Source organism: Pseudomonas sp. RGB (assembly GCF_007713445.1).
GTDB lineage: Bacteria > Pseudomonadota > Gammaproteobacteria > Pseudomonadales > Pseudomonadaceae > Aquipseudomonas.
In genome coordinates this window covers 403293-460766 of sequence record NZ_VMSH01000003.1, presented here as the reverse complement: position 1 = coordinate 460766, position 57474 = coordinate 403293, and the positions used below count along the sequence as shown (strand labels likewise).

The following is a 57474-nucleotide window of genomic DNA, read 5'->3' as shown; positions in this document are numbered from 1 at the left end:
CGCCCGTTGCGACTGAAACGTTGAGGCTGCTGACGCTACCGGCCATCGGCAAGTGCACCAGGTAGTCGCAATGCTCACGGGTCAGGCGACGCATGCCTTTGCCTTCGGCACCCATGATCAGGATGGTCGGGCCGGTGAGGTCCTGGTCGTAAATGCTGACCTCAGCCTCGCCTGCCGTGCCCACGACCCACAGGCCACGCTGCTGGAGTTTCTCCAGGGTGCGCGCCAGGTTGGTCACGGCCACCAGCGGAATCACTTCCGCCGCGCCGCAGGCCACTTTACGCACAACTGGCGTCAGGGTGGCCGACTTGTCTTTGGGCACGATCACTGCCAGCGCGCCGGCAGCATCCGCCGAACGCAGGCAGGCGCCGAGGTTGTGCGGGTCGGTCACGCCGTCCAGTACCAGCAGCAGCGGCGCACCTTCGGTACGGTCGAGCAGCTCGTCGAGCATCGCCTCGCCCCAAACCTGGCTCGGACTGACGTCCGCCACCACGCCCTGGTGAACGCCTTCTACCCACACGTCCATTTCACGACGCTCGGCCTGGCCGATGGCAACTTTATTCTGGGTCGCCAGCTCGACCAGCGCTTGCACGCGCGGCTCGCTGCGACCTTCGGCCAACCATACCTGTTTGACGCGCTTAGGGTGATGACGCAGCAGTGCTTCTACGGCGTGCACGCCGTAGATTTTTTCCAGACTCATGACTTGGCCTTAGGTTTGCGCGACCCGCCGTTTTTCGCGGGGGCCGAACCCGCTTTTGGCGGGCCTTTACGATGTTTGCTCGGCTTGCTCGACGGTTTTTCCGCCTCGCGGGACTTTCCCCCAGACGCCGCTTTACCACCGCTTTTGGCTTCGTTGAGCAACTGCTGCTTCAACTCACGGCTCTTGCGCAGCTCGGCGTTTTTCGCCGCAGCATCGCTTGGGCGGTAGGCTTCGGGGGCCTTGTCCTTGGCAGACGAACGACGAGCAGGTTTGGCTGACGCAGGCTCGGCGACCGCTGCTTTAGCAGGAGCGCCTTTGCCTTTGCTTGCCGGCGCAGTCGTCTCAGCGCCACGTTTTTTACGGCCAGTCGGCTCGGCTGGTTTATCTGGCATGCCAAAGTCGATCTTGCGTTCGTCGAGGTCGACGCGCATGACCTGCACTTCCACCGTGTCGCCCAGACGGAAGCTGCGACCGGTGCGCTCGCCCGCCAGGCGGTGATGCACAGGGTCGAAGTGGTAGTAGTCGCCCGGCAACGCGGTAACGTGCACCAGACCTTCGACGTAGATGTCGGTCAGCTCGACGAACAGGCCAAAGCCGGTCACGGCGGTGATCACACCCGGGAACGATTCGCCAACGCGATCCTTCATGAACTCGCACTTGAGCCAGTTCACTACGTCGCGGGTGGCTTCGTCGGCACGGCGCTCGCTCATGGAGCACTGCTCGCCCAACTGCTCCAGGGCCGCTTCGTCGTACGGATAGATCCGCGCCTTCGGAATGGTCATGGCACCGGCGCGCTTGACGTGCGGGGTGTTCTGCTTGGAATGGATCACACTGCGGATCGCGCGGTGCGTGAGCAGGTCCGGGTAACGGCGAATCGGCGAGGTGAAGTGGGTGTACGCCTCGTAATTCAGGCCGAAGTGGCCCTGGTTATCCGCGCTGTACACCGCCTGGCTCAGAGAGCGCAACATCACGGTCTGGATCACGTGGTAATCCGGACGGTCCTTGATGCTTGCCAGCAGTGCCTGGTAGTCCTTCGGCGTCGGGCCGTCCTTGCCTTTGTGCAGGGACAGGCCAAGCTCACCGAGGAACGCGCGCAGCTTCTCCAGACGCTCCGGCGGCGGGCCGTCGTGCACGCGGTACAGCGCAGGAATTTCGTGCTTTTTCAGGAATTCGGCAGTGGCCACGTTGGCGGCCAGCATGCATTCCTCGATCAGCTTGTGAGCATCGTTACGCGTGGTCGGGGTGATCGCCGCGATCTTGCGCTCGGAGCCGAAGACGATTCGGGTTTCCTGGGTTTCAAAGTCGATCGCGCCACGCACATGACGAGCGCCGAGCAATACCTTGTACAGCGAATACAGCTGCTTGAGGTGCGGCACGACATGGCCGTACTCACCACGCAAGGCTTTGGCTTCGCTGGTTTTCGGCTGTTCCAGAATGGTGCTGACCTTGTTGTAGGTCAGGCGCGCCTGGGAGTGGATCACTGCCTCGTAGAACTGGTAGTCAGTCATTTCGCCGGTTTTCGAGATAGTCATCTCGCACACCATGGCCAAACGGTCGACTTTCGGGTTCAGCGAGCACAGGCCGTTGGACAGCTGCTCAGGCAGCATCGGGATCACGCGCTCCGGGAAGTACACGGAGTTGCCGCGCACCTGGGCTTCGTTATCCAGGGCCGAACCGATTTTCACATAGCTGGACACGTCGGCAATCGCGACGAACAACTTCCAGCCACCGGAGAACAGGCGCAGCTTGCCAGGCTTGGCTTCGCAGTAAACCGCATCGTCGAAGTCGCGGGCATCTTCGCCGTCAATGGTGACGAACGGCAGATGGCGCAGGTCGATGCGTTTTTCTTTGTCTTTCTCTTCCACTTCCGGCTTGAGCTTGGCGGCTTCTTTGAGCACAGCCTCTGGCCAGACGTGAGGGATATCGTAGGTGCGCAACGCAACGTCGATTTCCATGCCCGGCGCCATGTAATTGCCGACCACTTCAACGATGTCGCCCTGCGGCTGGAAGCGCGCAGTTGGCCAGTGGGTGATTTTCACCTCGACGAACTGGCCGACCTTGGCGGCGCCATTGCGGCCCGGGGTGATCAGCACTTCCTGCTGGACCTTCGGGTTATCCGGCACGACAAAGCCGATGCCGCCTTCTTCGAAGTAACGGCCGACGATGGACTCGTGGGCACGCGACACCACTTCGACGATCACGCCTTCACGGCGACCACGACGGTCCAGGCCGGAAACGCGCGCCAGGGCACGGTCGCCGTCGAACACCAGGCGCATTTGCGCCGGGCTCATGAACAGGTCGTCACTGCCGTCGTCCGGAATCAGGAAGCCGAAGCCGTCACGGTGGCCGGCGATGCGGCCAAGGATCAGGTCGAGCTTGTCCACAGGCGCGTAAGTGCCTCGGCGGGTGTAGATCAGTTGGGCATCGCGCTCCATGGCACGCAAACGGCGGCGCAGGGCTTCGAGCTGGTCTTCGGTGGTCAGACCGAATTCTTCAACCAACTGCTCGCGGCTAGCAGGCGAACCACGATCGGCGAGATGCGCCAGGATCAGTTCGCGGCTAGGAATAGGGTTTTCATATTTTTCCGCTTCACGAGCGGCCTCGGGATCGAGGGACTGCCAATCGGCCATTAGAGAGTTTTCACCTTGTCTATATGCGGGTTAGTTTGGCATACGCGTATTGAAACGGGAAATTTCAGGCATCAACAAGCGTTTTATAGGCCTTTGTCGCCCTCGGAACGCACCTTGCACGACCATTGACGAAATTTTCCAGGATTTTTTCATAGCAGGGCTTTACAGCGCAAAATCGCCTCCGTATAGTGCGCGCCATCGACGACGGCAACGTTGTTGATGCTGCCCAGGTGGTGAAATTGGTAGACACGCCAGCTTCAGGTGCTGGTGATCGCAAGGGCCCAGGTGGTGAAATTGGTAGACACGCCAGCTTCAGGTGCTGGTGATCGCAAGGTCGTGGAAGTTCGAGTCTTCTCCTGGGCACCAATTTCAAACTCAAGGTTCTGCCTCGAGTCTCCAAAAACCCGCGAAAGCGGGTTTTTGCGTTTCAGGCCTTTGATTTTTAACGAGAATCTTGATTTATATTTTTGAATCAGGGGTTTACAGATCAAAAAGCCCTCCGTATAGTTCGCTCCATCAACGGCGCAAGCGTTGTTGATAAGCCCAGGTGGTGAAATTGGTAGACACGCCAGCTTCAGGTGCTGGTGATCGCAAGGTCGTGGAAGTTCGAGTCTTCTCCTGGGCACCAAATTCAGATCAAACCCGCGAAAGCGGGTTTTTTCGTTTCCGGGGTTTGAAAACCTGCCTGGCGATTTCCCCGCTTGTCCGCACTTGAGAAGTTTTATCGTTTATCCTTGTAAGGATTTGTTGCACTCAAGTGAGGAAAACCCCGGATGATGATCCGCGATACCCGTCTCAAGACATCCCTTCTGCGTGGCCTGACCATCACTCTGCTCGGCCTGACCCTGCTCTCGCCCGCTGCCTATTCTGCCGACAAGGTTGCACTGACCTTGTACAACGGCCAACACAAGGAGGTCGGCGATGAACTCGCCAAGGCCTTCGAAGCCAAGACCGGCATTCACGTCAACGTGCGCAAGGGCAGCAGCAACCAGCTGGCCAGCCAGGTCGTGGAAGAAGGCGACCGCTCCCCTGCCGACGTGATCTACACCGAAGAGTCGCCGCCACTGAACAAGCTTGGCGAACAAGGCCTGCTGGCCAAGATTGATGCCAGCACCCTCGACGTATTGCCCAAGGATTACGTCGGCAGCAACGGCGACTGGATGGGCGTCACCGCACGCACCCGCGTTGTCGCGTTCAACCCCAAACTGATCGCCGAAAAAGACCTGCCCAAGTCGGTTCTGGATTTCGCCGGCCCCGAGTGGCAAGGCAAAGTCGGCTTCGTCCCTACCAGCGGCGCGTTCCAGGAACAAGCCGTGGCGATCATCAAACTGCACGGCCGCGAAGCCGCTGAAGAATGGCTGACCGGCTTGCGCGCGTTCGGCAAGGTCTACAGCAACAACATGGTCGCCCTCAAGGCTGTGGAAAACGGCGAAGTCGCCACCGTGCTGGTGAATAACTACTACTGGTTTGCCCTGAAGAAGGAAAAAACCAACCTGGATTCCCAGCTGCATTACTTCACCGATGGCGACGCGGGCGGTCTGATCACCGTGTCTTCGGCTGCCGCGCTGAAATCCAGCAAGCACCCCAAGGAAGCCCAACAGTTGCTCGCCTTCATGGCCAGCGAAGAAGGCCAGCGCGTGATCACCAACACCTCGGCCGAATACCCGCTGCGCAAGGGCATGGAATCCAACCGTGGCCTCAAGCCGTTCAGCGAGCTGCAACCGCCGAAAGTCACCCCTGCGGACCTTGGCAATGCCGAAGAAGCCCTGGACCTGGAACGTGACGTTGGCTTGAACTGATGAACCCATCGCTATCCGCCCCTACCTTGCGCGGGGGTTTGAGCCCGCGACGCAAGCGCCCGTCGATCTGGTTGCTAATCCCCGTCCTGTTTCTGGTTGGCTTGAGCCTGCTGCCGCTGGTCTATGTCGGGACCAAAGCATGGCAGGCGGGCTGGGCGGAGGCGATACACCTTTTGTGGCGCCCCTATGTATTCGGGCTGCTGCGCAACACCCTGGCGCTGATGATTGGTGTGACGGTCGCCTGCGGCGTGATCGGCCTGTCCCTGGCGTGGCTGCTCGAGCGCAGCAACTTGCCCGGGCGGCGCATATGGGGCGTGATCCTGTGCCTGCCGTTTGCGGTACCGGCGTTTGTCAGCAGCTTTACCTGGGTGTCACTGAGCGCCAACTTCGAAGGCCTGGGCGGGGCGATCCTGGTGATGACCCTGTCCAAATACCCGCTGGTGTTTCTGCCGGTGGCGGCGACGCTGCGCAATCTTGATCCTTCCCTGGAAGAGTCGGCCCGCACCTTGGGGCTGAATCGCTGGGGCGTCTTTTTTCGTATCACACTGCCCTTGCTGTGGCCTTCGCTACTGGCCGGGGCGCTGTTGATTGCTTTGCATATGCTGGTGGAGTTCGGCGCGCTGTCGATCATCGGCCTGCAAACCTTTACCACCGCGATCTACCAACAATTTGAACTCGAATTCAGCAATGCCAACGCCGCGATGCTGTCGGCGGTGTTGCTGGTGATGTGCCTGACGCTGCTGTGGCTGGAGCTGCGCGTGCGCGGCAAGGGCCGGCACGTGCGCATCGGCCAGGGCGCCGCGCGGCATGCCGAACAGGTCAAGCTGGGCAAGTGGGCCGCCTTGGGTCAGGTATATTGCCTGGCGCTGGCGATCATTGGCAGCGGCATTCCACTGGGGATGCTTGGGTATTGGCTGGCGGTGGGCTCATCGGCAGCGTTTCCCGTGGCCGAGATCAGTGAGGCACTGCTGTCGTCGCTGGCACTGTCACTGGGCGGCGCGGCGCTTTGCCTGGTGTTGGCCGTACCGGTCGGGCTGCTGGTGGTGCGCTACAAAGGCCAACTGGCGATCTGGGCCGAGCGCCTGCCGTACCTGCTGCATGCCCTGCCCGGCTTGGTGATCGCATTGACGCTGGTGTATTTCGCCCTGCATTACGTGCCGGTGCTGTACCAGACTTCCGCGCTGCTTTTGATTGCCTATGCGCTGCTGTTTTTGCCACTGGCACAGGCGCCGATCCGTACGGCCTTGAACAAGGCGGCGCCGCAACTGGAAGAGGCAGCGCGCACGCTGGGCGCCTCGTCGTTCAGCGCATTTTGCCGGGTGACCTTGCCAATTATTTTCCCGGCATTGGGCGCGGCGTTTGCGCTGGTGTTTCTGGATGCGATGAAGGAATTGACGGCGACGTTGCTGCTCAGTCCGACGGGGCTGAACACGCTGGCGACGGCCGTGTGGGCGCATACCTCGAATGTGGAGTTCGCGGCGGCGGCGCCTTATGCGGCGTTGTTGATTCTGGTGTCGGGGTTGCCGGTGTATCTGCTGACGACTCGGATGTATCTGAGCCGCTGAGACCGCTATCGCAGGCAAGCCAGCTCCCACATTCGAGTGCATTCCAATGTGGGAGCTGGCTTGCCTGCGATAGCGCCGGTACAGGCGGCGCTAAGCCCGAAACTGCCCCAGGCTCGCCTTCAACTGCGCCGCCAACCCATCCAGCACCTTGCCACTGGCGGTAGTCTCAACCACCGCCTGCGCAGCACGCTCGGCCTGGGCATGAATCACCTCGACCCGCCCACGCACCGCATGCGCACCCTGCGCCTGATGCTCAGCCGCGCGCGTCGCCAACCCAATTGCTGCGTGCACCTGCTCCACTGAAGCCTGCACCGTTTGCTGCAAGCGCACGCTGTCGCGCAGCACCAGCAAACCTTCATTGGCCTGACGCCCGGCCTTGCCGATAGTTTCCACCGCCTCGCGCGCGCCTTGCTGCAACGCCACGATGTGCGCCTGGATATCACCGGTCGAGCTTTGGGTTTTACTCGCCAGCGCCCGCACTTCATCGGCCACGACCGCAAAACCACGCCCGGTCTCACCGGCACGCGCCGCTTCGATGGCCGCGTTGAGCGCCAGCAGGTTGGTCTGCTCGGCAATGCCATGAATCACTGTGAGCACCACTTCAATTTGCTCGCTTTGCTGAGCCAGCCGCTCAATGACCTGGGAGCCGGCTTGCACCTGCCCGGCCAACGCCTCGATCAAGCTGCCAACTTCCGCCGACGTCCGCGAGTTTTCATCCGTGGCCTGGCGAATATCCACCACCTGCTGCAACGCCGCCTGCATCGCGTGGCTTTCGGCCTGGGCCTCATCGGCCATTTGCGACAGCGCGCGCAAGCTCTCGGCCACCTCATCACGCTGCAGGCCCGCCGCCGCATCAGCGCCGGCATTGCGTAACGTCATCGCGCCGATTTCCACGCCGGTGCGCTGGGCCACATCGCCGGCCTCGCGCACGATGGGCTGCAACTTATCCACAAAGCGATTGACCGCCGAGGCCATGTCGCCGATCTCGTCCTTGCTGCTGATTTGCACGCGCTTGGTGAGGTCGCCCTCGCCCGCCGCCAGATCATCCATGGCCGCAATCAGCAGCTTCAGACGATTGACCACACGGCGCCCCAGCACGACAGCGATCAGCAGCAATACGCCGAACCCAACCATCGCCAGCCCCATGCCGATGCGCCAGCGCAAGGTGCCCGCGGCCTCCTGCACGGCGCTGGTGGTGTTGGCGGTCATCTGTGTCGCGGTGGCTTGCGCCGATTGCAGGCGCGCGCCCATGGCTGCCGCGCTGTCTGCGGCAGCCCCCTTGAGGCTGTCGCCCACCAATTGATCACTGCTGGCAATCAGTGCGGCAAAACGCTTATCCAGTGCCGCCAGGTCGGTTTCTACCGCCGCGGTCGAAACGCCCATGCGCACCTTGCCAATCTCTACGCCGTTGGGGCTGATGGACGCCTCGACGTAGAACACGGCGGGATCATTTTTCGCCGCATCCAGGACTTTATCCAGCGCACGGTCGCCCTGACCTTTGGCCAGCAATGCCTGGTTGATCGGGTTGTCGCGGTTCAGATAACGGGTCAGATGCTCGCCGGCTGCATCGTCGTAGACGACGAACAACACGTTGGGATTGCGCTGGGCACGCCGGGCGAACTCCGACAGTGTCGGCACGTCGCTGTCCCACATGGCGCGTGGCGCCACCGAGGCCAGCAGTTGTGCCATGTCGCTGGCCGAGTCTTGCAGGTCTTTTTCCAGGGTCGCACGCAGTTGCTTCTGCTCATCCTGCAAGCGCGTGGAAAGCCCCGCCGTCAGACGCTGGCGCGTGCTCGAAGACAAACTGTCCAGACTGGAGGTGACTTCCTTGCCGGCTTGCGCCAGCTCGCCGGACAGTTTCTGGCTGTCGATACCCAGGCGGTTGCCCAGATCAGCTTCCAATGCACCGACCGTGCTCCGCGTCAGAGCGACGGCGACCAGCACTTGCACCAAAAGAGCGATACCAAGGGTAACGAACACCGGCCGCAACAGCCGGCTTTGTAACAATGAGAGAACGGCAGACACTGGAAATCCCTCCACCACGGGTGCCATTAATTTGATAGCACCGCGAAAGAAAGAACCATAGCAAGGGTCGTGCCGTTTGCCAGCCGGATACGAAAAAGGGCTCCCGAAGGAGCCCTTTGCTTTTTACATCAACAGCTTATTAAGCGAACGGGTGGCGCAGAACGATGGTCTCGTTGCGGTCCGGGCCCGTCGAAATAATGTCGATTGGCGCACCGATCAGCTCTTCAACGCGCTTGATGTAAGCACGAGCGTTGGCTGGCAGCTCTTCCAGGGTTTTGGCACCCACGGTGGACTCGGTCCAGCCCGGCACTTCTTCGTACACAGGCTGCAGGCCCACGTAGCTGTCAGCGTCGGTCGGCGCAACGTCCTTACCGTCTGCGTCTTTGTAACCGACGCAGATGTTGATGGTTTCCAGACCGTCGAGTACGTCCAGCTTGGTCAGGCAGATGCCCGAGATGCTGTTCACATCAATAGCGCGACGCAGGATAACCGCGTCGAACCAGCCGCAACGACGAGCACGGCCGGTGGTGGCGCCGAACTCATGACCTTGCTTGGCCAGGTGCGCGCCGACTTCGTCGAACAGCTCAGTCGGGAACGGGCCCGAACCTACGCGCGTGGTGTAAGCCTTGGTGATGCCCAGGATGTAGTCCAGGAACATCGGGCCGACACCCGAACCGGTAGCAACGCCGCCAGCGGTGGTGTTGGAGCTGGTCACGTACGGGTAGGTGCCGTGGTCGATGTCGAGCAACGAGCCCTGGGCGCCTTCGAACATGATGTCTTTGCCGGCGCGACGCAGGTCGTGCAGCTCAGCCGTCACGTCGAGCATCAGCGGCTTAAGCAGCTCGGCGTACTCTTTGCACTCGGCCAGGGTCTTTTCGAATTCAATGGCCGGCTCTTTGTAATAACCAACGAGCATGAAGTTGTGGTAATCCACCAGTTCACGCAGCTTGTCTTCAAAGCGCGGCATATTGAGCAGGTCGCCCACACGCAGGCCACGACGTGCAACCTTGTCTTCGTAGGCCGGGCCGATGCCGCGACCGGTAGTACCGATCTTCAGCTCGCCACGGGCCTTTTCACGGGCCTGGTCCAGCGCAACGTGGAAGGACAGGATCAGCGGGCAGGACGGGCTGATACGCAGGCGCTCGCGCACCGGCACACCCTTTTCTTCCAGCTTGGTGATCTCGCGCAGTAGGGCGTCAGGTGCAACCACCACGCCGTTGCCGATCAGGCACTGTACGCCTTCGCGCAATACGCCCGACGGGATCAGGTGCAAGACGGTTTTTTCGCCATCGATGACCAGGGTGTGGCCAGCGTTGTGGCCACCTTGGTAGCGCACTACGGCGGCAGCATGTTCGGTCAGCAGATCAACGATCTTGCCTTTGCCCTCATCACCCCATTGGGTGCCCAGGACTACGACATTCTTACCCATAACACTTGTCCTCATTCGCGCAAACTTGGTGCCGGCGATGGCCGGCAGGAAAACTCAAGAAGCCAGTGGCGATACTTGCCAAAGCCCGTTCTGCAGAATCAATTGCCGGTCGCAGTCCGCTTCACGGGCGGCGGCCAATGGCTGCCCAGGCAAAGCCTGGACGACACGCTGACCCTCACTGCGCAACTGGCAAACCTGCTGCCAGAGTGCTGCGTCCGTGCTGTCGGGCATCCAGACGCCACCAGACGGCAGCTCGACCTCAGCACGCCCCAGGGTCACCAGGGTTTTCAAATCGGTGGAAAAGCCGGTTGCCGGACGGGCGCGACCGAAGTCGGCGCCGATATCGTCATAACGACCGCCTTGGGCGATGGCCTGGCCAACACCCGGTACAAACACGGCGAACACCACACCGGTGTGGTAGTGGTAGCCGCGCAATTCGCCCAGGTCAAAATACAGCGGCAGTTGCGGGAAGCGCGCCGACAAACGCTCGGCAATCGCCAGCACGTCATCGAGCGCCGCCAATACGGGCGCCGGCGCATTGGCCAGGCGCTCGCGCGCAGCCACCAGCACTTCACGGCCACCGCACAGGTCAACCAGCGCACGCAGCATGCCGGCGAGGTCAGCAGGTACACCCTCGGTAAGGGCGATCACTTCATCGATAGCCTTGCGTTGCAGGGCATCGAACAACTGCTGCTCCACTTCACCGGACAAACCGGCCGCGCGGGCCAGGCCACGGTAGATACCGACGTGGCCCAGATCCATGTGCACATCCGGCACGTCAGCCAGTTGCAGCATGGCCAGCATCAAGCTGATCACTTCAACGTCGCTGCTCGGGCTGGCATCACCGTACAACTCGGCGCCCAATTGAATCGGGCTACGCGAAGACGACAAGGCACGCGGTTGCGCATGCAGCACGCTGCCGGCATAGCAAAGACGGCTGGGACCTTCGCGGCGCAGGGTGTGCGCATCGATCCGCGCCACTTGCGGCGTGATGTCGGCGCGAAAGCCCATTTGCCGACCCGATTGCGGGTCGATGACCTTGAAGGTGCGCAGATCCAGGTCCTGGCCCGCGCCGGTCAGCAGGGATTCCAGGTACTCGATATGGGGGGTCACGACAAACTCGTAACCCCAGCTCTGGAACAGATCCAACACCTGGCGACGCGCTACTTCAATGCGCGCAGCTTCTGGTGGCAGTACTTCTTCGATGCCATCTGGCAGCAGCCAGCGGTCTACCGTTGCCATTACGCCATTCCCCTATGATCCGGGCGGCCAGCCCTCGGCCGAGCCCTGAGTGAAGCAGAAAATGCCCGGCCCCTGCATAAACAACGCGCAAGAACGACGTGACGAATGGCCTGCTAGCGGCCTCGTCGGGCACTTTCCTCGAAAAACCTGTGGCGTCTGCAACGCACCACAACAATCAAACATGCAGACGCAAAAAAGCCGGGAATTTCCCGGCTGCCGCATCATACACCCGTTTTCTGAAAGGATCACCCCGCCAGGCATTTTAGCCGCCCGACGGAGTGTGTCCTACAGAATCACCGGCTGGTTACTTGGACTTTTCCAGGTAGCGGAAGAAGTCGCTGCTTGGGTCCAGCACCATGACGTCGGTTTTGTTCGCGAAGCTTTCACGGTAAGCGCGCAGGCTACGGTAGAACGCGTAGAACTCCTGATCCTGACCGTAAGCCTTGGCGTAGATCGCCGCAGCTTGAGCATCGCCATCACCACGGGCCTCTTCAGACTCGCGATAGGCTTCTGCCAGCAGTACACGGCGCTGACGGTCGGCATCCGCACGGATACCTTCGGCCAACTCGTTACCTTTGGCGCGGTGCTCACGGGCTTCACGCTCACGCTCGGTGCTCATACGCTCGAACACGCTGCGGTTCACTTCCTTGGGCAGGTCGATCGCCTTGACCCGGACATCAACAACCTCGATGCCCAGCTCTTTTTCAGCCATGGTGTTCAGCGAACGCGTGATGTCAGCCATCAGCGCATCACGCTCACCGGACACCACCTCGTGCAGGGTGCGTTTACCGAACTGGTCACGCAGGCCCGATTCCAGACGGCGCGACAAACGCTCGTCGGCAATCTGCTTGAGGCCGGATGTCGCGGTGTAGAAACGCTCGGCATCCTTGACGCGCCACTTGGCGTAGGCGTCAACCATCACGGCTTTCTTTTCCAGGGTCAGGAAGCGCTGTGTCGGTGCATCCAGGGTCATCAGGCGGCCGTCGAACTTGCGCACCTGGTTCACGTAGGGGACTTTCACATGCAGGCCCGGCTGGACATCCGCCTGGACCACACGACCGAATTGCAGCAACACCGCGCGCTCGGTCTGAGACACGATGTAGAAGCAGTTCCAGGCAGCGATGACCACGACGACGCCCACAATCAGGGCGGTCAGCGATTTATTGCTCATCAACGACTCTCCCTGGTACGTGTTTGCTGTTGCAGCAAGTCAGCGGCCGCACGGGCGCTCGCTTCATTGGCAGCAGCGGTCGAACCGGTAGCCGGTGCGCTGGTGCTGCTACGACCACCTTCGATCATCTTGTCCAGCGGCAGGTACAGCAGGTTGTTCTGCCCACCTTTGCTGCCGGTCACGAGAACCTTGCTGGTATTGCTGAAGACTTCCTGCATGGTGTCCAGGTACAGACGCTCACGCGTGACTTCCGGAGCCTTGCGGTACTCGGCGACCAGCTTGGTGAAGCGATCCGCCTCACCCTTGGCGCGGGAAACCACTTCGTCGCGGTAACCATTGGCATCCTCGAGGATACGCTGGGCCTGACCGCGCGCTTCCGGCACGACGCCGTTGGCATAGGTCTCTGCCTGGTTGCGCGAACGCTGCTCGTCTTCACGGGCGCGGATCACGTCGTCAAAGGCTTCCTGCACTTCGCGCGGTGCAGCTGCGCTCTGTACGTTCACCTGGGTAACGGTGATACCGGTGCGATAAGTGTCGAGGAACCGTTGCAGGCGCTCCTTGATCTCGCTGGCCATCAATTCACGACCTTCGGTCAGCACCTGGTCCATGGCGGTGGAACCGACCACGTGACGCAGTGCACTTTCGGTTGCGTGTTGCAGGCTGATTTCCGGCTGATCAACGTTCAGCACGAAGTCCTGCAGGTTACTGATCTTGTACTGCACGGTCAGCGGCACTTCGACGATGTTCTCGTCTTCGGTCAGCATCTGGCCCTGCTTGGTATAGGCACGCTCACGCGTGACGTTTTCCATGTACTTCTTGTCGATCGGGGGGAAGTAGATATTCAGGCCCGGGCCGACAGTCTCGTAGTACTTGCCGAAGCGCAGCACCACGGCCTGCTCCTGCTCGTCCACGACGTAAACCGCGCTGTACAGCCACACGGCTGCGAGCACGACAAGACCCAGGCCCAGCAGGCCATAGCCACCGCCCTTGCTTGTGCGACCGCCGTCGTCACCACCACGTTTTTTCCCACCACCGAACAACCCATTCAGGCTTTCCTGCAGCTTTCGGAAGGCCTCGTCGAGATCCGGTGGCCCCTTGCGGTCACCATTATTGCGGCGCTTACCACCCCAAGGATCCTGATTATTCGAGTTGCCACCCGGCTCATTCCAAGCCATAGCGCTCTCCATCTGATAAAGCAAAGACGCACCCACGGCGCGCCGACCAATGCTACAGAATGCCTGCTACTGCGGCACAACCGCTTTCGGAGGCTTTTATTGCAAAGTGTGTTGTTCGATGAACTCCGTCGGCACCACACCTTCACGGCTGACCAGCCGATTCAGCTCCGAGCGCGGCAATCGAACGGCCAGCAAGCTGACACCTTCTTCGTCGTATTCTTCTTTCTGTACGGCGCCCAGCTCGAAAAACTGTGCACGCAGTCGAGCAAAACGCTGAGGCAAGCGCAAGGTGCCGACAAACAAATCGCTGCCCAGCAACTCGGCAATGGCTTGTTCAAGCAATTCCAAACCACTGCCATCGCGCGCCGACAGCCAGACCCGCTGGGGCTTGCCGTCTTCATCACGCTGAATTTGTGGCTCAACGCCTTCAAGCAAATCGAGTTTGTTATAGACCTCGAGGATCGGCAAGTCCTGTGCACCAATCTCGCCCAGCACCACCATCACCTGCTCGATTTGCAACATGCGATCCGGTTCGGCCGCATCGATCACGTGCAACAGCAGGTCGGAATTGCTCGACTCTTCGAGCGTAGACCGAAACGCCTCGACCAGCTTGTGAGGCAAGTGACGAATGAAACCCACGGTGTCGGCCAGGACAATCGGCCCCAGGTCGTCCAGTTCCAGACGGCGCAAGGTCGGGTCGAGGGTGGCGAACAGTTGGTCGGCCGCGTACACGTCCGATTTCGTCACGTTATTGAACAGGGTGGATTTGCCGGCGTTGGTATAGCCCACCAGGGAAACGGTAGGGATATCCGCCCGCATGCGGCCGCGACGCGATTGCTCACGCTGGCTGCGCACTTTTTCCAGGCGACCCTTGATCTGACGCAGGCGAACCCGCAGCAGACGGCGGTCGGTTTCCAGCTGGGTTTCACCCGGACCGCGCATGCCGATACCGCCACCCTGACGCTCAAGGTGAGTCCAGCCGCGAACCAGCCGGGTGCTCATGTGGTCAAGCTGGGCCAGTTCGACCTGGAGCTTGCCTTCATGGGTACGGGCGCGTTGGGCGAAAATATCGAGAATCAGACCTGTACGGTCGATCACGCGACACTCGAAAACACGTTCGAGGTTACGTTCCTGACTAGGCGTGAGGGTGTGATTGAAGATCACCAGATCGGCTTCTTCAGCATGGACCAGGTCGCGCAGTTCCTCGACCTTGCCGCTGCCGATCAGGAATTTGGCGGTTGGCCGATGACGCGGTACGTTAAAAAACGCAACGGTCTCGGCGCCGGCCGAATTTGCCAACTCCTGAAACTCCTGCGGATCTTCGCGCGCCTCAGGGTCCTGTCCATCCAAGTGAACGAGGATTACTCGCTCACCACCACCGTGGCGCTCAAAGAACAAAGGAGACTCCTATCAGGCGTTACCTGGCTCAGCGTCACCCTGTTCGGTATCAGTTGCGCTAGGCAGACGGATAGGACGAACGGGAACGACTGTCGAGATAGCGTGCTTGTAAACCATCTGGCTGACGGTGTTTTTCAGCAGGATCACGAACTGGTCGAACGACTCGATCGTGCCTTGCAGCTTGATCCCGTTGACCAGGTAGATGGAAACCCCCACTTTCTCTTTACGTAAAGTATTCAAGTAAGGGTCTTGTAGCGAATGCCCTTTTGACATGTGCCGCACTCCTTTAAGGATCAATAATAAAATTCGGAAAATAGATAGCTTATGGCCGTCACACCCCCAAGGATAGACGGCAATTGCAAGGACTCAGCTCAATATGGAGACCGTTCCCAAGTATTTCAAGGCGCGTGACAGATTGTCGCTGTCCAGGCTGTCCAGCCAGTGCAAATCGCTCCAGCTGCGCAACCAGGTGAACTGGCGTTTCGCCAATTGGCGCGTGGCAATGATGCCGCGCTCCTGCATTTCGGCTGACGTCAGCTTGCCATCCAGATGATCCCAGACTTGGCGGTAGCCAACAGCACGTATCGACGGCAACCCAGCATGCAGGTCACCTCGGGAACGCAGTGCTACGACCTCATCCACAAACCCCTGTTCCAACATAATTGTGAATCTTTGTGCAATTCGTTCATGCAGCACCTGACGATTTGCCGGAGCAATGGCCAGATTCGCCACAGTATAGGGTAATACTGCCTGTCCAGACGCGCCTGCGTCAGCACTTTGCGCAGTTTGTTTCAGCCGATGTTCAGTCATTGTCTGGCCGCTGACCCGCCAGACTTCCAGGGCGCGAGTGAGTCGCTGCGGGTCATTGGGATGAATGCGCGCCGCCGACACCGGGTCAACCGCCGCCAATTGGTCGTGCAGGGCTTGCCAGCCAAGGCGTGCAGCCTCTTCCTCGAGTTCGGCGCGAACCTGCGCGTCGGCCGGCGGCATATCCGCCAGACCTTCCTGCAACGCCTTGTAGTAGAGCATCGTGCCGCCCACCAGCAGCGGAATATTGCCCCGCGCGGTGATTTCGGCCATGGCGGCCAAGGCATCGGTGCGGAAATCTGCCGCAGAATAGCTTTCGGCCGGGTCGATAATGTCGATCAGCTTATGCGGATACTCGGCCAGCAGCGCTTTTGAAGGCTTGGCCGTGCCGATGTCCATGTCCCGGTAAACCAGGGCAGAGTCGACACTGATCAGCTCGCACGGCAACACCTTGGTCAGCTCGATGGCCAGGTCAGTCTTGCCGGCAGCCGTGGGGCCCATCAGGAAGATTGCGGGGGGCAAGGCGCTCATCAACGGCCGCGCAAGAACAGTTTGTCCAGATCGTCCAGGCCCATCTGGGTCCAGGTCGGTCGGCCGTGGTTGCATTGGCCGCTGCGCTCGGTGTTTTCCATGTCGCGCAGCAAACCGTTCATTTCTGGCAAGGCCAGCCGGCGGTTGGCGCGGATCGCGCCGTGGCAGGCCATGGTGCCGAGCAGTTCGTTGATGTGTGCCTGGATGCGGTCACTGGTGCCGTATTCCATCAGGTCCGCGAGTACGTCGGCGACCAGACGGTTAGCTTCAGCTTGCTTGAGCAGTGCAGGAATCTGGCGGATCGCCAGGGTTTCCGGGCCCAGGCGCTGCAACTCGAACCCCAGTTTCTGGAACACGCTGTGGTGCTCCTCAGCGCAATCGGCTTCACGCTGGCTGACGGCCAGGGATTCGGGCACCAGCAATGGCTGGCCGCTGAGGCCTTCGCTGGCCATGGCGATCTTCAAGCGCTCGTACATGATCCGCTCATGGGCGGCGTGCATGTCCACCAGCACCAGGCCGTGGGCGTTTTCCGCCAGAATGTAGATGCCCTTGAGTTGCGCCAGCGCATAGCCCAGCGGCGGGATATCACCGCCACCTTCTGGCAACGCGACAGCAGTGGGCTCGGCCCCCGGCAGCGGCGCGAAAAACTCGCGATAGGCCGCCTGGGCTTCTGCCACCGGCACTGCCGACTGCGGACGCGGCGTGTATTGATACTGATAACCCGCGCCCGACCCGGAACCCGGCGCCGTGTAAGCAGGCTGAGGCTGTGGCGATTGCAGCAGGTTGGCCGCCAGGCTCATTTCGCCCTGGGGGCCGAACTCGCCGGCTTCCGGGCCGCTCGGCCGCACAACGGCCGTCACGATCGGCGCAGACAGCTGATCATCCGGGCGCACATCGCCCAGGGCGCGGTGCAAGGTGCCATAAAGGAAGTCATGCACCATGCGCCCGTCACGGAAGCGCACTTCGTGTTTGGTCGGGTGCACGTTGACGTCGACCACCGACGGATCGACCTCAAAAAACAGAACAAACGTAGGATGCCGCCCGTTGAACAGCACGTCGCGGTAGGCCTGACGCACCGCGTGAGCCACCAGCTTGTCGCGCACCGCGCGGCCATTCACGAAAAAATACTGCAAGTCCGCCTGACTACGGGAAAAGGTTGGCAAACCCACCCAGCCCCACAGCCGCAAGCCATTGCGTTCGATCTCGATCGGCAGCGCCTGCTCCAGGAAACCCGCGCCGCAGATTGCCGACACACGCCGAGCGCGCGCCGCGTCGTCATGGGCTTCGTGCAGGCTGAGGATGGTCTTGCCGTTATGGCGCAAGTGAAACGCCACGTCGAAACGCGCCAAGGCCAGGCGCTTGATGACTTCTTGCAGGTGATCGAATTCGGTTTTTTCGGCCTTGAGGAATTTGCGCCGCGCCGGGGTATTGAAGAACAGGTCGCGCACTTCCACCGAAGTGCCCACCGGGTGCGCCGCCGGCTGGACCCTGGGCGCCATGTCGCGGCCTTCGGTTTCCACTTGCCAGGCCTGCTCGGCGCTGCGGGTGCGCGAAGTCAGGGTCAGGCGCGCCACCGAGCTGATAGACGCCAGCGCCTCACCGCGAAAACCCAGGCTCATCACCCGTTCAAGGTCTTCCAGGTCGCGAATCTTGCTGGTGGCGTGACGCGCCAGGGCCAGCGGCAGGTCTTCGGAAGAGATGCCACTGCCGTCATCGCGCACGCGCAGCAGCTTGACGCCGCCCTGTTCCACGTCGACATCAATGCGCTTGGCGCCGGAGTCGATGCTGTTTTCCAGCAGCTCCTTGATCACTGACGCCGGGCGCTCAACCACCTCGCCCGCGGCAATCTGGTTGGCCAGGCGCGGGCTGAGCAGCTCGATGCGCGAGCCACTGTTCAAGACTGATTCGCTCATTACTGCGCCGCCAATTCGGTGCCAGGGATGGTTAACACCTGGCCGACTTTCAACTCGTCGGTCTTCAGGTTATTGGCGCTGCGCAAGGTAGCGGCCGACACCTGAAAACGCACGGCCAGCATCGCCAGGGTGTCGCCAGGCTGCACGCGATGGTCACGTGGGCCCTGGGCGATTTTCCCGGAGTCACGCAGCCAGGCAATGTAGGTGCCCGGCGGCGGGTTCTGCTGGAAGAACTGGCGAATGCCGGCGCTGATCGAGCGCGCCAAAGCCTGCTGGTGGCTGGCGCTGGCCAGCTTCGAGGCTTCGTTGGAGTTGGAGATAAACCCGGTTTCGACCAGGATCGACGGAATGTCCGGCGACTTCAACACCATGAACCCGGCTTGCTCCACGCGCTGTTTGTGCAGCGAGGTCACGCGACCGATGTTGCTCAGGACCTTCTGGCCGACGTTCAAGCTGGAGGTCAGCGAGGCGGTCATCGACAGGTCGAGCAGTACGCCGGCGAGCATTTTGTCTTTGTCGTCGAGGGACACGTTGCCGGCCCCGCCGATCAAGTCGGAACGGTTTTCGCTGTCCGCCAGCCAACGCGCGGTCTCGGACGTGGCGCCGCGATCCGACAGGGCAAACACCGAAGCGCCGAAGGCAGCGGCCGATGGCGCGGCGTCGGCGTGGATCGACACGAACAGATCGGCGCCCTTCTTGCGAGCGATTTCGGTACGGCCACGCAAAGGAATGAAGTAGTCGCCGGTACGGGTCAGCTCGGCGCGATAGCCTTTCATGCCACTGACCTGACGTTGCAGTTCACGGGCGATGGCCAGCACCACGTCTTTTTCATGCTGGCCGCGCGAGCCGGAGGCGCCCGGGTCTTCACCGCCGTGACCGGCGTCGATCACCACAATAATGTCGCGCTTACCCGCAGGCGCGGGCGGCGGCGGTGGCAGCTTGACCTGAGGCTGCGATGGATTGACCGGCACGGCCGGCACAGTCGCCACACTTGGCGTCGGCGCAGGCGGCGGCGCGGCATCGGCGGCATTGTCGAACAGATCGACCACCAAGCGGTTGCCGTATTGGGCGTTCGGCGCCAGCACAAAGCTTTTCGGGGTCACCGCCTTTTTCAGGTCGATCACCACTCGCAGGTCGGTCGGCGTGCGCTGCGCCGAGCGCATCGAGGTAATCGGCGTGTTGGCGGTGGAGACTTTCAACGGCGCGGCCAGGGTCGCACCGTTGATGTCGATCACCAGGCGATCAGGCGCCGTGAGGGTAAAGACGCTGTGCTGGACCGGGCCAGACAGGTCAAACACCAGTCGCGTGTTATCCGGCGCTCGCCACAGGCGAACACTTTTCACCTGTGAAGCAGCCAGAGCATTGAAAGTCATTGCCGCAAGCAACACCCCTACGACAGCAACCATCGCGCGAAAGCGCATACCTAACCCCACCAATTTTATTTGAATTCCAGTGCCAGAGCGGCGCACCACGACTCACCGCGCGCGCTCTGGGGCAACAACTTCAGCTGACGTCCGTGGTCATGCGGCGTAATGGTAATGGTCAGGTCCGGCTTTGGCAAAAAGCCTGTGCCTTTATCTGGCCACTCGATCAGGCACAAAGCGTCTTCGTCGAAGTAATCACGGATGCCCATGTATTCCAGTTCTTCCGGATCGACCAGACGATACAGGTCGAAATGGAAGGCGCGAACCCTACCGATCTCGTAGGGTTCGACCAGGGTGAACGTCGGGCTTTTTACCGCGCCCGTGTGGCCCAACCCGCGAATAATGCCGCGTGACAGCGTGGTCTTGCCCGCCCCCAGGTCGCCTTCGAGAAAGATCAGCCCCGCGCCGTTTGTGACTTGGGCAATGCGATTTCCGAACGCAACCATGGCGTCTTCATCGCCCAGAAAAAGCGTTACTTCAGACACGGTGACTGCTCCTCCAGCAATTGACGAATGGCAGGTATCAGGTCGCTCGCAGCCAGCCCGCGACCGAAAGTGCCTTGGCGATCACCCGCCGTGGCGTGCAACCACACCGCCAGGCAGCTGGCTTCATAAGCCGGCATGCCTTGGGCCAGCAACGCGCCGACCAGGCCACTCAGCACATCGCCCAGGCCCGCCGAGGCCATCGCCGGGTGGCCCTGGTCACAGCGCGAAACACGTCCGTCCGGGCTGGCAATCAAACTGCCAGCACCCTTGAGAATAGCCACTGCATTGAATTTCTGGCTCAACGCGCGCGCCACCTTAAGGCGATCGGCCTGAACCTCGGCTGTCTTCATGCCCATCAAGCGCGCTGCTTCGACAGGATGTGGCGTGATCACCGAGTTGGCCGGCAGGCTGACGCTGCCGGTAGCCAGTTGATTCAAGGCGTCCGCATCCCAGACTTGCGCCTGTTTGGCGTTAGCGGCGACGGATAACAGGCTTTTGCCCCAGGACGCCTCTGCGAGGCCTGGACCGATGACGATCACCGAAATTTTTTCCAGCAGCCCCATCAACTGATTGGCCGAACTCACGCCAACCGTCATGACTTCCGGCAGGCGCGCCAGTGCGGCGGGGACGTGCTCAGGGCGGGTGGCCAGCGAGACCATGCCCGCGCCGCTGCGCAAGGCGCTTTCGGCGCTCAGCAGCGCGGCGCCGCCAAAGCCGTGGTCGCCGCCGATGACCAGCAGGTGACCGAACTGGCCTTTATGGGCATCCGGGGAGCGTGCAGCCAGTTGCGGCAAATGGCCGTGCAACAGCGGCTGTACGTCGGTTATTGCGTGTTTTGTCTGCGGCATGCGTCTTCAAGCTCCGATGTCTGGCAGAATTATACCTATCTCACCTGCGGTTTCCCTCGTCTCATGCCTGCCATCACCACCGATCTGCCCGCCCTCGCCCAATCGATCAAAGACTGGGGCCGCGAGCTGGGCTTTCAACAAGTCGGCATCAGCGGCCTGGACCTGGGCGAGCATGAACAGCACCTGCAACGCTGGCTCGACGCGGGCTACCACGGCGAGATGGGCTACATGGGCGCCCATGGCAGCAAACGCTCGCACCCCGATGAACTGGTGCCGGGCACGCTGCGCGTGGTCTCGCTGCGCATGGATTATCTGCCAGGCGACACCCAAATGGCGCAGTTGCTGGCCAAGCCAGAAAAAGCCTACATATCCCGTTACGCCCTCGGCCGCGACTACCACAAGCTGATCCGCAAGCGCGTGCAGCAACTGGCCGATCGCATTCAGGCCCAGATCGGCCCGTTTGGCTTTCGCGCGTTTGTCGACAGCGCGCCGGTGCTGGAAAAAGCCATTGCCGAGCAAGCCGGTCTCGGCTGGATCGGCAAAAACACCCTGGTGCTCAATCGCAAGGCCGGCAGCTATTTCTTCCTCAGCGAGCTGTTTGTCGATTTGCCACTGCCGGTAGATCCGCCTCACGCCACCGAGCACTGCGGCCGCTGCACTGCTTGCCTGGATATCTGCCCCACCAACGCGTTTGTCGGCCCCTATGTACTGGACGCACGACGCTGCATTTCCTACCTCACCATCGAGCTCAAAAGCTCGATTCCTGAAGACCTGCGCCCGCTGATCGGCAACCGCGTGTTCGGCTGCGATGACTGTCAGATCGTTTGCCCGTGGAATCGTTTCGCCCGACCTACCGACGAAGGCGATTTCAAGCCTCGGCACAATCTGGATAACGCCGAGCTGGCCGAACTGTTTATGTGGGACGAGGATAAATTCCTCAGCAGCACCGAAGGTTCGCCACTACGCCGCGCCGGTTATGAACGCTGGCTGCGCAACCTGGCCGTTGGGCTGGGCAATGCGCCCTCCAGCATTGTGGTGCTGGAAGCCTTGAAAGCACGCCGGGATTACCCATCGGACTTGGTGCGCGAACACGTCGAGTGGGCGCTCAACCAGCACGCTACGCGCTAGTGCACGTCGTCGTTGTAGACGAACTTGGGCATTTCCCAGTGAAAACGGATGGCCAGCAGGCGCAACAGAAAGCCGCTGAACAAGGTCAGCAGAATCGCTTGCTCGCTGGGTAACTGCAGATAAAGGCACAGCATGTAGAACCAGGCGGCAAGGAACGACACGCTGGCGTACAGCTCGCGGCGGAAGATCAGCGGGATGTCGTTGCAGAAAATATCCCGCAGGATGCCGCCAAATACGCCAGTGATCACGCCGCTGACCGACGCCACCAACATGCCGTGGCCCATTTCCAGGGCGGTCATGCAGCCGATCAAGGTGAACGCCACCAGGCCCACGGCGTCCAGCGCCAGGAACAGTGAACGCAGGTGGCGCATCAACGGTGCGATAAAAATCGTCACCAACGCAGCGATGGAGGTCAGCACCAGGTATTCCGGGTGTTTGACCCAGGTCAACGGGTAATGCCCAAGCAACACATCGCGCACCGAACCACCGCCCAATGCCGTGACGCAAGCAATCAGCACCACCCCAAACCAGTCCATGCCACGCCGCCCGGCGGACAGCGCGCCGGTCATGGCTTCGGCGGTGATGGCGATGAGGTAGAGCATCAACAGCATGATGGCGATCCTTGCAATGAGGCGCGCAGTCTAATCATTTGGTGATGGCACCAAAAGGGGGCGCCAGGCGAAAGACCGCGTCAACAGCATCGCAGGCAAGCCAGCTCCCACACTTGAATGTATTCACACATCAAAATGTGGGTGCTGGCTTGCCTGCGATGGCGCCGGGCTAGGCGCCACAGATTCAAGCCTTGATGAAATGCTTACGGTAATGCTGCAGCTCAGCAATCGACTCGCGAATGTCATCCAACGCCAAATGCGTGCTGCCTTTATGGAAGCTGTCTTTGACTTCCGGCGCCCAGCGTGCGGCCAGCTCTTTGAGCGTCGACACATCCAGGTTGCGGTAGTGGAAGTAGCTTTCCAGCGCTTTCATGTGCGTATAAAGGAAGCGGCGATCCTGGCAGATGCTATTGCCGCAGATGGGCGACTTGCCCTTGGGCACCCATTTTTCCAGGAAGGCGATGGTTTCAGCTTCGGCGTCGCGCATGCTGATGCGGCTGTCTCGCACCCGCTGGGTCAGGCCGGAGTTGCCGTGGGTGCGCGTGTTCCATTCATCCATGGTGGCGAGTACGGCGTCGCTGTGGTGAATGGCGATCACCGGACCTTCGGCCAAGGTGTTGAGATTGCTGTCGGTGACAATCGTCGCCATCTCGATGATGACGTCGGTGTCGGGGTTCAGACCGGTCATTTCCAGATCGATCCAAATCAGGTTCTGTGGGTTTTGCATGGCTTGATTCTCTTGGCACCTTGGCGTAGCTGCGCAGTTTAGCAGGCAGGGGCGTGCTAGACTCGCGACCGTTTTACCTAACTTTTGCATTATCGACACGGAACACCCATGGCCAAACGCCAGCTCAATCGTCGCCAAAACTGGCGCATCGAAAAGATCCAAGGTGAACGCGCAGCTCGCGCCGCCAAACGTGAATCCTCCGCCGTAGAGGCGCTCGAGGGCGGCGACCTGGGCCCCGAACAGACGGGCCTGGTGATCGCGCACTTTGGTGTGCAGGTCGAAGTCGAGGCGCTGGAAGGCGAACTCGCAGGCTCTGTTTCCCGCTGCCACTTGCGCGCCAACCTGCCTGCGCTGGTGACCGGCGACAAGGTCGTGTGGCGCGCCGGCAACCAGGGGATCGGCGTGATCGTCGCCCAGTTGCCCCGCACCACCGAATTGCGTCGCCCTGACAGCCGCGGCCAGCTCAAGCCGGTGGCCGCCAACGTCGACATGATCGTGATCGTGTTCGCGCCGCTGCCCGAGCCGCATGCCAATCTGATCGACCGTTACCTGGTCGCGGCCGAGCATGCCGGCATTCGCCCGCTGTTGCTGTTGAACAAGTTCGACTTGATCGACGAGCAAAACGCCCCGGCGCTCAACTCGCTGCTGGCGGTCTACCGCACGCTGGGTTACCCGGTGCTGGAAGTCTCGGCGCATCACGGCAATGGCATGGAACAGCTGCAACAGCAGTTGGACGGGCGCATCAGTGTGTTCGTCGGCCAGTCGGGCGTGGGCAAGTCGTCGCTGGTCAACAGCTTGCTGCCGGAAGTCGACACACGCGTGGGCCCGCTGTCGGAACTGTCCGGCCAGGGCACCCACACCACCACCACCGCGCGGTTGTTCCACTTCCCCGGCGGCGGCGAACTGATCGACTCCCCAGGCATCCGTGAATTCGGCCTCGGCCACGTCAGCCGTGCCGATGTGGAAGCGGGTTTCATCGAGTTCAACGACCTGATCGGCACCTGCCGCTTCCGCGACTGCAAACACGACCGCGAGCCGGGCTGTGCACTGCTCAAGGCGCTGGAAGATGGTCGCGTTCAGCAGCAGCGCATGAACAGCTATCGGTCGATTATTGCGAGCTTGCCCGAGAGCAGTTACTGACCATCCATTTCTTGACACACATAAACTAGGGCACTGCAGGCCCTAGCCCATTGATTTAGTAGGAGCAGGCATCAAGAATCCGGACCAACTGGGTGGCTCATACGCACAAGCCAGCTTGTATTCGGATTTCCCGATGCCCATAATTGCTCCGTCACCAGCGAAAGCTGGCAGGAGTCTGGATCCTTTTCGGGGTTGATCCAGCGGCGCAGAAGGGGCGAAGCAAGCTCCGCTGCGTGTCGAATGAAGCCGCCTTCGGGCGGCTTTGCTTTTTGTGGGGAATTAACACTTGGCTCTCTACTATCACCCCAAACAAGGCGATGTGCTGCTCTGCGACTTCACCCGCGGCTTTGTGGCTCCGGAAATGCTGAAGATCCGCAAAGTCGTAGTGATATCCCCCACCGCAACCCACAGCCGCAAGCTCTGCACAGTGGTGCCGATCTCCTCCACCGCGCCAGATATCCAGCACGACTGGCACCATCTGTTGCGAACCAATCCCCTTCAATCCGATGGCTATAAACAGCTCTGGGTGAAGTGCGACATGATTTATACCGTCAGCTTCGAACGCCTCGACAAACTCCACAGAAAAACACGCGCCAAAGGACGAGAGTATTTCGTGCCGCGCCTGTGCAGCGATGACATGCGAGGCGTAATCAGTGGTATCAAAGCCTACCTGCCACTCTGAGCAGAATTGAAAACGCCCCGATTATCGGGGCGTTTTCATTGATGCTGTGTAAATACCACTAGGAGCCTGGCGCAGGCGCCGTAGGATCTTTCACCCCACCATCATCAAACAGGTTCAGCTTCTGCCGCAGCTCGTGGGCCGGCAGCGGCTCCTGCCCTGGCGGAATCGCGTTCGGGTCGGCCGGCACTTCGCCCGGTGCGCCCTCGCCTTGGGCCGGTGCCGCCGGCGCTGCGCCCTGATCGCCTTCGATCGCACGCTGGGCCTTTTTGGTCAGCACGACAATATCAATCCGACGGTTGATCGGGTTGAACGGGTCTTTAGGATCAAACAGCTGCGACGACGCAAAACCCACCACGCGCGCCACTTGCGGGTCCGGGTAGCTGCCCGCTACCAGCGCACGGCGGGCGGCGTTGGCGCGGTTGGCCGAGAGTTCCCAGTTGCCGAAGTCACCCTGGCCCGCATACGGCTTGGCGTCAGTGTGGCCGCTGATGCTGATCTTGTTCGGCACCGCCTTGATGGTGTCAGCCATGGCCAGCAGGATGTCTTCAAAGTACGGTTTCAGGCGCGCGCTGCCGGAGTCGAACATCGGCCGGTTGGCGGCGTCGGTGATCTGGATGCGCAAGCCTTCCGGCGTGATCTCGAAAGAAATCTGATCCTTGAACTTCAGCAACTGCGGGTTCTCTTCAACCTTGGTCTGCAGTTCCTGCAGCAACAATTCCAGGCGTTCCTGCTCGACCTGCTCGGCCATCGATTCGACGGTGTCGCGCTCGATCGGGATTTTTTCCTGCGGCGCTTCGGTCTTGACCTCCGGGTTGATGGTGCGCTCAGGCGCCAGCTGCGGCGAGCCGCCCAGGTCAATCACAAACGGCGTGCCGCTTTCCGAAAAGCCAATCGGGTCTTTGAAGTAACCGGCGATGGCGATCTTCTGTTCGGGCGTGGCGGTGGACATCAGCCACAGCACCAGGAAGAACGCCATCATCGCCGTGGCAAAGTCGGCGAAGGCGATTTTCCAGGCGCCGCCATGGTGCCCCGCAGCGAAGCGCTTGACGCGCTTGATGATTATCGGCTGGTTGTTTTCCATGATTTAGCGACCGCGAACCGCTTGTTCCAGCTCGGCAAAACTTGGGCGATGTTTCGGGTACAGCACCTTGCGCCCGAACTCCACTGCCAGCGATGGCGGCATGCCGGACGCCGAAGCCACCAGGCAGGCCTTGATCGCTTCGTACAAATTCACTTCTTCCTTGGCATCGTGCGCCAGGGAAGTGGCCAGTGGGCCGAAGAAGCCGTAAGCGGCGAGAATACCGAAGAAGGTACCCACCAGGGCCGCGCCCACGTGCATGCCGATGGCCTTCTGGTCGCCTTCGCCCAGGGATGCCATGGTCACCACGATGCCGAGTACCGCCGCGACGATACCGAAACCGGGCATGCCGTCGGCAACGCCGGTCACGGCGTGGGACGGATGCTCCAGCTCTTCCTTAAGGCTGAACAGCTCCATGTCGAACAGGCCTTCCAACTCGTGCGGCGCCATGTTGCCGGAGGACATGATGCGCAGGTAATCGCAGATGTAGGCGGTCATGCGCTCATCTTTGAGCACCGCCGGGTACTTGGCGAAAATCGGGCTGGCGGCGGCGTCTTCGATGTCGCCCTCGATGGCCATCATGCCTTCGCGACGACTCTTGTTGAGGATCTCGTAGATCAGTCCCAGCACTTCCAAATAAAAGGTGTGGGAAAAGCGCGAGCTGAACATGCCCAGCGACTTCTTGATCACGTGCATGGTCATGTAGCCGGGGTTGGCCTGCAGGAATGCGCCAAACGCGGCACCGCCGATGATCAACACTTCGAAGGGCTGGATCAGCGCGGCAATTTTACCGTGGGACAGGACGTACCCACCGAGCACACTTGCGATGACGACGATGATGCCGATAATTTTAGCCATAGGAGATTGGTACTTGCGCCGTCGGGTTCATGGACATATTGGGTGAAGCTGAAAACTCTTGTTCTACTTATCGGCAAAACTGCGCCAGACTATAGCCCGTTAAGGCGAAAAGCCAATTCGGCCCGTTCCGGGCGTGTAGAACGCAAGTGATGATCGCGCCCCAATCATGGCTAATGAAACGACAGTTCCAACAACAAAACCCACTACCCTCGCGGCTTGGATAAAGCGCCTGGACGATGTGCTGCTGCCTGTTCCTCAGGCTAGTCACGAACGCGTGTGCAAGGCCATCCGCGATAGCCGTAGTTCTTTACGGGATATTGCCGAGCTGATGCAACACAGCCCGGCGCTGGTGCTCAGCGTGATGCGCGAGGCCAACGACCAGGCCCATGGCAGCCTGTCAGGGCCGGCGGAAAACCTCGAAGTGGCGCTCAACCGCCTCGGCCTCAAACGCGCCGAGGAGTTGCTGGCGCGCCTGCCCTCGGTGCCGGAAAAAGACATTCCGGTGGCCCTGCGCCAACTGCTGCTGGTGAGCCAGCACGCTTCCCAGCAAGCCAACGGTTTGTTCGCCAGCCGCCTCGCGCGGTTGTGGCAAGACATTCATTGGGGCAGCCTGCTGTTTCTGTCGCCGCTGTGGCCGATGGCCGTCGCCTACCCCAAGCTTCTGGAAGAATGGGAACTGCGGGTGATCCACAAAGGCCAGTCGGCACACAAGGTCGAACAGGCACTGTTCGGCGTACGCCTGCTGGACTTGTGCCGCGGTTTGACCGAGGCTTGGCACCTGCCGATCTGGGTCTCCCAAGGCTACAACCTGCTGCTGACCGAACAGCGCTTGCTGGTCAAGGCGCTGCACATCGCCCGTGAAGACGACGCGCTGCGCCAACAGCAATTGCTCGACGCCGAACCCAACCTGCGCCGCTGGCTGAACCAGCCGGCCAACACTGTGCTGCTGGCCAACGGCCTGGCGATGTCGGCGCAGGAATCCTGGACCTGCCCGCACACCGAGCGCTGGCAGTACCTCACCGCGCTGTACCTGCAAGAGCCGCTGAGTGACGTGCAGCAACAGGTTCACCAGCAAGCGGTGACCAGCGCACGCACGACCTTGATGCCTGACCTCTGGCACCCGGCGTTGTCGCTGATCTGGCCGTGGCATGTGCAGAAAATCCATCGCGGCCTGTTGCCGGCGCCGCCGCCCACTGCCGAAGCACTCGCCGTGTGGCGCAAGCGTTGCACCGAGCTGCTGGTCGAACCGAGCCGTTTTGCCAATGCCATGCACCTGACCACCTGTGCCCGAGAAGCCTTGGTCGCCAGTGGCATGCAGCGCGTCTTGTTGTTCATGGCGGACCGCGCCTTGAGCACCTTGCGCGTGCACCAGGCCGACGGCTTGCCCAAGGACGCGGCGAACCTGAGCCTGGATGTGGTCAACAGCACGCTGCTGCAGCGCCTGCTGGAAAAGTCTGCCCAGGTACGCCTCACGCCAGACAATCACGCACAGTTCTCAGCCTTGCTGCCGCCGATCCTGCGCCGTCTGTTCAATGGCGAACACCTGTTGCTGCGTTCCTTGAGCTGCAACGGCAAGGTCGTGATGCTGATGGTCGCCGATCAGGGCGGCGGGCCGTTCTCGGAAACCACCGTGCAGGCCTTCGGCAAAACCGCTCAATGCATCGAGAAAGCGCTGCACAGCTTTACCAACCGCAGCGCTTGATGCTTGCGCTACAATCGCCCTCTTTTATCGCCAACAATTGTGCCCAGGAGACCTCACATGCCTGACTTCTCTGGCTTGCCGCTGGTGATCGAGTCCAGCGACCTGCTCGGTCAACTGGATGCTGAACACCTGATTCTGGTGGACCTCACCAGTGCCGCCCGCTACGCCGAAGGGCATATCCCCGGCGCGCATTTCGTTGACCCCAAGCGCACCCAACTGGGCCAGGCGCCCGCACCCGGTTTGCTGCCGCCCAAGGCCGACCTCGAAAAACTGTTCGGCGAACTGGGCCACACTCCGGATGCCACCTACGTGGTCTACGACGACGAAGGCGGCGGCTGGGCCGGGCGCTTCATCTGGATGCTCGACGTGATCGGCCACCAGAAATACCACTACCTGGACGGCGGCCTGCTGGCCTGGCTGGAAGAGAAATACCCAGTTTCCACCGAAGTGCCCGCCCCCGTCGGCGGCCCTGTCAGCCTCACGCTGCATGACGGCCCCACGGCCACTCGCGAATACCTGCAAAGCCGACTCGGCGCAGCCGACCTGGGTATCTGGGATGCCCGCGGCCCGCTGGAATATTCCGGCGAGAAAGTGCTCGCCGCCAAGGGCGGACACATCCCCGGCGCGGTGAACTTCGAATGGACCGCCGGCATGGATAAGGCGCGCAACCTGCGCATCCGCCGCGACATGCCGCAGATCCTCGAAGACCTCGGGTTGACCAAAGACAAAGAAATCATCACCCACTGCCAGACTCACCACCGCTCTGGCTTCACCTACCTGGTGGCCAAGGCGCTCGGTTATCCGCGAGTCAAAGGTTATGCCGGTTCCTGGGCCGAATGGGGCAACCACCCCGACACCCCCGTTGAGATTTAAGGTTTAAGGACAGTTAATGAAAAAGCAGTTGTTTATCCTCAGCCAGTACTTGCTGCCACACCACTTGCTCTCGCGACTGGCCGGCTGCATCGCCGAGTGCCGCGTGCGCTGGTTCAAGAACGCCTTCACCGCCTGGTTCGCCAGGCGCTACCAGGTGGATATGTCCCAAGCCCTGGTTGAAGACTTGACCGCCTACGAGCATTTCAACGCCTTCTTCACCCGCGCCTTGAAAGACGGCGCGCGCCCGCTGGATCAAACCCCAGGCGCGGTACTCAGCCCGGCCGACGGCGCCGTCAGCCAGCTTGGCCCAATCGAACACGGCCGTGTGTTCCAGGCCAAGGGCCACAGCTTCAGCGTGCTGGAATTGCTGGGCGGCGATGCAGCATTGGCTGCACCGTTTATGGGCGGTGATTTCGCCACTATTTATCTGTCACCAAAGGACTACCACCGCGTGCATATGCCGCTGGCCGGCACGCTTCGCGAGATGGTCTACGTGCCGGGTCGGATTTTCTCGGTCAACCAGACCACCGCCGAAAACGTGCCTGAGCTGTTTGCCCGTAACGAACGTGTTGTCTGCCTGTTCGACACCGAACGCGGCCCGATGGCTGTAGTGTTGGTAGGTGCGATGATCGTCGCGTCGATTGAAACCGTATGGGCCGGGCTGGTGACGCCGCCAAAACGCGAGCTGAAAACCTTCCGCTACGACGAGGCTGCACGCGCACCGATTCACTTGGAGAAAGGCGCGGAGCTGGGCCGCTTCAAGCTGGGTTCGACTGCAATTGTGCTGTTCGGGCCGGATCAGGTTAAGTGGGCTGAAGAACTGGTGGCGGGTACGCCGGTGCAGATGGGCCAAGGCATCGCCGCTCCTAAAGCCTGACACCGAACCCAATGTGGGAGGGGGCGAGCCCCCTCCCACATTTTTAACTGCGTTTTGCCAGTTACAACTGACCGTCGCGGTCGCGCAAGCCCAGCAGGTACAACACGCCATCCAGGCCCAACGTCGAGATCGCCTGCTTGGCCGATTGCTTGACCAGCGGCTTGGCGCGGAACGCCACACCCAAGCCGGCAATCGCCAGCATCGGCAAGTCATTGGCGCCGTCACCGACCGCAATGGTCTGTTCCAGACGCAAACCTTCCTTATGGGCCAATTCCCTCAGCAGATCCGCCTTGCGCTGCGCGTCGACAATCGGCTCCACCGCCACGCCCGTCACCTTGCCATCCACCACTTCCAGCTCGTTGGCGAACACATAGTCGATGCCCAGCTTGGCCTGCAGTTGCTTGGCGAAGTAGGTAAAGCCGCCCGATAGAATCGCGGTCTTGTAGCCCAGGCGCTTGAGTTCGGCGAACAAGGTTTCGGCGCCTTCGGTCAGGCGCAGCGAGGCGCCGATCGAGTCCAGCACACCCACATCCAGGCCTTTGAGCAGCGCCAGGCGCTCTTTGAAGCTGGCACGGAAATCCAGCTCACCGGCCATGGCGCGCTCGGTGATTTCAGACACTTGCTCGCCCACACCGGCAGCCTTGGCCAACTCGTCGATGACTTCGGCTTCAATCAGCGTGGAGTCCATGTCGAACACCGCCAGGCGGCGGTTACGGCGGAACAGCGAGTCTTCCTGGAAGGCGATGTCGACATTCAGCTCCTGCGCCACGCTCAAGAACTCGGCGCGCAGGGCTTGCGGGTCCGCCGGTTCGCCGCGCACGGAAAACTCGATGCAGCCCTTGCCCTTGTCGGCTGGCGTATCGAGCGGCATGCGACCCGACAGACGGTCGATATGATCAATATTCAACCCGTACTGGGCGGTAATCGAGCTGACGCGCTGCAACTGCTCGGCGGTGACCTTGCGGGTCAGCAGCGTCACGATGTGGCGTTTTTTGCCCTGGCCGTCGACCCAATGCTGGTAGTCGGCTTCGGAGACCGGGGTGAAACGCACCTGCTGATCGAGCTTATACGCCGTAAACAGGATGTCCTTGAGCACCGACGAAGCCTGTTCGGTACTCGGGATTTCCACGAGGATGCCGAACGACAGGGTGTCGTGGATCACCGCCTGGCCGATGTCGAGAATGTTCACACCACCCTGGGCCAGCACACCGGTAATGGCTGCGGTGAGACCCGGTCGGTCAACACCTGTGATGTTTATCAGGACAATTTCGCGCAAAGCGCACCCCCAGGCTGGAAAAAAACCGCATTCTACCCACTTTCAGTGACCATCGGGCACAGCCAGCGCTTTGCCGGTCCCAGGCCTGTCGCTATACTGCGCGTCAACTTCACGGACTAAAGAGCCGAGCTCAAGTGAACCGGCCTACGCCAGTAAAAACCGATAACTTCTTCCTGCTGATCTTCCGGGCACTGCGCCACCGCCGTGTACCGATCGCATTACGCATCGCCAGCCATAACGTGATCCTGGTCGCTCTGGCCCTGGTGATCTATGCCTGCGTGATGGGCTTGCAGTTCAAGCAGGCCATGCACGAGCAAGCCGACGCCCTGGGCGAGAGCCTGACCACTCAGACCGCCACGTCTGCGACTGAGCTGCTGGTGTCCAACGACATTCTCAGCCTCAACGTGCTGCTCAACAACCTGACCAAGAACCCGTTGGTGGCCCACGCCGCGATCTACAGCGTGGACAACCGGATCATGGCCGAAGCCGGGCAACGCCCGAAAAACGGCCTGCTGGGTGAAGCCGAAGGTTTGTATTCGAGCAACATCACGTTTCAGGATGTGAAGGCCGGCCAACTGCGCATCAGCCTGGACATGCAGCAATTCCAGCAGCCGATGACCATCAGCCTGCAAAGCATGGGCATCCTCAGTGCGATCCTGCTGGCATTGGCCCTGGCCTTGAGCTTGCGCCTGGGCCGGCATATCTCCACGCCGCTAATGCAACTGCGCATCTGGCTGCGCGATATTGACGAACACACCCCGGCCACTGATCGCCAGGATGAGATCGGCGACCTCGCCCGCCAGCTTCACGCCAGTTTCGCTCCCGAGCCGGTAGCGCCCGAGGTCGAACCCGAGCCCGAGTACGACGATACCGAGTACGACGACGAACCCGAGTTTGAAGTGCGCGACCTGCGTGATCCGGGCTTTGACGAAAGTGCCCCGGTGGCAGGCCTCAAGCCCGCGCCCCGCCAGGTCATCAAGGCTGAGGAAGATGAACTGGATGATGAAGACCCGTTCTCCGACCTGCGCGATACCTCGGCCGCCACCCCGGCGGTTGCGCCTAAGCCTGAACCGGTGAAGAACGCAGAGCCTCAGCACAGCGCCGTATTGGCCGTGCAACTGGGCGCCCAGGACCAACTGCGCCGCCTGCCCCGCGCCCGCCTGACGGAATTGCTGGAACGCTACCGCGACTGCCTGGACCAGGCCGCCTCGCTGTATCAGAGCGAGCTGCACACCCTGAATGACGGCAGCACGCTGATGCTGTTCCACAGCGAAGACAGCGGCGAAGATTACCTGACCAACGCTATTTGCTGCGGTGAGTTGTTGCGCGCACTGGGCCATGCTCTGCAGATCGAAGTGGCCGACAGCGGCATCACCTTGCAACTGCAGCTTGGTTTGACCGTGGGCGATGATCTGTTTGGCATGAGCCAGATCGACCTGCTGCTGACTGAAATCGCCCAGGATGCGCTGGCCTTGTCGCAACACAGCCGCAACCTGCTGCTGGTGGAGCGCAAGATCAGCGAAGACACGCTGATTCGCCAACGCGCGCGTATCCGCCCGATTGCCAGCCCTGAAGGCGCCAGCTGTGTGGAACGCCTGATGGAGCCGTATCCGTCGATGCTGGAGCGGCAGTTGGCGCGGATGCATGAGACCCGTACCAAGCCCTGAGGAACACCGCCCAGCCCACTGAGCAGTGGGCTTGTGGGGGAGCGGGTTTGCTCGCGAAGTCGGTGTGTCAGTCGCCAGACTTATCGACTGATCCAACGCATTCGCGGGCAAGCCCGCTCCCACAGTTGATCTTCAGCATGGCTCGAATCGCAGACAAACAAAAAGGCCCGCTGAATAAGCGGGCCTTTTGTTTGTCTGCGATTCAGATCAGAACCTGAACACTTCCATGTCCGTACGAATCGGCGTAGCCATCGGCATCTTCGGCTTTTCCGGCGCTGCGGGCTTGGCCTGAGCCGGGGCTTGCTTGCGCGGTGCCTCGGCAATCGGCGGCTGGTTGGCCAATGGCTTGAGCGCCACCGACAACTGCTGCGCCAGATGCTGCAACAACACGCCCTGGGCCTGGACCTGGGACGCGGTGGTGCCGCTGTGTTCTTCCTGCAAATGCACGATGCGGTTGTCGCGCACCTGGCCACGGCGGTCGATCAGACGCCACTGCGCGTCGAGGATGGCCGGCTGCGAGGCGCCCGAGTCAAGCCGCGTAATGGTCAGCAACACCTGCACATCCGGAGTAAAGCCGGTTGGCGCAGGCGCGAGCACCACACGCTGACTGTCCAGATGACCGGCCACCTGGCGCAACATCAGCTGGTTGATGTCGGACGACAAGCTGCCCGCCCAACGGCCGTCAGTGGAACCTTGCAGGCTGCCGTCGTTCTGACGTTGCAGCAGGGTTTCGCGTTGCAGGTAATCGGCAACGACCACCGGGCCAAGCAATACGGCCATGCCAGCGGTTTGCGCCGGCTGAGCTGGACTTCCGCTGTCCAGCTGGTACAGCGACACCGGTTGGTGCGTGCTGCAACCCGCCAGCCCCAAAAGGCCAGCGAGCATCAAAAATAAAGGAAGGCGTGGAGCAGTCATCATCCCATCCAGGTGGCTGCCACAAGGCGAACCACAATGTAATACTAAAAATAACCTAAATACGCTCGGCCACGCCGGCGCTGGAAAGGCCATATCATCCGTGAATATGCGCCATGACTCCAGCGCGAAAGCGCCGATCTACGCGTTAAATCGTAGATCGAGGGCTCTAATACGCCTTAAACCGGCGTTTCGACCAACAAAGCATCCACTCGTTGGAAGCCCCGCGGCAGTTTGTTACCGCGCCGCCCACGCTCACCCTTGTAATGTTCCAGGTCGTCAGCACGCAGCGACAGCGTGCGTTTGCCAGCCTGAAGCACCAGGGTAGAGCCTTCCGGGATCACGGCAATGTCGGTCACGTACTCTTCGCGACTGGCCACCCGCTCCCCGGGAATCCCAATAATCTTGTTGCCTTTGCCTTTACCCAGCTGCGGCAAGTCACTGATCTTGAACACCAGCAGGCGCCCTTCGGTGGTCACCGACGCCAGCCAGTTGCTCTCGCGGTCTTCCACTGTGCGCGGCAGGATCACCTTGGCGTTGTTGGGCAAGCTCAACAACGCCTTGCCCGCCTTGTTCTTGGCCTGCAGGTCTTCACCCTTGACCACAAAACCGTAACCCGCGTCGGAAGCGATCACATACAGCGAATCATCGTCCGGCAGCAGCACGCATTCGAAACTCGCCCCCGGTGGCGGTGCGAGTCGCCCGGTCAGCGGCTCGCCCTGGCCACGCGCTGAAGGCAACGTGTGCGCCGGCACCGAGTAACTGCGCCCGGTGGAATCGATGAACACTGCAAATTGGTTGGAACGCCCGGCAGCCGCGGTCTTGAAGCCATCACCGGCCTTGTACGAGAGCCCGGTAGCGTCAATATCATGCCCTTTGGCAGAGCGAACCCAACCCTTTTCCGACAGAACGACGGTAATTTTCTCGTTAGGCAACAGCTCGGTTTCTGTCAGAGCTTTCGCTTCTGCGCGCTCGACGATTGGCGAGCGACGGTCATCACCATAGGTTTCGGCATCTTTGATCAGTTCGCTACGCACCAGCTTCTTGAGCTTGGCTTCGCTGCCCAACAGCGCTTGCAGCTTGGCTTGTTCCTTGAGCAGTGCATCCTGCTCGTCGCGCAACTTCATCTCTTCCAGGCGCGCCAACTGACGCAGGCGGGTGTCGAGGATGTAGTCGGCCTGGATCTCGCTCAGCTCGAAACGCGCGATCAGTTCGGCTTTCGGGTGCTCGGCGGTACGAATGATGTGGATCACTTCGTCCAGGTTGAGATAAGCAATCAGCAAACCGTCCAACAGGTGCAGGCGACGCTCGACCTTGTCGAGGCGAAATTGCAGGCGGCGGCGCACGGTTTGTATGCGGAACTCCAGCCACTCCACCAGCAAGTTGCGCAGGTTCTTCAGCTGCGGCTTGCCGTCCAGGCCGATGATGTTGACGTTGACCCGGTAGCTCGACTCCAGGTCGGTACTGGCAAACAGGTGCTGCATCAGCACTTCGTGGTCGACCCGGCTGTTGGTCGGGATGATCACGATGCGGCATGGGTTTTCGTGGTCGGACTCGTCACGCAGGTCAGCGACTTGCGGCAATTTCGACGGTTTGGCCTGCATCAGCGCGGCGATCTGTTCCAGCACCTTGGCGCCGGACACCTGGTGCGGCAGCGCGGTGACAATAATGTCGCCGTCTTCGATGTGGTACACGGCGCGCATGCGCACCGAACCCTTGCCGGTTTCGTACATCTTCAGCAAGTCGGCGCGCGGTGTGATGATTTCCGCTTCGGTCGGGTAGTCCGGGCCCTGGATATGCTCGCAGAGCTGCTCGACCGTGGCCTTGGGTTCATCCAGCAAGCGTACGCAGGCGGTGGCGACTTCACGCAGGTTGTGCGGCGGCACGTCGGTGGCCATGCCGACCGCGATGCCGGTGGTGCCATTGAGCAGGATATTCGGCAAACGTGCCGGCAACACCAAGGGTTCGTCCAGGGTGCCGTCGAAGTTCGGGCCCCAGTTGGCGGTGCCCTGACCCAACTCGCTGAGCAGCACTTCGGAGTAACGCGACAGGCGCGCTTCGGTGTATCGCATGGCCGCGAAGGACTTAGGATCATCCGGCGCACCCCAGTTACCCTGACCGTCCACCAGCGTGTAGCGGTAGCTGAACGGCTGGGCCATCAGCACCATGGCTTCGTAGCACGCCGAGTCGCCGTGCGGGTGGAACTTGCCGAGCACGTCGCCGACGGTACGCGCCGACTTCTTGTGCTTGGAATCAGCGTCCAGCCCCAACTCACTCATGGCGTAGATGATGCGCCGTTGTACCGGCTTCAGGCCGTCGCCGATATGCGGCAAGGCACGGTCCATGATCACGTACATGGAGTAGTTGAGGTAGGCATTTTCGGTGAAGTCAGCCAGCGACCGGCGTTCTACGCCGTCTAAGCTGTCTGCGAGGATGTCACTCATGCGGGCCTCATCATTGTGTGGTCTGGCGCAGCAGCAATGTGCCGCTGCGCTGGGTAAATTCAAGTTGTTTCAATGCACTCATGCCCAGCAGCACCTGTTCCCCGTCCAAGCCCGGCGCCACGATCGCGCGGACGTCCTGCAGGACGATATCGCCCAGTTTCAGGCGGTCGAGGTGGGTGCGGTAGCCCTGAACACGGCCGTTGGCGGTGCTCAAGGTCACCGGCAGGCCACGTTTAAGCCCGAGGCGGTCGGCCAATTCGGCCGGCACCGCCACATCGGTCGCGCCGGTATCGAGCATAAACTCCACCGGCTGACCATTGATCTGGCCGCTGGCAACAAAATGCCCTTGGCCGTTGCCCAGCAATTTCACTTCGATGTAACCCTCGTGTTGCTGAGAGGTCACCACCGCATTGGGATTTTCCTGACGTGCTTCCCACTGCCCAAAAAACCGCGTAGCCAAAAACAGCCCGGCGCCCCATGCCACAAACATCAGCACACGTCCGGCGCGCTTGCCGGGCGGCTGCCCGCTCATGGCTGGGCGCTCCAGCCGCCGGCAGGCGCGGCGAAACGATAGACCACAGGGCGTTTTTCACCATCGGCACGCGGGCCAAAATTGTTGTCGATCCCCAGCCAGGCGCCCTCTGCATCCACCACCAGGGCTTCGGCCAGGCCGTAGGGCTGGGCATAGCGCCGTTTCGGCAGCAGGGTTTCGTCGGCAAACGACCAGCACAGCTCGACTTTGGCGGTGACCGCATCGCGCCGGCAAATCTGAAACGCATTGCGCTCCAGGGTAAACAGCTTGCCGTCAAACAGCGCCAGGTCGGCAAAGTCCTTGGACACAGCCTTGGCGTTGGTGAACTGCGCCGGCTGCACTTCCTGGCCAGCCTCGCTCAACAACACACAGGGACCGTCACAATCCCATACGCTCTGCCCGCGCTTGATCGAGATTAAGCCACGCCGCTCACGCTCGGCCGCCAGCCAAATCTGATTACCGGCAGGATTCACCGCCAGGCCTTCGAACAACGCGTTGAAGTGCAGCAACATGCCACTGGCGCGGGCTTCACGCACCATGCCAGGGGCGATTTTCAACCACTCGGGGGCGCCCGCCATCGGCACTTGCAGCACCGCCGCATGGGCTTCGCTGACAATGTAGCGGTTGCCGGCGGCATCGCAGGTAATGCCTTCAAAATCGAGGTCGCCACCGCGGATGAATGACGCAGCCTTGGTGCGCGAGCGCAAACCCCAGGGCAAACCGGACTCGGGCACTGGCGGCACGTCAATCTTCACGGTTTCGGCCTGCCAGGTCGGCGCACTGATATCGAGTCGGTAAATCTGGTCGTCATCGCGATCGGACACCGTCCACAGCGCCTGGCCACATACCGCCAGGCCCGAGAGGTTACCGCCGCGCATGCCGTCCACCGGATGCTCGGATATCAGCTTTAGCTCAGCCACGGGCTCGGCGACCACTTGGGCCGCCGCCAACCCGCTCAACATCAGGATCGCCAGGGCGAAACCTGTGCGCATCAGCCCAGAACCTCGGCCAGGTTGCCTTTGGACTCCAGCCAGGCCTTGCGATCCGGCGCACGTTTTTTCGCCAGCAGCATGTCCATCATTTCCGACGTGCCGGCGAAGTCTTCCAGGGTCAACTGCACCAGGCGCCGCGTGTTCGGGTCCATGGTGGTTTCGCGCAGCTGCGGCGGGTTCATCTCACCCAGGCCTTTGAATCGCGTGACCTGTGGCTTGCCGCGTTTTTTCTCGGCGACCAGGCGGTCGAGGATGCCATCGCGCTCGGCTTCGTCCAGCGCGTAGAAAATCTCTTTGCCCAAATCGATACGGTACAGCGGCGGCATGGCGACGTAGACGTGACCGGCATCCACCAATGGGCGGAAGTGCTGGACGAACAGCGCGCACAGCAACGTGGCGATGTGCAAACCGTCGGAGTCGGCGTCGGCGAGGATGCAGATCTTGCCGTAGCGCAGCTGGCTCATGTCCGCCGCGCCTGGGTCGACGCCGATGGCCACGGCGATGTTGTGCACCTCTTGGCTGGCGAGGACTTCGCTGCCATCGACTTCCCAGGTGTTGAGGATCTTGCCGCGCAACGGCAGGATCGCTTGGAATTCCTTGTCCCGCGCTTGCTTGGCAGAGCCGCCGGCGGAGTCACCTTCGACCAGAAACAGCTCGGAACGCATCGGGTCCTGCCCGGCGCAATCGGCCAGCTTGCCCGGCAACGCCGGGCCTTGGGTGATGCGCTTGCGCTCGACCTTTTTGCTGGCCTTCAAACGGCGGCCGGCGTTATTGATCGCCAACTCGGCCAGGGCCAGGCCCAGCTCCGGGTGCTCGTTGAGCCACAGGCTGAACGCATCTTTGACCACGCCGGAGACAAACGCCGCCGCTTCACGCGACGACAGGCGTTCTTTGGTCTGACCGGAGAATTGCGGCTCCTGCATTTTCATCGACAGCACGAACGCGATGCGCTCCCACACGTCTTCCGGCGCCAGCTTCACGCCGCGTGGCAACAGGCTGCGGTATTCGCAGAATTCACGCATGGCGTCCAGCAAACCCTGGCGCAAACCGTTGACGTGGGTGCCGCCCTGGGCCGTGGGGATCAGGTTGACGTAGCTTTCCTGCACGCTGTCGCCGCCTTCTGGCAACCACAGCAGCGCCCAGTCGACGGCTTCTTTATGACCGGCCAGGCTGCCGCAGAACGGCTCGTTGGGCAGGCGTTCGAAGTCGCTGACAGAGTCTTCGAGGTAGGAACGCAGGCCGTCTTCGTAATGCCACTCGACCTTCTCGCCGGTGCCTTTGTCTTCAAAGCTGACCAACAGGCCCGGGCACAGAACGGCCTTGGCCTTGAGCACATGCTTGAGGCGGCTGATGGAGAATTTGGGTGAATCGAAGTATTTCGGGTCCGGCGCGAAGTACACGCTGGTGCCGGTGTTGCGCTTGCCAACGCTGCCGATCACTTCCAGGTCGGTGGCTTTGTAGCCATCGGCGAAGGTCATCTGGTACTCGTTACCGTCGCGCTTGACCTTGACCCTGACCTGCGTGGACAGGGCGTTGACCACGGAAATACCCACACCGTGCAAGCCACCGGAAAACTGGTAGTTCTTGTTGGAGAACTTGCCGCCGGCGTGCAGCTTGGTGAGGATCAGCTCGACGCCCGACACACCCTCTTCGGGGTGGATGTCCACCGGCATGCCGCGACCATCGTCGGACACTTCCAGGGAATGGTCGGCGTGCAAGATGACTTGTACCGACTTGGCATGCCCGGCCAAGGCTTCGTCGACGCTGTTGTCGATGACTTCCTGGGCAAGGTGGTTCGGCCGGCTGGTGTCGGTGTACATGCCTGGGCGTTTACGCACCGGGTCGAGGCCCGAGAGGACTTCGATGGCGTCGGCGTTATAAGAGCTAGCGCTGGGAGTGGCCATGGGGTCTCGTCGTGAGTCGTTCGATTAAAAAGTAACCTGCGGCTTTACAGGGCTGCAAAGTCGAAGGATTGATACTGATCTGCACCAATGCCGGCAAAGCTCAACATCGCCGGCAGTTGCCGGGCGAACCCTTGGTAGCCATGGTCGCCACCGGCCTGGATGCGCAAGGCACAGGCCCGGTAATACTGTTGGGCGAGGCGATAATCCAGGGTTTCATCCCCGGTCTGCAACCACACCTGATAGCGCGCGGCGTCCTGCGGGGCTGGCACTTCCAGTTCGGCCAGGGCCGCAACGTGGTCGTGGGTCAGCTCCCAGGTTTCATCGGTATAGAGGTTCTTCTGGGTCCCCAGGTAACCGTCAAACATCCGATGCGGGCTGACCGCCGGGTTGACCAGCAGCGCCTTGAGGCCATGGCGTTCGGCAAGATGGGTTGCATAGTAGCCGCCGAGTGAGCTGCCTACCAGCAGCGGCCGCCCCAGCTGCGCAATCGCGTCTTCCAATTGAGCAATTGCCTTGCGCGGGTGGTGATGCAGGGCCGGCACGCGCAATTGGTCGGCCAGGCCAAGGCTGTCCATCACGGCGATCAACTGGCTGGCCTTGTTGGAGGCTGGCGCACTGTTGAAACCGTGGATATACAAGATCGAAGCAGACATGCCGGGCTCTCCGTGCGTCAGCCAAAGAGGCGCAGTTTACAGGGATCGGGGTGGTGTGTGAGGCCCTCTATCTAAAGGACTCAGAAGATCCACTGTGGGAGCTGGCTTGCCTGCGATGGCGGTGTATCAGTCACACATTTATTAACCGGTATAACGCAATCGCAGGCAAGCCAGCTCCCACATTTTGCTCAGTGTTCGCAGCCGTTAATAGCCGTTGCTGCCGTAATCGATGGTAAACGCGAAGCCTTCGACCCGCTCTACGCCGGTCTCCAACCGCCCGTCGGCGTGCAGGCGCAGCCAGCGGTAACCCGGCGCTTGCTCGCTGACCTTGAAGTCTTCGCTGCCCGGCGCGAACTGAATGCAGGTGGACGGCGACGCCAGCAAGCGCACGCCGTTGCGATCGCGGTCGATCTCCTGATGCACATGACCCCAGAGCAGCGCCTTGACCTGCGGAAAGCGCTCGAGCACCGCAAACAAAGCCTCCGGGTTGCGCAGGCCGATGGGCTCCATCCACGCACAGCCGATGGGCACGGGATGATGGTGAAAGCACACCAGATGATGACGGGCAGGCGCCTCGCTCAAGGCCTGGGCAAGCAATTGCAGTTGCTGATCCTGCAAGTAACCGGGCACCGAGCCCGGAACAGCCGAATCCAGCAAGGTGACGCGCCAGTTGCCGATGTCGACGACCGGTTCCAGCAAATCACTGTGTTCGGCGGCGAGGGCCATGATCTGCGGCTCGTCGTGATTGCCGGGAATCCAGCGCGCCGGCGCGTCGATCTGTCGGGTCAGGTCGCGAAACTGTTGATAGGACTCAAGCGTGCCGTCCTGGGACAGGTCGCCGGTGGCCAGCAGCAAATCGATTTGCGGCTGTTGCGAGCGCACCAACCCGATCACTCGCTGCAGGCTTTCGCGGGTGTTCATGCCCAGCAGCGTGCCATCGGCCTCGGCATACAGGTGGCTGTCGGACAGCTGCACCAGCAGCGCTGGCGCATCAGGGTTCACGGTGGATACGCTCGGCAAGGCGCTCTCCCAAGGCAATCACAGAAAAGGACAGGTGGGCGATTATGCTAGGGCAGGACGCAAAGAGGAAAGACGCAGTTCACATCTACCGCACGACTTCAAACTCATGGCCCAGGGCCAGGCAGTGGCTCAGCCATTCACCGAGGAACACATTGAGCTGTGCTTTCTCATCGGGTTGGTGCATGAACACGTTCGGGTAAGGATAGATGCTGCGAAAGCGCCGCGCATGTTCGGCGCTGATCACTTCGGCCATGCGCGCATCGTGGTAGACCTGCACCTCCAACTGCGGCACCGGCAGCCACGGCAGGCTGTGCTCCTGACGCACGCGCAGGGTGGTGGTGTACGGGCAGTTGACGATGACTTCAAGGGTCAGCACGCCAAGCATCTGGTCGCCGTGGGTCACGGCAATGCGCCGCGCCTCCGGGGTGTGGCGCATGTCGGGGAGCAAGCGCATCAGCCGCGCATAGTTGGCCTCGCAGGCGGCTTGCAACCCGATCAGGTCAACGCGATATCGTTCCCGTGCCTTTACTGCCATAACCCCCTCACTTCCGCGCGATTAAGCGCAAGCCATTGCAGGGCGATAATGCTGGCTGCGTTGGAAATTTTGCCATCACGCACCGCTTGCAGGGCATCTTCGAAAGCCCAGGTGGTGACGCGGATATCTTCTGCCTCTTCTTCCAGTCCATGGACGCCACCGGCCCCGGTGCTGTCGCAACGGCCCAGGTACAAGTGGACAAATTCGGTACTGCCACCGGGCGATGGGAAATATTTAGTAATCGGCCACAGCGCGGAGAATGTCAGCCCAGCTTCCTCCTCGGCTTCGCGGTGTGCAACCTCCTCAGGTTCTTCATCCTTGTCGATCAGGCCGGCAACCATTTCTATCAGCCACGGGTTGTCGGTACGGCCCATGGCGCCCACGCGGAATTGCTCGATCAGCACCACTTCATCGCGCTGCGGGTCGTAAGGCAACACGCACACCGCGTCATGCCGAACAAAGACTTCACGGTTGATCACCCGGCTCATGCCGCCGTCGAATTTCTCGTGGCGCAGTTGCACGCGATCAAGCTTGTAGAAGCCCTTGTAGGCATTGTCGCGCTGAACAATCTCGATTTTGTTCGGCGTCGACTTGGCAATGTCCGTCATATTCTTCCTCGTTTACGCGGGTGCAATTCGCGCCATCCTAACGCGCCCTTGCCACTTGATGCAGCCCCTTTCCAGTTGCCGGGATAGACGGCGGAGGTCAAACTCACTCTAATCAGCTTAGTGGCGAACTGACGGCTCTGTTCGCAGTCGAAGCGCTACTCTTTTTCGCTTTCCATCGATTTCCGAAGGACGCACATGTCGCTTTTAAAAATCGCCTCCGTGGCTTGTATTGCCTTGACCCTGGGTGCCTGCCAGAGCCTGTTCCAGCCCAGCTACCTGAAGCCGCTGGACACCAAATCGGACGCCTCCGAACAGATCAAACCCGGCTGCGGCAGCCCTGACTGCCCGCTGGTGAACATTGATACCGTGCACTTCCCCAGCGAGCCGCAGCTCGACACGATTGTGGAGCAACGCCTGCTGCAAATGACCCGCACCACGCCCGGCGCCAGCGTGCCGCCGACGCTGAATGCCTACCGGGACAAGTTCCTGCGCGAATCGCCAGACCGCAACAGCATGTACTTGCAGGCCAAGGTACGTGACCAGCATGACGGACTGGTGATCATTGAAGTGTCCAGCTACCTGGACACCGGAGCCGCCCACGGTGAACCCGGCCGCGGTTTCATCAACTATTCACGCCTGCAGCACAAAGAGCTGAGCCTGACCGACATGCTGCTGCCGGGTCAGGAGCAGGCGTTCTGGAACACCGCGAAAGTCGCCCACAACAGCTGGCTGATCAATTCGCAGATGGACCGCGACCCGGAGTTCGTGAAGAACTGGCCGTTCCAGAAAACCCCGAACGTGGCCTTGACCAGCGACGGCGTGGTACTTAAGTACAACGTGGCCACCATTGGCCCGTACGCATTGGGGCTGATCGAAATGACCATCCCCTATGCGCGCCTCACCGGCGTGCTCAAGCCTGAGCTGATGCCCGCGCGCCACTGAAGGCCCGCCCCAGGATCAATTGCAACAGCCCTGCCAGCAGCAATGCCGGCAGGGTTGCACCAACATCCGGATACAGGTTGGCGAGCAGGTGATACGTGGCGATGCCACCCAGCCAGGCCACCAGCGCCGGCCAATGCAAAGTGGCGACCGCGCCCTGGCCACGACGGCGCAGGATGAAATGATCCACCAGCACCACGCCGAACAGCGGCGCGAACACCGAGCCGATCAGCAACAGGAAGTTCTGGTACTGCGCCAACGGCGCGAAGCAGGCGATCAGTGTGCAGATAACGCCGATGGCCAACGCCAGGTGTTCGACCTTCCAACGCAGCAAAATCCCGCTGGAGACTGCCGCCGAGTGAATATCGGCAAAGGCGTTTTCCGACTCGTCCAACAGGATCAGCAACAGCGGAATGCCCAGGCCCGCACCGGCCAGCGCCAGTAACAGCGCGTTCACTTCACCGCTTGGCGCGAACGCCAGGGTGTAGGCCACGCCGAGGCTCATCAGCCAGAAGTTGCCGATAAAAAAGCCCAGCGCCGTCCCGCCGAATACATTTTTTGCGCGTTTGCCGAAGCGAGAGTAATCGGCAATCAACGGCAGCCACGACAACGGCATGGCGATGGCGATATCAAAACCCACCGCAAACGGCATCGAGCCGTCACCGGATTTTGCCCACAACGCGGCGAGGTCGGCCTTGGCGAACAGGTTCCAGGTCAGCCACATGCAGGCGGCCAGCAGCAGCCAGATGCCCCACTTGCGCAGGATCTGGCGCACAAAAGTCAGCGGGCCACTGACGGCCAGTAACGTCGCCAAACCGCCGAAAAATAGCGTCCACAGCAAAGGACTCGCCAGCAGGCTACCCTCGCTGAACGCTCGGGTGCCCAGCAAACTGGCGGCGTCGCGCATCACGATGATTTCGAACGAGCCCCAGCCGATCAGCTGCAGCAGGTTCAGCAATGCCGGCAGGCTGGCGCCTTGGGCGCCGAGGCTGAGTTTGAGCGCGGCCATGGCCGACAGGCCCGTGTCGCTGCCGATCACGCCAACGGCGGCCAGCAACAGCACGCCCACCAGCGTGCCGAGAAATATCGCCAGCAGCGAACCGTACAAGCCCAAGCCCGGTGCGAGCAAGGCGCCGGTTTGCAGGACCATCAGGCCGATGCCGAGGGAAAACCACAGGGAAAAGAGATCGCGGGCGCCGAAGACGCGTTTGTCGCTCGGCACCGCTATATCGGGGGAGTAGGTACTCGGTTGAATGCTCAAGGGTGTTATCTCTGAGGGGCATGTGTTGTTTGCTAGATCGCTATCGCGGGCAAGCCCGCTCCCACATCCGACCGCATTCCAAAGGTGGAACTCGATCAATGTGGGAGTCGGGCTTGCTCGCGAAGAGGCCCCTACAGGCGCCCGCAATCCCGGATCAGAACTTTTTGCACAGCTGACTGCCTTCCACATTCAACCGCATTCCAAAGGTGGAACTCGATCAAATGTGGGAGCGGGCTTGCCCGCGAAGAGGCCCTTACAGGCGCCCGCAATCCCGGATCAGAACTTTTTATACAGCTGACTACCTTCCACATTCGACCGCATTCCAAAGGTGGAACTCGATCAAATGTGGGAGTCGGGCTTGCCCGCGATGACGGCAGTGCAGGCACCGCCGCCTATGGATCAGACCTTCTTATAAAGCTGACTACCTTCCTGCTTGAACCGCTGCGCCTGCTCGGCCAAGCCCTTGGCCACGTCCACATCCACCGCTTCAATGCGCTGGTTGGCCGCGTACTCACGCACTTCCTGGGTGATCTTCATCGAGCAGAATTTCGGCCCGCACATCGAGCAGAAGTGCGCGACCTTGGCCGAGTCTTTCGGCAAGGTTTCGTCGTGATACGAGCGCGCGGTGTCCGGGTCCAGCCCAAGGTTGAACTGGTCTTCCCAGCGAAACTCGAACCGCGCCTTGCTCAAGGCGTTATCGCGGATCTGCGCTCCCGGATGTCCCTTGGCCAAATCCGCAGCGTGCGCCGCGATCTTGTAAGTGATGATCCCGGTCTTCACGTCATCCTTGTTCGGCAGGCCCAAGTGTTCTTTGGGCGTGACGTAGCAAAGCATCGCGCAACCGAACCAGCCGATCATCGCCGCGCCGATGCCCGAGGTGATGTGGTCGTAGCCCGGCGCGATGTCGGTGGTCAGCGGGCCGAGGGTGTAGAACGGCGCCTCGTCGCAGCATTCGAGCTGCTTGTCCATGTTCTCTTTGATCAACTGCATCGGCACGTGGCCGGGGCCTTCGATCATGGTTTGCACGTCGTGCTTCCAGGCGATCTTGGTCAGTTCGCCCAATGTTTCCAGCTCACCGAATTGCGCGGCGTCGTTGGCGTCGGCAATCGAGCCCGGACGCAGGCCGTCGCCAAGGGAGAAGCTGACGTCATAGGCCTTCATGATTTCGCAGATTTCGTCGAAATGCGTGTAGGTGAAGTTCTCTTTGTGGTGCGCCAGGCACCACTTGGCCATGATCGAACCACCACGCGAGACGATCCCGGTGACGCGCTTGGCGGTCAGCGGCACGTAGCGCAGCAGCACGCCGGCGTGGATGGTGAAGTAATCGACGCCCTGCTCGGCCTGTTCGATCAGGGTGTCGCGGAACAGCTCCCAGGTCAGGTCTTCAGCGGCGCCGCCGACTTTTTCCAGGGCCTGGTAGATCGGCACGGTACCGATCGGCACCGGCGAGTTGCGGATGATCCACTCGCGGGTTTCGTGAATGTGTTTGCCGGTGGACAAGTCCATGACGGTGTCCGAACCCCAGCGAATGCCCCAGGTCAGTTTCGCCACTTCTTCTTCGATGGACGAACCCAAAGCGCTGTTGCCGATATTGCCGTTGATCTTCACCAGGAAGTTACGGCCGATGATCATCGGTTCCAGTTCGGTGTGGTTGATGTTGGCCGGGATGATCGCGCGGCCACGGGCGATTTCTTCGCGCACAAATTCGGGGGTGATGATTTTCGGCACGCTGGCGCCGAAGCTGTGGCCGGCGTGTTGCTGCTCGAGCAGGCCGCTGGCGCGGGCTTCTTCGAGCTTCATGTTTTCGCGGATGGCGACGTATTCCATCTCGGCGGTGATGATGCCTTTGCGCGCGTAGTGCATCTGCGTGACGTTGGCGCCGGCCTTGGCGCGGCGCGGGTTTTTCACGTGGGCAAAACGCAGCGCGGTGAGTTCGGCGTCGCTCAGGCGCTGTTGGCCGAAGTGCGAGCTCAAGCCCGATAGGCGCTCGGTGTCGCCCCGGGATTCGATCCACGGCGAGCGCACATCGCCCAGGCCTTTGCGCACGTCGATGATCACATTCGGGTCGGTGTACGGGCCGGAGGTGTCGTAGACCACCACGGGCGCGTTGATTTCGCCGCCGAAGTCGGTGGGGGTCACGTCCAGGCTGACTTCGCGCATCGGCACACGAATGTCCGGACGAGTGCCTTGCACGTAGATTTTTTGCGAGCGGGTAAACGGCTGCACGGAGCCGGAGTCGACCTTGGCCGATTCACTCAAGTGCACGGTGGTTTTCAGTTTTGTACTTTTTATTTCTGTGCTCATCACGGGCTCTCCAACTATCCAGGCGGTGGATTTTTGTCGGAGCGAACCTGTGACGGATGGACGCACTGAAACCAGTGCTGTGCAAGGCACGAGGGCTGTTCGATTGTCGAACAACATCCCGGACGAAGCACAAGAGGACTCGCCGGGTGACGAGAAATCTTGTTCCCTACGCAGGCGCTAACCTGATCAGGTTCAACGGGATCCGGTATTTACCGATCTCAGCCTTCCAACAAGGCACCCCGACAAGAACGCGGCCAGTCTAGACCATGGCGTGGGCAAATTGCCAATGGCGGTGCATTCAGCGTGATGAATGGCGTGATTGCGGGATTGTTGCGCCGGGTCAGCAACACTACACTCGGTTGCCGCCACAATGGCTTGACGCCAGAAATGGCCAGCCTTAGCCTTGGGCGCTAAATTATCGCCGTAATATTCACACTAGGGATCGCCTCATGCTGCGCAAACTCTCACTGGCTCTTGCCGTGTCTTGTGCGACCAATGGAATGGTCTGGGCAGCTGAAGCGCCCTTGTCCGCCAAAACCGATTTGGTCAGCGTCTACCAGGAAGCGGTGAACAACAACGCCGACCTGGCCGCCGCCCGCGCCCAATACGGCGCGCAGAAAGAAGTGGTGCCCCAGGCCCGTGCCGGCTTGCTGCCGAACCTGTCGGCCGGCGCCGACAGCAATAACGTGCGCACCCAGATCGACCAGCCGGCGGCCACCGCCAACCGTGATGCGCACTCCTGGCGCGCAACCTTGAGTCAGCCGCTGTTCCGTGCCGACCGCTGGTTCCAGCTGCAAGCCGCCGAAGCCGTCAACGAGCAGGCCTCGCTGCAGCTCTCGGCCACCGAACAGAACCTGATCCTGCAAAGCGCCGAGAGCTACTTCGCGGTGCTGCGCGCTCAGGACAACCTGGCCTCGACCAAGGCCGAAGAAAACGCCTTCAAGCGCCAGCTCGATCAGTCCAACGAACGCTTTGACGTGGGCCTGTCGGACAAGACCGACGTGCTGCAATCCCAGGCCAGCTACGACACCGCCCGCGCCAACCGCATCGTCGCCCAGCGCCAGGTGGATGACGCCTTCGAAGCGCTGATCACCCTGACCAACCGCGAGTACAACGCCATCCAGGGCATCGTGCACACGCTGCCAGTGCTGCCACCGGCGCCGAATGATGCCAAGGCCTGGGTCGAGACGGCCGGCCGCCAGAACCTCAACCTGCTGGCCAGCAACTACGCGGTCACGGCCGCCGAAGAAACCCTGCGCCAGCGCAAGGCCGGCCACTTGCCGACCCTCGATGCCGTGGCGCAATACGAAAAGGGTGACAACGACGCGCTGGGTTTCAGCAATCCGAATCAACTGCCCATCCCTTACGGCGGTGATGTGTCGCAACGCACCATCGGCCTGCGCCTGAACATCCCGATCTACAGCGGCGGCCTCACCAGCTCGCAAGTGCGCGAATCCTATTCACGCCTCGACCAGAGCGAACAACAACGCGAAGGCCTGCGCCGCCAAGTGGTGGAAAACACCCGCAACCTGCACCGTGCGGTGAACACCGACGTGGAACAGGTGCAAGCACGCCGCCAGTCGATCATCTCCAACCAGAGCGCGGTGGAAGCCACGGAAATCGGGTATCAGGTGGGCACGCGCAACATCGTCGACGTGCTGGACGCACAGCGCCAGCTCTACTCGTCCGTGCGCAACTACAACAACAGCCGCTACGACTACATCCTCGACAACCTGCGCTTGAAGCAGGCGGCGGGCACGCTGAGCCCGGGCGATTTGCAGGACCTGACGCGCTACCTCAAGGCTGACTACAACCCGGACAAGGACTTCCTGCCGCCGGACCTGGCCAAGGCCGCCGCCGAACAGCTCAAGGCTCGCCCCGGCTACTAAGCCCAGCACAAAACCAATGTGGGAGTTGGCTTGCCTGCGATGCAGACACCGCGGTGTATCAGTTACACCCAGGTGATGCTATCGCAGGCAAGCCAGCTCCCACCTTTGGGTCAGCGTTGAATCAGTCTGTCCAACCCATCCAGCAGGCGCTTGAGCGCGCCCTGGTTGGCCTGCATCACTGCCAGCCCCGCCTGCGCCATCTTGCGCGCATCCTGCGGCAGCTCGAACAGCTGCCGCACCGCCTCGGCCAAACCCTCGGCGTCATCCACCTCTCGCAACGCCCCGGCTTCGCGCATCATCGCGCTGATTTCGAGGAAGTTGAACAGGTGCGGCCCCATGATCACAGGCTTGGCCAGCGCTGCCGGCTCCAGCGGGTTATGCCCGCCCGTCGGCACCAGGCTGCCGCCGACAAACGCGCTGTCGGCCAGGGCGTAGAGAAACAGCAACTCGCCCATGGTGTCGCCGAGCAGTACCGACGTTTGCGCGGTCACAGGCTCGCCACTGGAGCGGCGCACCGTGGCAAAGCCTTGTTGCCCGCACAGCTCGAACATCGGGCCGAAGCGCTCCTGATGACGCGGCACCAGAATCAACAATGCATTGGGATAACTTTCGAGCAGCTGGCGATGCGCGGCCAGGACCACGTCGTCTTCGCCTTCGTGCGTGCTGGCGGCGATCCACACCGGGCGCTCGCTGGCGCCCCATTGCTCGCGCAAGGCAGCAGCCCGCACCGTCAGCTCGGGGTCGATGGTCAGGTCGAACTTGATCGAGCCGGTGACTTCGACGGTTTCCGGGCGTGCGCCCAGGCTCAGGAAACGCTGGGCTTCAGTGCGCGTCTGCACCGCGAACAGGCTCATTTGCGCCAGCATCGGCGCCGTCAGCTTGGCAAACCGTGCGTAGCCCTTGGCCGAACGCGCCGACAACCGCGCATTGGCCAGTGCCACTGGAATACCGCGCTGGGCACAGGCGTGAATGTGGTTGGGCCACAACTCGGTCTCCATGATCACGGCGAGTTTAGGTTGCACGCGATCTAGAAAACGCTTGGCCGCGCACGGCAAGTCATACGGCAAGTAGCAATGCTGTACGCGCGGCTCATTGGCGAACAGCGCCTGGATGCGCTCGGAACCGGTGGGCGTCATGCAGGTGACGGTGATCGGCAGCGTCGGATGCCGCGCCATCAGCCCGCGAATCATCGGCGCGGCGGCGATGCTTTCACCTACCGATACCGCATGCACCCAGATCCCGCCCGGCTGCATCACCGGCAGGCCATAGGAAAACCGCTCGCCGACGCGCTTGGCGTAGGCCGGCGCCTTGCGCGCACGCAGCCACAGACGTAAAGCCACCAACGGCAGCGCCAGGTAAAACAGACAGCTATAGAGAGTTCTATTCATGGCGGCGGAGTTTATCGGCTTTTTCAGTCGATCGCCTGCAAGCACTCGGCAAATCGTGCCGCCAGAAAGCGCGCTGCGGGACCGAGGTGCTCGTCACGGCGCCAGACCAGTTCCACCACCAGCGCGGGCGGTGTCCATTCGCTGTCCAGCTCAACCATTTGTTGTTGATAGGTGGGGTACTGCACGATGTGCCGCGGCAGCCAGGCCCAGCCCAGGCCACTCATCAGCCATTCGGCCAGCACGTAGAAACTGTCGGCGCGCCACACCAGCGGGCTGGCGGCTTCACTACCGGGGTAGACGCTGGTCTGGGTGGACATCAGCAATTGGCGAAACTGCGCCAGATGCTGGCAGGTCACGTACGGTTGCTTGGCCAGCGGATGATTCACACCGCACACGGTGACCATTTCCACACTGCCCACCACCCGCCGCTCAAGCGCCTCAGGGATTTGGTCGTGATAAAACAACAGGCCCAGGTCGGCCTTGCGCTCCACCAACTTGCGCGCCACATCGCCTTGAGCAGCGCTGGAAAGCTGCACCTCCAGCTGCGGGTATTGCCCGGCGAGCGCCTCGAGGCTGTCGAGTACCGGCTGGAACAGCATGGCCTCGTCCTGGGCCAGGCGCAGGCAGGCTTCCTCGCCACGCGTCAGTGACAGCGCGCGGCCATTGAGCCGTTCACACTGGCGCAATACCTCACGGGCTTCCTCCAGCAACACACTGCCGGCTTCGGTCAGCCGGGGCTGGCGGCCGCTGCTACGCTCAAACAGGCTCAGCCCCAGGTCCGCTTCCAGCAGCGCGATACCGTTGCTCACCGCCGATTGCGCCTTGCGCTGGTCGCGGGCCACTGCCGAAAACGAACGCTGTTCGGCAACGCTGACAAACAGGCGCATCTGGTCCAGGTTCCACTGCACGCTCATGGCTCAACCCATCTTGAATTCGGATAGGTAATGACTTTATCCCATCTGCCTAAGCGTTAGAATGCTGACCTTATTCAAGCACGTCACACACCGAGGATTACCCCATGAATGCCGCCTACCTCTACCTGGCCATCGCCATTTGCTCGGAAGTGATCGCGACCGTGTCCATGAAAGCCGTCAAAGGCTGGAGCACACCGCTTCCACTGGCGCTGGTCATCGTCGGCTATGGCATTGCGTTCTGGATGTTGACCCTGGTGGTGCGCACCGTGCCGGTGGGCGTGGCGTATGCGGTGTGGGCCGGCATGGGCATCGTGATGGTCAGTGTCGCCGCGCTGTTCATCTATGGGCAAAAGCTCGACCTGCCGGCGATGCTGGGCATGGGCCTGATTGTGCTGGGCGTGGTGGTGATTCAACTGTTCTCGAAAACCGCCGGGCACTGACCGCCACTCAACAGCCTGTATACTGCGCCTCTTGTCTTGAACACTGAGGTCGCCGATGCCATCCGTTATTTCCACCGACGTTCTGATTGTCGGCGCCGGGGTTGCCGGCCTCTGGCTTAACGCGCGCCTGCGCCGCCAGGGGTTTTCCACGGTGTTGGTGGAAAGCGCCACGCTGGGCGGCGGGCAAAGCGTGAAGTCCCAGGGGATCATCCACGGCGGCGCGAAATACGCCCTGCACGGCGCGCTCACCGGCGCGTCCGAAGCGATTGCCGACATGCCGCGCCGCTGGCGCGAGGCGTTGGCGGGTGATGGCGAACTCGATCTGTCCGGCGTGCGCCTGCTGTCCGAGGCCCATTACCTGTGGTCGCCCGGCACACTCGCCGGCAACCTCACCAGCTTCTTCGCCAGCAAGGCCGTGCGTGGCCGGGTCGACCAGGTCAAGGGCGACGAATTGCCGCCGGCCCTGCAGGACCGCCGCTTCAAGGGCAAGGTCTACCGCCTGGCCGAGCTGGTGGTCGACGTGCCAAGCCTGATCGAGCGTCTGGCCCAACTGGCGGGTGACGGTTTGCTCGCCGGCCAGCACATCGAACCGCTGCGCGATGGCGACACCCTGGTGGGTTTGAAGGTTGACGGCCGCGAGATTCGCGCCCAGCGCATCGTGCTGAGTGCCGGTGGCGGCACGGCAGATCTGCTCAGTGCCCTGGGCCTGAGCCAGCCCGCCATGCAAAAGCGCCCGCTGCATATGATCATCGCCAAGGGCCCGGGCTTGAAGCCGCTGTATGCGCACTGCCTGGGCGGCGGCACCAAGCCGCGCCTGACCATCACCACCCACCCGGCCGCCGATGGCAACTGGGTGTGGTACATGGGCGGCGATATCGCCGAGGCCGATGGCGTGGCGCGCACACCTGAAGAACAGATCGCCACCGCGCAAAAAGAGCTGGCGCAATTGCTGCCGTGGATCGACATGAGCCAGACGCAATGGGCGACCTTGCGCGTGGACCGTGCCGAGCCGCTGCAGTCGGGCCTGACCCGCCCCGACAATGCGTTCCTTGCCGAAGAGGGCCGCCTGCTGGTGGGCTGGCCGACCAAACTGGCGCTGGCGCCAGACTTCGCTGACCGCGTGCTCAACGCCCTGCAACGCGACGGCATCCAGCCGAGCGCCAACAACGACGCCCTGCCCGAGCTGCCAAAACCAGCCCTCGGCCAACCTGTCTGGGAGCACCTGTTGCCATGAGCCTGCCCACCCTGCACGACCTGCATCGCCCCTTGGGCAGCACCGGCCTGCTGGTGTCGCCACTGGGCCTGGGCACCGTAAAACTGGGCCGCGACCAAGGGGTGAAATACCCCAACGGCTTCCAGATTCCTGATGATGACGAAGCGCGCATGCTGCTGCGCCAGGCACGCCAGCTGGGTATCAACCTGATCGACACCGCGCCGGCTTACGGCCGCAGCGAAGAACGCCTGGGGCCGCTGTTACGCGGCCAACGCAATGACTGGGTGATTGTCAGCAAGGTCGGTGAAGAGTTTGCCGATGGCGTGTCGCAGCATGATTTCAGTGCGGCCCATACGCGGATGTCGATCGAGCGCAGCTTGAAACGACTTGAAACGGATTTTATCGACCTGGTGCTGGTGCACTCCGATGGCAATGACCTGCATATCCTCAATGATTGTGAGGTGTACCAGACCCTGGCAGAGCTGAAAAAAGAGGGCAAGATTCGCGGTTTCGGCTTCTCAGGCAAAACCGTCGAAGGCGGCGTGAAGGCTCTGGAACAAGGTGATTGCGCAATGGTCACCTACAATCTGAACGAACAGAGCGAGAAAACCGTCATTGATTACGCCGCTGCCCATGGCAAAGGCATCCTGGTGAAAAAAGCCCTGGCCAGCGGCCACGTATGCCTGGAACCTGGAATGGATCCAATTCACGCCAGTTTCATGTTGTTGTTTGCGCAAACGGGCGTTGCCAGTGCTATTGTCGGGACCATTAATCCGCTGCACCTGGCCCATAACGTGGCGACCGCTGCCAAGGTCATTCGTCAACTCTGATGCCGCCGACGCGGCCGACCCCGTCGCAAGAAGGAGCCGACATGCCGCGCACGCTTATTAGAAAAAACCCCAGCAACTTTAAAACACTGCCGCTGCACGTCGAAGCCACCCCCGAAGGCCTGAGTTACCAGAGCGTGGGCATGCCGCTCAACTTCGCCCAGACCCTGCAACGGCGCAAGCCGGTGGAGGTGGCGGACCCCGAGCGTTTCGCCCTGGAACTGGCGAATCTGGGCGTGTCGGTGCGACTGACCCTGCACTGGCAAAACAAGGATTACTGGGTATTGGTACGCCAACGCCGCCAGGACCGTGGCGACGTGGTGCTCAAACTGATCTCGGGCTATGTGCCGGCCCACGAATTGAACCTGCCGCTGCACACCGCCATCCAGGAAATTGCCGAAGAATGCCTACTGGAGACGCCTGAAGGCTGGCTCGGTGGACGCTTCAACGACACCTGGCTGCCGGCGCCCTACTCCACCGCCCTGCATTACCGTGAAGCACTGCCGTTTCGGTTGAGCCCTTTGTCGGGCGCCGCCCGCCCGGTGCGCTGCGCGACCACACAATTGATCGAGCGCCCGCGGGCCTACGTGCACTTGCCGACGGCGTCGCTGCAATTGATTTATGACTTGCGCCTTGAGGTGCCGAAGGAAGCCAAATCCCTCAGCCTGTTTCATGTGGATGAGCGACTTGAAGGCGATCAGCTGGTAGCCCGGCTGGACCGCAAGCGCCCGGACTTGTACCTGATGCCGCTCAAAGATGGCCAGCCTGTAGCAGAGCTGTACACCGTCAAGAAAGACCAGCTGTATCCAGCCAGCACACGCGGTTTATACCTGGCCGAAAGCTTTGCTCAGCAAGACGGCTGGCTGGTACGTGATGAGCGGATTCGCTGGAAGGATTGGCTCAGGCAACAAGGCCTGGCCCAGCCTGAAAAAGAGTCGAAACTGAAGCGATTGACCGGCAAGGCGCGGCAGATGCTGCGCAAGATTGTGCCGAAGAAAAAAGCCAAAGGGTAAAACCGCTCTAATCTGGGCGCTGGCTTGCCCGGCACCCAGATAAAGCGGCTTCCCCCTTTGACGGTGTTCAGCCCGTGAGCAACCGCTCCAGGCCCACCTTCAACGGCGTAGGCTCAGGCAGCGTGAAACTCGCCAACAGCCGCTGGTTATTGGCCCGCGAATGCCGAATATCCCCCGAGCGTGCCGGGCCGTAAGTGATCGTCGGCAACTGACCCACGACTTCTTCCAGCGCCTGCAATACCTGCTTGAGCGTGGTGGTGCGGTTCCAGCCTACGTTGATCGCACCCAGCGGCGCGTCGGGCGCTTCGATGGCCTGTACCAGCACATCGACCAAATCTTCCACGTACATGAAATCGCGGGTTTGCTCGCCATCACCAAACACGCTGATTGGCACACCCTGCTGCACGCGCTCGCTGAAAATACTGATCACCCCGGAATACGGCGAGGACGGATCCTGGCGTGGCCCGAAGATGTTGAAGAAGCGGAAAATCACCGGCTCCAGGCCATGCTGGCGGCGGTAGAAATCGAAGTAATGCTCACCGGCCAATTTGTCCGACGCATAAGGTGTCAGCGGCGCCTTGGTGGTCTCTTCGTCAATCGACGCGCCCTCACCATTGTTGCCGTACACCGCCGCGCTGGAAGCAAACACCACGCGCTTGACCCCGGCCTTGCGCATCGCTTCGCAGACATTCAGGGTACCGACGAAGTTGCTCTGGTGAGTGCTCACCGGGTCATCCACCGACGCCTGCACCGAGGCCACTGCGGCCAGGTGCACCACGGCGCTCACGCCGACGGCGGCTTGCGCCACCAGCTCGGCATTGGCGACATCACCTTCAATCAGCTGCACACGCGGGTTGCCCAACGCCAGGTTGCTGCGCTTGCCGGTGGACAGGTCATCCAGCACCCGCACGGCATAGCCTTTGGCAAGCAACGCATCAACCAGATGCGAACCGATAAAGCCGGCACCGCCGGTGATCAGGACCCACTTATCAGCGTTACTCATTGTTGCGGATCTTCTCGACAATGGCGGTGGTCGAGCTGTTCTCGACCAGGCCCAGCACCTTCACCTTGCCGCCGTAAGCGCCGACGATATCGGCACCCACGACCTGGTCAACGGAGTAGTCGCCGCCCTTGACCAACACATCGGGCTTGACCTGGGCCAGCAAGTTTTCCGGAGTGCCTTCAGAGAAGCTGATCACCCAGTCCACCGCGCCCAGACCGGCCAATACTGCCATGCGCCGATCAACACTGTTGATCGGACGGCCCGGGCCTTTCAAGCGGCTGACCGAAGCGTCGTCATTGACCGCAACGATCAGGCGATCGCCTTGGGCTCGCGCCTGCTCCAGGTAGGTCACGTGACCGGCGTGCAGGATGTCGAAACAGCCATTGGTGAACACAATGCTTTCGTTGTGGGCACGCGCATCGTCAATCGCCAGCAGCAATTGCTCGATGGTCAGCACACCGCGCTCGGAGCCTTCGGAGCGCTGGATAGCCCGGCGCAATTCCGGCGCGCTGATGGCCGCGGTGCCCAGCTTGCCAACCACAATGCCCGCCGCCAGATTGGCCAGGGCCACGGCGTGGGGCAATTCCTCACCGGCTGCAATCGAGGCGGCCAGGGTGGAGATTACGGTGTCGCCGGCGCCGGTAACGTCGAACACTTCACGCGCACGCGCCGGCAAGTGCATCGCCGGGTGGCCCGGACGCAGCAGCGTCATGCCGTGCTCGCCACGGGTCACCAGCAAGGCGCCCAGGTCGAGGTCGGCCATCAACGTGGCGCCCTTGGTCACCAGCTCGTGCTCATCGGCGCAACCGCCGACGATGGCTTCGAACTCGCTGAGGTTGGGCGTGATCAGGCTGGCGCCCCGATAAATCGAGAAGTCCTTGCCCTTGGGATCGGCCAGTACCGGAATGTTGCGGGCCTTGGC

Annotated in this window: 49 protein-coding genes, 2 tRNA genes and 1 riboswitch (2 of these 52 running past the window's edge); of the genes, 17 read left to right on the top strand and 34 right to left on the bottom strand. The window is 61.4% G+C overall.

Annotated features, from left to right (window positions below; genetic code table 11):
- On the bottom strand, positions 1-700 hold the 5' portion of the coding sequence (gene rlmB, locus FPT15_RS09090; RefSeq protein WP_010213600.1) for a 23S rRNA (guanosine(2251)-2'-O)-methyltransferase RlmB. Its footprint begins 56 nt before the window's first position; only the first 700 of its 756 coding nucleotides appear in the window; its start codon is at positions 698-700; its stop codon lies off the left edge, out of view.
- Positions 697-3330: a ribonuclease R gene (rnr, locus tag FPT15_RS09085; protein ID WP_145160171.1), complete on the bottom strand. Its 2634-nt coding sequence runs from the start codon at positions 3328-3330 to the stop codon at positions 697-699. Before rnr ends, rlmB begins: the two co-directional genes overlap by 4 nt.
- A gap of 279 nt (positions 3331-3609) precedes the next feature.
- On the opposite strand from rnr, the gene FPT15_RS09080 reads away from it, so the two are divergent.
- The 4 genes from FPT15_RS09080 (at position 3610) to FPT15_RS09065 (ending at position 6694) form a co-directional block, all read left to right on the top strand.
- A tRNA-Leu gene (locus FPT15_RS09080) sits at positions 3610-3696 on the top strand.
- A 175-nt stretch (positions 3697-3871) separates the two neighbouring features.
- Positions 3872-3958 (top strand) — tRNA-Leu (locus tag FPT15_RS09075).
- 145 nt (positions 3959-4103) lie between these two features.
- Positions 4104-5129 carry an iron ABC transporter substrate-binding protein gene (locus FPT15_RS09070; RefSeq protein WP_119737913.1) on the top strand — a complete coding sequence of 342 codons (1026 nt, stop codon included), beginning with the start codon at positions 4104-4106 and terminating at the stop codon, positions 5127-5129.
- Positions 5129-6694: an iron ABC transporter permease gene (locus FPT15_RS09065; RefSeq protein ID WP_145160169.1), complete on the top strand. Its 1566-nt coding sequence runs from the start codon at positions 5129-5131 to the stop codon at positions 6692-6694. Before FPT15_RS09070 ends, FPT15_RS09065 begins: the two co-directional genes overlap by 1 nt.
- A gap of 90 nt (positions 6695-6784) precedes the next feature.
- Here FPT15_RS09065 and FPT15_RS09060 read toward each other — a convergent pair whose 3' ends face one another.
- The 12 genes from FPT15_RS09060 to FPT15_RS09005 form a co-directional block, all read right to left on the bottom strand.
- Positions 6785-8719 (bottom strand): methyl-accepting chemotaxis protein, encoded by a 1935-nt coding sequence (locus FPT15_RS09060; protein WP_145160167.1) that lies wholly within the window; start codon positions 8717-8719, stop codon positions 6785-6787.
- Between the two features lie 139 nt (positions 8720-8858).
- On the bottom strand, positions 8859-10148 hold the full coding sequence (locus tag FPT15_RS09055; RefSeq protein WP_145160165.1) for an adenylosuccinate synthase: 1290 nt from the start codon (positions 10146-10148) through the stop codon (positions 8859-8861).
- 54 nt (positions 10149-10202) lie between these two features.
- A complete protein-coding gene (locus FPT15_RS09050; RefSeq protein WP_145160163.1) occupies positions 10203-11390 on the bottom strand; it encodes an ATP phosphoribosyltransferase regulatory subunit in 1188 nt (395 codons plus the stop codon).
- Positions 11391-11694: 304 nt separating this feature from the next.
- Positions 11695-12561, bottom strand: coding sequence for a protease modulator HflC (gene hflC / locus FPT15_RS09045; RefSeq protein WP_017138460.1), 867 nt, complete (start codon positions 12559-12561; stop codon positions 11695-11697).
- The gene (gene hflK / locus FPT15_RS09040; RefSeq protein ID WP_106577626.1) at positions 12561-13736 is read right to left on the bottom strand and encodes an FtsH protease activity modulator HflK; all 1176 of its coding nucleotides are present in this window, start codon (positions 13734-13736) and stop codon (positions 12561-12563) included. Before hflK ends, hflC begins: the two co-directional genes overlap by 1 nt.
- Before the next feature lie 96 nt (positions 13737-13832).
- Positions 13833-15134, bottom strand: a complete 1302-nt coding sequence (gene hflX / locus FPT15_RS09035) for a ribosome rescue GTPase HflX (RefSeq protein WP_106577625.1) — start codon at positions 15132-15134, stop codon at positions 13833-13835.
- Positions 15135-15146: 12 nt separating this feature from the next.
- Positions 15147-15407, bottom strand: a complete 261-nt coding sequence (hfq, locus tag FPT15_RS09030; RefSeq protein ID WP_083355553.1) for an RNA chaperone Hfq — start codon at positions 15405-15407, stop codon at positions 15147-15149.
- A gap of 93 nt (positions 15408-15500) precedes the next feature.
- Positions 15501-16472: a tRNA (adenosine(37)-N6)-dimethylallyltransferase MiaA gene (gene miaA, locus FPT15_RS09025; protein WP_145160161.1), complete on the bottom strand. Its 972-nt coding sequence runs from the start codon at positions 16470-16472 to the stop codon at positions 15501-15503.
- Positions 16472-18385, bottom strand: a complete 1914-nt coding sequence (mutL, locus tag FPT15_RS09020; protein ID WP_145160159.1) for a DNA mismatch repair endonuclease MutL — start codon at positions 18383-18385, stop codon at positions 16472-16474. The genes miaA and mutL overlap by 1 nt, the downstream gene beginning before the upstream one ends.
- Positions 18385-19806: an N-acetylmuramoyl-L-alanine amidase gene (locus tag FPT15_RS09015; protein ID WP_106577622.1), complete on the bottom strand. Its 1422-nt coding sequence runs from the start codon at positions 19804-19806 to the stop codon at positions 18385-18387. Before FPT15_RS09015 ends, mutL begins: the two co-directional genes overlap by 1 nt.
- A gap of 17 nt (positions 19807-19823) precedes the next feature.
- Positions 19824-20294, bottom strand: coding sequence for a tRNA (adenosine(37)-N6)-threonylcarbamoyltransferase complex ATPase subunit type 1 TsaE (tsaE, locus tag FPT15_RS09010; protein WP_145160157.1), 471 nt, complete (start codon positions 20292-20294; stop codon positions 19824-19826).
- On the bottom strand, positions 20282-21142 hold the full coding sequence (locus FPT15_RS09005; protein ID WP_145160154.1) for an NAD(P)H-hydrate dehydratase: 861 nt from the start codon (positions 21140-21142) through the stop codon (positions 20282-20284). The genes tsaE and FPT15_RS09005 overlap by 13 nt, the downstream gene beginning before the upstream one ends.
- 63 nt (positions 21143-21205) lie before the next feature.
- Here FPT15_RS09005 and queG point away from each other — a divergent pair, with 63 nt between their 5' ends.
- Positions 21206-22270: a tRNA epoxyqueuosine(34) reductase QueG gene (gene queG, locus FPT15_RS09000; RefSeq protein ID WP_145160152.1), complete on the top strand. Its 1065-nt coding sequence runs from the start codon at positions 21206-21208 to the stop codon at positions 22268-22270.
- On the opposite strand, the gene FPT15_RS08995 is transcribed toward queG, so the two are convergent.
- Both FPT15_RS08995 and orn read right to left on the bottom strand, forming a co-directional pair.
- Complete coding sequence (locus tag FPT15_RS08995; RefSeq protein ID WP_177410090.1) at positions 22267-22884, bottom strand: trimeric intracellular cation channel family protein; 618 nt, start codon at positions 22882-22884, stop codon at positions 22267-22269. The genes queG and FPT15_RS08995 overlap by 4 nt on opposite strands.
- Positions 22885-23065: 181 nt before the next feature.
- Positions 23066-23608 (bottom strand): oligoribonuclease, encoded by a 543-nt coding sequence (orn, locus tag FPT15_RS08990; protein WP_124416282.1) that lies wholly within the window; start codon positions 23606-23608, stop codon positions 23066-23068.
- Positions 23609-23716: 108 nt separating this feature from the next.
- Here orn and rsgA point away from each other — a divergent pair, with 108 nt between their 5' ends.
- The gene (gene rsgA / locus FPT15_RS08985; protein ID WP_145160150.1) at positions 23717-24748 is read left to right on the top strand and encodes a small ribosomal subunit biogenesis GTPase RsgA; all 1032 of its coding nucleotides are present in this window, start codon (positions 23717-23719) and stop codon (positions 24746-24748) included.
- A gap of 286 nt (positions 24749-25034) precedes the next feature.
- Positions 25035-25430: a type II toxin-antitoxin system PemK/MazF family toxin gene (locus FPT15_RS08980; RefSeq protein WP_145160148.1), complete on the top strand. Its 396-nt coding sequence runs from the start codon at positions 25035-25037 to the stop codon at positions 25428-25430.
- Between the two features lie 58 nt (positions 25431-25488).
- Here the strand turns inward: FPT15_RS08980 and motB are convergent, their stop codons facing one another.
- Together motB and motA are read right to left on the bottom strand one after the other, a co-directional pair.
- Positions 25489-26511, bottom strand: coding sequence for a flagellar motor protein MotB (motB, locus tag FPT15_RS08975; RefSeq protein ID WP_145160146.1), 1023 nt, complete (start codon positions 26509-26511; stop codon positions 25489-25491).
- A gap of 3 nt (positions 26512-26514) precedes the next feature.
- Complete coding sequence (gene motA / locus FPT15_RS08970; protein WP_017138472.1) at positions 26515-27366, bottom strand: flagellar motor stator protein MotA; 852 nt, start codon at positions 27364-27366, stop codon at positions 26515-26517.
- Positions 27367-27532: 166 nt separating this feature from the next.
- On the opposite strand from motA, the gene FPT15_RS08965 reads away from it, so the two are divergent.
- The 3 genes from FPT15_RS08965 to asd are packed head-to-tail and all read left to right on the top strand — an operon-like array spanning position 27533 to position 30818.
- A complete protein-coding gene (locus tag FPT15_RS08965) occupies positions 27533-29068 on the top strand; it encodes an HDOD domain-containing protein (RefSeq protein WP_145160143.1) in 1536 nt (511 codons plus the stop codon).
- Positions 29069-29125: 57 nt separating this feature from the next.
- Complete coding sequence (locus FPT15_RS08960) at positions 29126-29941, top strand: rhodanese-like domain-containing protein (protein ID WP_145160142.1); 816 nt, start codon at positions 29126-29128, stop codon at positions 29939-29941.
- A gap of 16 nt (positions 29942-29957) precedes the next feature.
- Positions 29958-30818 (top strand): archaetidylserine decarboxylase, encoded by an 861-nt coding sequence (gene asd, locus FPT15_RS08955; protein ID WP_145160139.1) that lies wholly within the window; start codon positions 29958-29960, stop codon positions 30816-30818.
- 61 nt (positions 30819-30879) lie between these two features.
- Here the strand turns inward: asd and serB are convergent, their stop codons facing one another.
- Complete coding sequence (gene serB, locus FPT15_RS08950; RefSeq protein ID WP_145160137.1) at positions 30880-32094, bottom strand: phosphoserine phosphatase SerB; 1215 nt, start codon at positions 32092-32094, stop codon at positions 30880-30882.
- A 134-nt stretch (positions 32095-32228) separates the two neighbouring features.
- Between serB and FPT15_RS08945 the strand changes: the two genes are divergently transcribed.
- Positions 32229-33761: an AhpA/YtjB family protein gene (locus FPT15_RS08945; protein WP_145160135.1), complete on the top strand. Its 1533-nt coding sequence runs from the start codon at positions 32229-32231 to the stop codon at positions 33759-33761.
- Positions 33762-33968: 207 nt separating this feature from the next.
- Here the strand turns inward: FPT15_RS08945 and FPT15_RS08940 are convergent, their stop codons facing one another.
- The 9 genes from FPT15_RS08940 to FPT15_RS08900 form a co-directional block, all read right to left on the bottom strand.
- Positions 33969-34676, bottom strand: a complete 708-nt coding sequence (locus tag FPT15_RS08940) for a membrane integrity-associated transporter subunit PqiC (protein WP_145160133.1) — start codon at positions 34674-34676, stop codon at positions 33969-33971.
- A 176-nt stretch (positions 34677-34852) separates the two neighbouring features.
- Positions 34853-37117: a DNA topoisomerase IV subunit A gene (gene parC / locus FPT15_RS08935; RefSeq protein ID WP_145160131.1), complete on the bottom strand. Its 2265-nt coding sequence runs from the start codon at positions 37115-37117 to the stop codon at positions 34853-34855.
- 10 nt (positions 37118-37127) lie between these two features.
- Positions 37128-37649: a TIGR02281 family clan AA aspartic protease gene (locus FPT15_RS08930; protein ID WP_145160129.1), complete on the bottom strand. Its 522-nt coding sequence runs from the start codon at positions 37647-37649 to the stop codon at positions 37128-37130.
- Positions 37646-38641, bottom strand: coding sequence for an esterase-like activity of phytase family protein (locus FPT15_RS08925; protein ID WP_145160127.1), 996 nt, complete (start codon positions 38639-38641; stop codon positions 37646-37648). Before FPT15_RS08925 ends, FPT15_RS08930 begins: the two co-directional genes overlap by 4 nt.
- Positions 38641-40545, bottom strand: a complete 1905-nt coding sequence (gene parE / locus FPT15_RS08920) for a DNA topoisomerase IV subunit B (protein ID WP_145160125.1) — start codon at positions 40543-40545, stop codon at positions 38641-38643. Before parE ends, FPT15_RS08925 begins: the two co-directional genes overlap by 1 nt.
- A 44-nt stretch (positions 40546-40589) precedes the next feature.
- Positions 40590-41198, bottom strand: a complete 609-nt coding sequence (locus FPT15_RS08915) for a YqiA/YcfP family alpha/beta fold hydrolase (RefSeq protein ID WP_145160123.1) — start codon at positions 41196-41198, stop codon at positions 40590-40592.
- A 204-nt stretch (positions 41199-41402) separates the two neighbouring features.
- Positions 41403-42218 carry a 3',5'-cyclic-AMP phosphodiesterase gene (cpdA, locus tag FPT15_RS08910; RefSeq protein ID WP_145160121.1) on the bottom strand — a complete coding sequence of 272 codons (816 nt, stop codon included), beginning with the start codon at positions 42216-42218 and terminating at the stop codon, positions 41403-41405.
- Between the two features lie 85 nt (positions 42219-42303).
- Complete coding sequence (locus FPT15_RS08905; RefSeq protein ID WP_003209507.1) at positions 42304-42753, bottom strand: DUF1249 domain-containing protein; 450 nt, start codon at positions 42751-42753, stop codon at positions 42304-42306.
- Positions 42744-43361, bottom strand: a complete 618-nt coding sequence (locus tag FPT15_RS08900) for an NUDIX domain-containing protein (RefSeq protein WP_145160119.1) — start codon at positions 43359-43361, stop codon at positions 42744-42746. Before FPT15_RS08900 ends, FPT15_RS08905 begins: the two co-directional genes overlap by 10 nt.
- Before the next feature lie 195 nt (positions 43362-43556).
- Here FPT15_RS08900 and FPT15_RS08895 point away from each other — a divergent pair, with 195 nt between their 5' ends.
- On the top strand, positions 43557-44303 hold the full coding sequence (locus tag FPT15_RS08895; RefSeq protein ID WP_106577603.1) for an RsiV family protein: 747 nt from the start codon (positions 43557-43559) through the stop codon (positions 44301-44303).
- On the opposite strand, the gene cytX is transcribed toward FPT15_RS08895, so the two are convergent.
- Positions 44272-45561, bottom strand: coding sequence for a putative hydroxymethylpyrimidine transporter CytX (gene cytX, locus FPT15_RS08890; RefSeq protein WP_145160117.1), 1290 nt, complete (start codon positions 45559-45561; stop codon positions 44272-44274). The genes FPT15_RS08895 and cytX overlap by 32 nt on opposite strands.
- Before the next feature lie 399 nt (positions 45562-45960).
- On the bottom strand, positions 45961-47865 hold the full coding sequence (thiC, locus tag FPT15_RS08885) for a phosphomethylpyrimidine synthase ThiC (protein WP_145160115.1): 1905 nt from the start codon (positions 47863-47865) through the stop codon (positions 45961-45963).
- A 146-nt stretch (positions 47866-48011) separates the two neighbouring features.
- Positions 48012-48117, bottom strand: a riboswitch (TPP riboswitch).
- 197 nt (positions 48118-48314) lie between these two features.
- Here thiC and FPT15_RS08880 point away from each other — a divergent pair.
- Positions 48315-49754, top strand: coding sequence for a TolC family outer membrane protein (locus tag FPT15_RS08880; RefSeq protein WP_145160113.1), 1440 nt, complete (start codon positions 48315-48317; stop codon positions 49752-49754).
- A 110-nt stretch (positions 49755-49864) separates the two neighbouring features.
- Here FPT15_RS08880 and waaA read toward each other — a convergent pair whose 3' ends face one another.
- Positions 49865-51142, bottom strand: coding sequence for a lipid IV(A) 3-deoxy-D-manno-octulosonic acid transferase (gene waaA, locus FPT15_RS08875; protein WP_145160111.1), 1278 nt, complete (start codon positions 51140-51142; stop codon positions 49865-49867).
- A gap of 23 nt (positions 51143-51165) precedes the next feature.
- Entirely contained in the window at positions 51166-52056 is an 891-nt protein-coding gene (locus FPT15_RS08870) for a LysR family transcriptional regulator (protein ID WP_106577598.1), read from the bottom strand.
- Between the two features lie 104 nt (positions 52057-52160).
- On the opposite strand from FPT15_RS08870, the gene FPT15_RS08865 reads away from it, so the two are divergent.
- From FPT15_RS08865 to FPT15_RS08850, 4 genes are read left to right on the top strand one after another with little or no spacing between them, the layout of a single operon-like run.
- On the top strand, positions 52161-52496 hold the full coding sequence (locus FPT15_RS08865; RefSeq protein WP_106577597.1) for a multidrug efflux SMR transporter: 336 nt from the start codon (positions 52161-52163) through the stop codon (positions 52494-52496).
- Between the two features lie 55 nt (positions 52497-52551).
- Positions 52552-53730: an FAD-binding oxidoreductase gene (locus FPT15_RS08860; protein ID WP_145160109.1), complete on the top strand. Its 1179-nt coding sequence runs from the start codon at positions 52552-52554 to the stop codon at positions 53728-53730.
- A complete protein-coding gene (locus FPT15_RS08855) occupies positions 53727-54539 on the top strand; it encodes an aldo/keto reductase (RefSeq protein ID WP_145160107.1) in 813 nt (270 codons plus the stop codon). Before FPT15_RS08860 ends, FPT15_RS08855 begins: the two co-directional genes overlap by 4 nt.
- A gap of 41 nt (positions 54540-54580) precedes the next feature.
- Positions 54581-55549, top strand: a complete 969-nt coding sequence (locus tag FPT15_RS08850; RefSeq protein ID WP_106577594.1) for a metal ABC transporter ATPase — start codon at positions 54581-54583, stop codon at positions 55547-55549.
- A gap of 67 nt (positions 55550-55616) precedes the next feature.
- Here the strand turns inward: FPT15_RS08850 and FPT15_RS08845 are convergent, their stop codons facing one another.
- Positions 55617-56552, bottom strand: a complete 936-nt coding sequence (locus FPT15_RS08845) for an NAD-dependent epimerase/dehydratase family protein (protein WP_145160105.1) — start codon at positions 56550-56552, stop codon at positions 55617-55619.
- Positions 56545-57474 carry the 3' portion of a bifunctional D-glycero-beta-D-manno-heptose-7-phosphate kinase/D-glycero-beta-D-manno-heptose 1-phosphate adenylyltransferase HldE gene (gene hldE / locus FPT15_RS08840; RefSeq protein ID WP_145160103.1) on the bottom strand. The gene runs 495 nt beyond the window's last position, so the window shows 930 of its 1425 coding nt (coding positions 496-1425); its start codon lies beyond the right edge, outside the window; the stop codon is at positions 56545-56547. The genes FPT15_RS08845 and hldE overlap by 8 nt, the downstream gene beginning before the upstream one ends.

What these genes read in the sequence shown, in the direction of transcription:
- FPT15_RS08855 (WP_145160107.1), top strand. Translation starts at nt 53,727, where the DNA reads ATGAGCCTGCCCACCCTGCACGACCTGCATCGCCCCTTGGGCAGCACC.
- waaA (WP_145160111.1), bottom strand. Translation starts at nt 51,142, where the DNA reads ATGAATAGAACTCTCTATAGCTGTCTGTTTTACCTGGCGCTGCCGTTG.
- FPT15_RS08930 (WP_145160129.1), bottom strand. Translation starts at nt 37,649, where the DNA reads ATGAGCGGGCAGCCGCCCGGCAAGCGCGCCGGACGTGTGCTGATGTTT.
- hfq (WP_083355553.1), bottom strand. Translation starts at nt 15,407, where the DNA reads ATGTCAAAAGGGCATTCGCTACAAGACCCTTACTTGAATACTTTACGT.
- FPT15_RS08905 (WP_003209507.1), bottom strand. Translation starts at nt 42,753, where the DNA reads ATGGCAGTAAAGGCACGGGAACGATATCGCGTTGACCTGATCGGGTTG.
- FPT15_RS08880 (WP_145160113.1), top strand. Translation starts at nt 48,315, where the DNA reads ATGCTGCGCAAACTCTCACTGGCTCTTGCCGTGTCTTGTGCGACCAAT.
- orn (WP_124416282.1), bottom strand. Translation starts at nt 23,608, where the DNA reads ATGCAAAACCCACAGAACCTGATTTGGATCGATCTGGAAATGACCGGT.
- parE (WP_145160125.1), bottom strand. Translation starts at nt 40,545, where the DNA reads ATGGCCACTCCCAGCGCTAGCTCTTATAACGCCGACGCCATCGAAGTC.
- thiC (WP_145160115.1), bottom strand. Translation starts at nt 47,865, where the DNA reads ATGAGCACAGAAATAAAAAGTACAAAACTGAAAACCACCGTGCACTTG.
- hflC (WP_017138460.1), bottom strand. Translation starts at nt 12,561, where the DNA reads ATGAGCAATAAATCGCTGACCGCCCTGATTGTGGGCGTCGTCGTGGTC.
- FPT15_RS08850 (WP_106577594.1), top strand. Translation starts at nt 54,581, where the DNA reads ATGCCGCGCACGCTTATTAGAAAAAACCCCAGCAACTTTAAAACACTG.
- parC (WP_145160131.1), bottom strand. Translation starts at nt 37,117, where the DNA reads ATGAGTGACATCCTCGCAGACAGCTTAGACGGCGTAGAACGCCGGTCG.
- rnr (WP_145160171.1), bottom strand. Translation starts at nt 3,330, where the DNA reads ATGGCCGATTGGCAGTCCCTCGATCCCGAGGCCGCTCGTGAAGCGGAA.
- motB (WP_145160146.1), bottom strand. Translation starts at nt 26,511, where the DNA reads ATGGAAAACAACCAGCCGATAATCATCAAGCGCGTCAAGCGCTTCGCT.
- queG (WP_145160152.1), top strand. Translation starts at nt 21,206, where the DNA reads ATGCCTGCCATCACCACCGATCTGCCCGCCCTCGCCCAATCGATCAAA.
- FPT15_RS08925 (WP_145160127.1), bottom strand. Translation starts at nt 38,641, where the DNA reads ATGCGCACAGGTTTCGCCCTGGCGATCCTGATGTTGAGCGGGTTGGCG.
- FPT15_RS08965 (WP_145160143.1), top strand. Translation starts at nt 27,533, where the DNA reads ATGGCTAATGAAACGACAGTTCCAACAACAAAACCCACTACCCTCGCG.
- FPT15_RS08960 (WP_145160142.1), top strand. Translation starts at nt 29,126, where the DNA reads ATGCCTGACTTCTCTGGCTTGCCGCTGGTGATCGAGTCCAGCGACCTG.
- FPT15_RS09070 (WP_119737913.1), top strand. Translation starts at nt 4,104, where the DNA reads ATGATGATCCGCGATACCCGTCTCAAGACATCCCTTCTGCGTGGCCTG.
- asd (WP_145160139.1), top strand. Translation starts at nt 29,958, where the DNA reads ATGAAAAAGCAGTTGTTTATCCTCAGCCAGTACTTGCTGCCACACCAC.
- rsgA (WP_145160150.1), top strand. Translation starts at nt 23,717, where the DNA reads ATGGCCAAACGCCAGCTCAATCGTCGCCAAAACTGGCGCATCGAAAAG.
- miaA (WP_145160161.1), bottom strand. Translation starts at nt 16,472, where the DNA reads ATGAGCGCCTTGCCCCCCGCAATCTTCCTGATGGGCCCCACGGCTGCC.
- FPT15_RS08940 (WP_145160133.1), bottom strand. Translation starts at nt 34,676, where the DNA reads ATGACTGCTCCACGCCTTCCTTTATTTTTGATGCTCGCTGGCCTTTTG.
- motA (WP_017138472.1), bottom strand. Translation starts at nt 27,366, where the DNA reads ATGGCTAAAATTATCGGCATCATCGTCGTCATCGCAAGTGTGCTCGGT.
- FPT15_RS08870 (WP_106577598.1), bottom strand. Translation starts at nt 52,056, where the DNA reads ATGAGCGTGCAGTGGAACCTGGACCAGATGCGCCTGTTTGTCAGCGTT.
- mutL (WP_145160159.1), bottom strand. Translation starts at nt 18,385, where the DNA reads ATGAGCGAATCAGTCTTGAACAGTGGCTCGCGCATCGAGCTGCTCAGC.
- FPT15_RS09015 (WP_106577622.1), bottom strand. Translation starts at nt 19,806, where the DNA reads ATGCGCTTTCGCGCGATGGTTGCTGTCGTAGGGGTGTTGCTTGCGGCA.
- FPT15_RS08895 (WP_106577603.1), top strand. Translation starts at nt 43,557, where the DNA reads ATGTCGCTTTTAAAAATCGCCTCCGTGGCTTGTATTGCCTTGACCCTG.
- hflK (WP_106577626.1), bottom strand. Translation starts at nt 13,736, where the DNA reads ATGGCTTGGAATGAGCCGGGTGGCAACTCGAATAATCAGGATCCTTGG.
- FPT15_RS08845 (WP_145160105.1), bottom strand. Translation starts at nt 56,552, where the DNA reads ATGAGTAACGCTGATAAGTGGGTCCTGATCACCGGCGGTGCCGGCTTT.
- FPT15_RS09005 (WP_145160154.1), bottom strand. Translation starts at nt 21,142, where the DNA reads ATGCCGCAGACAAAACACGCAATAACCGACGTACAGCCGCTGTTGCAC.
- FPT15_RS08865 (WP_106577597.1), top strand. Translation starts at nt 52,161, where the DNA reads ATGAATGCCGCCTACCTCTACCTGGCCATCGCCATTTGCTCGGAAGTG.
- FPT15_RS09055 (WP_145160165.1), bottom strand. Translation starts at nt 10,148, where the DNA reads ATGGGTAAGAATGTCGTAGTCCTGGGCACCCAATGGGGTGATGAGGGC.
- FPT15_RS08860 (WP_145160109.1), top strand. Translation starts at nt 52,552, where the DNA reads ATGCCATCCGTTATTTCCACCGACGTTCTGATTGTCGGCGCCGGGGTT.
- FPT15_RS09050 (WP_145160163.1), bottom strand. Translation starts at nt 11,390, where the DNA reads ATGGCAACGGTAGACCGCTGGCTGCTGCCAGATGGCATCGAAGAAGTA.
- FPT15_RS08900 (WP_145160119.1), bottom strand. Translation starts at nt 43,361, where the DNA reads ATGACGGACATTGCCAAGTCGACGCCGAACAAAATCGAGATTGTTCAG.
- FPT15_RS08915 (WP_145160123.1), bottom strand. Translation starts at nt 41,198, where the DNA reads ATGTCTGCTTCGATCTTGTATATCCACGGTTTCAACAGTGCGCCAGCC.
- FPT15_RS09065 (WP_145160169.1), top strand. Translation starts at nt 5,129, where the DNA reads ATGAACCCATCGCTATCCGCCCCTACCTTGCGCGGGGGTTTGAGCCCG.